The following is a 56815-nucleotide window of genomic DNA, read 5'->3' on the forward strand; positions in this document are numbered from 1 at the left end:
GCACGCCCTGGTGACTGCACCAGCTCGCGGTGTTGAGGGCGCCGACGGAGGTGGAGTGGTTCGCGGACGCGTCGCCGAAGCTGCAGACGACGACGGCGTCGTCGGGCCAGGCCGCCGCAAGGTCCAGCGCGTGCGCACGGCCCAGGGAGAAGGCCAGCCCCACGGCTCGGGGCAGGTGCGACCCGATCGTCGAGGTCTGCGGGATGATCGCGTAGTCGGGATGGCCGAAGACCTTGTGACGCCCGCCCGAGATCGGGTCCGACGCGGCGGTCGCCATCCCGCTCAGGACGTCGGTGACCGGGTCGGACCCGGGGACCTGCGCGGCGCGAGCGGCGAAGAAGCCGCCCGAGCGGTAGTGGAGCAGCGCGGGGTCGGTCGGCCGAAGCGCCATCGCCACGATCGCGTTGCTCTCGTGGCCGGCCGACCCGATCGTGTAGAAGCCCTGGCCCTTCGACTGCAGCCAGCGGGCCGCGAAGTCGAGGTGCCGGGCCTGGATCTGCGCCTCGAGGAGGGCCAGCAGGTCGGTGGTGGGAACAGCACGGTCGGGCGCGGGCGTGGTCGCGGTCGGCTCCCAGTGCTGGAGCCGACGGATGAGGTGCTCGTCGATGGACTCGATCATGACGACGGCCTACGCGACATCGATGTGGACCCGGTCGACGCGGCCCTCGCCGCGCAGCCGCATGGCGGCGCGGACGCGTTCCTCGGCCATCCGCTGTGCCGCGACATGCGGGGTGATCGAGTGCCGCTCGCTGGCGCCCAGGACCTGGACCGTGTTCGCGCGCAGCTTGTCGGTCACCATCGAGAAGATGCCGTCCGGGTTGACCGCGAACGGGGAGTGACGCGCGTCCATGGAGTACGCCGCCGCGACGATGCCGCCGGCGTTGGCGATGAAGTCCGGGACGAGGGGGATGCCCCGCGCGTGCAGGATCTCCTTGGCCCGCGGGGAGGTCGGCAGGTTGGCCCCTTCGACCACCAGTCGCACCGTGGTGGCACGAGCGACCTGCTCGCCGACCAGATCCTCGCGCGCGCAGGGAAGGAGGATGTCGGCGTCGACGGTGAGAACGGCCTCCACGTCGAGCAGCGGGCCGCCGTACTCGCGAAGGCAGCCGTCGCCGTGCTGGGTGCGGAGCCGGGCCAGCCGGTCGACGTCGATGCCGGCGGGATCGTGGATCGCGCCCTCCGCGTTAGAGATGGCCACGATGGTGGCGCCGAGCTCGGCGAGCCGGCGACAGGCGGCCCAGCCCACCGCTCCGTAGCCCTGGACCGCGACCCGGGCGGAGGCCAGGGGGATGCCCTGGGACAGGCAGGCCGCGTCGACGGCCTCGGCCACACCGAATCCGGTCACCCCGAGCTCGTCGTACGGAAGGCCGCCGAGCTCTCGGGGCAGCCCGACCGCGGCACCGCGGCCGAGCTCGTCGAGGAGGATGGCCGCGTCGCTCTCGGTGAGGCCCATGTCGAGGCCGAAGACGTACTCCGAGGGCACCTCGTTGCGCAGCGTCCGGCCGAAGGCCCGCAGCGCCGCCTCCTTGTCGGGCGAGGCCGGGTCGAAGCGCACCCCGGCCTTGGCGCCCCCGTAGTAGAGGTCGACCGCTGCCCACTTCCAGGTCATGGTCCGAGCGAGCCGGGCGACCTCGGCGACCGTCAGGGTCCGGTTCATCCGGGTGCCGCCCTTGCCCATGCCCCGAGCGGTGTTGTCGAGCACCAGGACGCCCCGCATGCCGGTGCGGCGGTCGGACACGCAGACCACCTTCTCGGGGCCCCACTCGTCCATCTGGCTCAGCATGTCTTCCATCTGTCTTGCCTCTCTCGGCCGCGCAGGTCAGACGGAGAAGTCCACGCCCTGCGCGAGGGGGAGCTCTCCGGAGTAGTTGATGGTGTTGGTGGCTCGGCGCATGTAGGCACGCCACGAGTCGGAGCCCGACTCGCGCCCGCCCCCGGTCTCCTTCTCGCCGCCGAAGGCGCCGCCGATCTCGGCCCCCGAGGTGCCGATGTTGACGTTGACGATGCCGCAGTCCGAGCCGGCGGGCCCCAGGAAGGTCTCGGCCTCGGCCTGGTCCTGGGTGAAGATGCTCGAGGACAGTCCCTGAGGGACCGCGTTGTTGACCGCGATGGCCTCGTCCAGGGTGTCGTAGGGCAGCACGTAGAGAATCGGCGCGAAGGTCTCCGCCCGTACGACGTGGGTCTGCTCGTTCATGTGCACGACGGCGGGCTGCACGTAGTAGGCGTCGGGGGCGGACTCCTCGAGCACGCGCCCGCCTCCGGCGACGACCTTGCCGCCCTCGTCGCTCGCCTGGGACAGGGCTGCTGCCATGGCGTCGTGGGCGCGCCGGCCGATCAGGGGGCCGACCAGGGTGCCCTCGGCCAGCGGGTTGCCGATGGGGAGCCGCGCGTACGCGTCCGTCAGCGCCTGCAGGACATCGTCGACGACACTGCGGTGGGCGATCACGCGCCGCATGGTCGTGCACCGCTGCCCGGCGGTGCCGGCCGCCGCGAAGACCACGCCCCGGGCGACCAGGTCGAGGTCGGCCGACGGCGCGACGACCGCGGCGTTGTTGCCACCGAGCTCGAGGATGGCCCGCCCGAAGCGGTTCGCCACGCGCGGGCCGACGAGACGACCCATCCGGGTCGATCCGGTCGCGCTCACCAGCGCGACGCCGGCGTGGTCGACGAGGCGCTCGCCGACGTCGGGTCCGCCGACCAGCACCTGGCTGAGATCGGCAGGGGCGTCCGCCTCGGCGATGGCGCGCTGCAGCAGCGAGGCGCACGACACAGCGGTCAGGGGAGCGAGCTCGGAGGGCTTCCAGACGACGGAGTCGCCGCAGACCAGCGCGATCGCGGTGTTCCACGCCCACACGGCGGCGGGGAAGTTGAACGCGCTGATGACTCCGACGACGCCGAGCGGGTGCCACGTCTCCATGAGCCGGTGCCCGGCCCGCTCGGACGGCATGGTGCGACCGTAGAGCTGGCGGGACAGACCGACGGCGAAGTCGCAGATGTCGATCATCTCCTGCACCTCGCCCCGCGCCTCGGAGGTGATCTTGCCGACCTCGAGGCTGATCAGGGCGGCCAGGTCCTCCTTGTGCTCGACCAGGAGCTCGCCGAAGCGCTTCACGAGCGCGCCGCGGGCGGGCGCCGGCACGGTCCGCCACTCCAGGAACGCAGCCTGGGCGCGCTCGGTCGCCGTGTCGACGGCCTCGGCGCCCACCCAGGCCAGGGAGTGCAGGGGCGCTCCGTTGATCGGCGAGGTGAGGACCTGGTCGCCGCGCCAGTCCGCCAGGCTCACACCGCAGGCACTGGTCGCGTCGACCGCTCGCTGCGCGAGGTCGTGTGCTGCGGGAAGGTGCTGGATCGAGCTCATGGGTACTGCTCCTACTCGACGGAGGTGGTCACACGATGTTCAGTTCGGGACGGATCTCGCTGTGCTGGAAGCGTTCCGCGGTCAGGCCGGTGACGTCGACGAAGGGCGTGCGGCCGAGGTACAGGTCGCGCATGACCTCGCCGACGGCGGGGCCCATGAGGAATCCATGACCCGAGAACCCGGCGGCGTACAGGAAGCGGGAGACCCCGGCGGCCTCGCCGATCACGGCGTTGTGGTCGGGGGTCATCTCGTACAGCCCGGCCCAGCCGCTGGCCATGCCGACATCGACCAGGGACGGCGTGCGGCGCTCCAACGCCGTCGCGAGTCCGGGCAGCCAGTCGTCGGACCGCGTCATCTTGTAGCCGGGGGTCTCGTCGGGGTCGGACATGCCGACGAGGAGACCCTGGCCTTCGCGGTGGAAGTAGTAGCTCGTGGCGAAGTCGATCGTGAAGGGCGTGTCGTCGGCGATCCACGGAGTGGGATCGGTGACCAGGATCTGCCGGCGCAGGGGAACGATGGGCAGGTCGACGCCCGCCCACGCGCCGACGGCCTGCGACCAGGCGCCCGCGGTGCAGATCACGGCGGAGGTCTCGATGCGGCCTTTGCCGGTGCGCACGCCGGTGATCTCGTCGCCGACGACGTCGATGCCCTGGGCCTCGCACTGGGTCACGATCCGCACCCCGAGCCGGCGCGCGGCGGTGGCATAGCCGAGGACCACGGACTCGGGCGTGCAGTGCCCGTCGGTCGGCGAGAAGGCGGCGGCGAGAAGACCGTCGGTGTCGATGAGGGGGGAGAGCGCCTTGGCCTCGGCCGGGTCGATCATCCGGCTCGGCACGCCCAGCTCGTTCTGCAGCCGGACGTTGCGCTCGAACGCCGCCACGTCGTCGGCGGAGTCGAGGAGGAAGAGATAACCCACCTGGTGCAGGTCGATCTCCTGGCCGAACCGTTCGCCGAACGCCTCGAACGTCTGGAGGCTGCGAGCGCCGAGGGCGATGTTGACCTCGTCGGAGAACTGGGCGCGAACTCCGCCGGCCGCCTTGCACGTGGATCCGGAGCCGAGCGTGTCCCGCTCGACGACCACGATGTCCTTCACCCCCGCGGCGGCCAGCTCGTAGGCCGTAGCGAGGCCCATGACGCCGCCACCGACGATGACGACGTCTGCCCGGCCGCTGGGGACTCCTCCGCTGGTGCTCACCTCCTCATCGTCACGCCCGCACGGGGTTCAGAACCAGCGAAGGATCGTGAACCTGATCCTTTAGCGATGCTGATCCTCGGGATCATCGGGCCGGGGGCTCATCCGGGCGCGCTCCGCGCTCGGACTCCCTACAGTCGGCAGGGTGACCTTGAACCTCGTCCAGCTGGCGACCTTGCGTGAGTTCGTCCGGCGGGGCAGCCTGGCCGCGGCCGCCGAGGCGCTGGGCTACACGGCGGGGGCGGCCTCGCAGCACATCACCGCGCTCGAACGGACCGTGGGTACCCAGCTGCTGCGCAAGGCCGGACGCAATCTCGCCCTCACCGACGCGGGGCGGGTCCTCGCCGAGCACGCCGACCTGATCCTGGTGGCGGAGGCGAGGGCGGTCGCGGCGCTCGCGGAGAGCATGGACGCCGTGTCGGGCTCCCTCGTGGTCGGGACCTGGGGGAGCACCGCGGCCGCGCTGCTGGGACCGGTGCTGACCGAGTCCGCCCGCCAGCACCCGCGGCTGTCGATCCGGAGCCGTGAGATCGACGTGGACGACGCTGCCAAGGAGGTCTGGCTCGGTGACGTGGATGTCGCCTTCGGCCTGGACTACGACGACGCGCCGATGCCACGCGATCGTCGGATCCGCGTCGTGAGACTGCGTAGCGAGCAGTTCGCGCTGGCTGTCGGGACGGCGCACCCGCTCGCCTCGCGCGCGTCGGTGAGCCTGCCCGACCTGGGGGACGCGGACTGGATCCTGCCGACCGGACGCACCACCTATGGCATCGCGCTGCGTGCGGCCTGTCGCAGGCACGGCTTCGAGCCTCGGGTCGCGCACGAGGTCACCGACACGGCAGCCACCGTGGCGCTTGCCGCGAAGGGTCTGGGGATCGCGCCGGTGACGGACCTGATGCTGCAGCTCAACCCGGCCGTGCAGATCCGTCGGATCCGGATCGAGGAGTCGATCGAGCGGCACATCGTGCTCATCCTCCCCGAGGGCATCCGCCCGCACTCGACGCTGGCGGCCCTGGTCGAGGTGATCCGTGAGGTGGTCGCCGGCTCAGAGCGTCATGCGGCTGTGCATCCGCCCCGCCACCGCGAGGTCCTGCCAGGACATGCCGGTGCCCTTGAAGACGCGCACCGCATCCCCGGGGAGGGTGAGCTCGCCGAGGACCAGACTGCGGAGGGTGCGGAGATCACGCTCGTCGAGCGCGCCTGAGTCGATGGCCTGAATGACGTCACCGGCCTCGCGGAGGGCGGACGCACGGGACTCGACCACGACCATGCCGCGCGCCATCGTCGTGTCGTCGAGCTCGCGCGCATCGGGTTCGTAGGCGCCGATGGCCAGGACCGTCGTCGTCGGACGCAGCAGGCCGCCGTCGAACAGCGGCACTCGCGAGGTCGTGCAGCAGGCCACGACATCGGCCTCCGTCACCGCGTCCGCGGCGGCGAGCGATGCGTCGATCCCCAGCTCGTCGAAGATCCGCTGAGCCAGGCTCGTCGCGGCCGACGACGTCCGGCTCACCACGTCGACGTGCTGAAGCGGAAGCACCGCGGCAAGGCTCCACACGTGCGCCCATGCCTGGACGCCGGCCCCGAACACGACGAGCCGGCCGGCGTCGGTGGGTGCGAGATGCCGCGCGGCGAGCGCGGAGACGGCCGAGGTCCTCAGCGTGGTGAGGAAGGTGCCGTCGAAGGTCGCCACGGGGGTCAGGGTCTCGGCGTCCATGAGGACGTACACCGCCTGGACGAACGGCTTGCCGACAGCGGGGTTCCCCGCGGCCAGGGTGACCAGCTTGAGGCCGGCGTAGGAGCCGAGCGCGGTCGGCATCATGAGCAGTGTGCCCGCGGGCACCGAAGCACTCGTGCGCATCAGATCCCGCTCGGGATCGAAGCCGGCGAGCAGGCTCGCCTCCAGGGCGTCGACGGCGTCCACGACCGTGCATAGCTCAGCCATCTCCGACGCCGACACGAAAGGCAGATGCATGGCCCGGACGATAGACGCGGGCGAGCTCCGGGCACCACGCGACGAGGCGCCGTGAGCATCAGAATCGCTCGCAGGAACGATCACCGACGCGGTTGCTCTGGAGGTGATGGAGCCCGTCTCGCCGACGGTACGGTCCAGGAGCCGAAGGAAGAGAGACTACTGATGAGCGCCACCACCACACTTCCCGCCCTCGACCCCCACGACCCCGCCGGGCTGGCCGACCTGATGACCGCCGACGAGCGAGCCGTCGCCGGCTCCGTGCGTCAGCTCTGCGCGACCCATGTCGATCCGTACGTCGCCGACTGGTTCGAGCGAGGCGAGCTCGACGACATCCGAGGCCTTGCCAAGGAGCTCGGCTCCCTCGGTCTGCTCGGCATGCATCTGACCGGCTACGGCTGCGCGGAGATGTCGGCCACCGAGTACGGCATCGCCTGCCTGGAGCTCGAGGCGTCGGACTCCGGCATCCGGTCGCTGGTCTCGGTGCAGGGCTCGCTGGCGATGTTCGCGATCTGGCGCTGGGGCAGCGAGGAGCAGAAGCAGGAGTGGCTGCCCCGCATGGCCGCGGGGGAGGCCATCGGCTGCTTCGGTCTCACCGAGCCCGACTCGGGCTCGGACCCGGGCAGCATGCGGACCCGGGCGGTGCGCGACGGCGCCGACTGGGTGATCGACGGTCGGAAGATGTGGATCACGAACGGCAGCGTCGCCGACGTCGCGATCGTGTGGGCGCAGACGGAGAGCGGCATCCGGGGGTTCGTCGTACCGACCGACACGCCGGGCTTCTCGGCTCCGCTGATCAAGCACAAGCTCTCGCTGCGCGCCTCGGTGACCAGCGAGCTCGTCCTCGACGGCGTGCGCCTTCCCGCGGACGCGATCCTTCCCGAGGCCGCCGGCCTCCGCGGTCCGCTCTCCTGCCTCAACGAGGCGCGGTACGGCATCGTCTGGGGCGCGATGGGCGCGGCCCGGTCCTCCCTGCATGCCGCCCAGGCGTACGCCGGCGAACGGACCCAGTTCGGGAGGTCGATCTCGTCCTTCCAGCTCACCCAGCAGAAGCTCGCCGACATGTACGTCGAGTACACCAAGGGAGTCCTGCTCGCCTTCCACCTCGGCCGGCGCAAGGACGCGGGCCTGCTGCGCCCCGAACAGGTGAGCCTGGGCAAGCTCAACAACGTGCGCGAGGCGGTGGAGATCTGCCGGACCGCGCGCACGATCCTGGGTGCCAACGGCATCTCGCTGGAGTACCCCGTCATCCGGCACATGAACAACCTCGAGTCGGTGCTCACCTATGAGGGCACGGTCGAGATGCACACCCTCGTCCTAGGCCAGGCCGTGACCGGGCAGGCGGCGTTCCGGTGAGCGCCATCGAGCGGATCGACCTCATCGGCCTCGACACCGTGAAGGCCATCGCCGAGTCGATGTACGAGGAGTTCAAGGAGCCGACCCACGCACCTCCGGCCCTGCTGCTCCGGATGGTGAAGGCCAGGCAGCTGGGCCGCAAGACCAGCACCGGCTTCTTCGAGTACGCCGCATGACGACCTACCGCCTCGCGGTGATCCCGGGCGACGGCATCGGCCCGGAGGTCATCGCCGAGACCGTGAAGGTCCTCGACGCCGTTCCTGGCGACGCGACGTTCGACGCCACGCACTACGTCCTGGGCGCCGAGCGCTATCTGGCCACCGGAGAGGTGCTGCCCGACTCCGTGCTCGCCGAGATCCGGGAGCACGACGCGATCCTGCTCGGAGCGCTGGGCGGCCGGCCCGGTGACCCCGACCTGCCGCCCGGGACCTTGGAGCGCGGGCTCCTGCTCAAGCTGCGCTTCGCACTGGACCACTACGTCAACCTGCGCCCGGCGCGGATCTTCCCGGGCGTCGGGTCGCCACTCACGGACCCGGGGCAGGTCGACTTCGTCGTCGTCCGCGAGGGCACCGAAGGCCCGTACACGGGCAACGGCGGGGCGCTTCGCGTGGGCACGGCGGCCGAGATCGCGACCGAGGTGAGCGTCAACACGGCGTTCGGCGTCGAACGGGTCGTGCGTGACGCGTTCGCGCGTGCCGCGAGACGCGAGCGCAAGAAGCTCACCCTGGTCCACAAGACCAACGTGCTGGTCCATGCCGGCGCGGTCTGGACGCGTGTCGTGGCCGAGGTGGCCCGGGAGTTCCCGCAGGTCACCGTCGACTACCTCCACGTCGACGCGGCCATGATCTTCATGGCCACCGACCCGTCGCGCTTCGACGTGATCGTCACCGACAACCTGTTCGGCGACATCGTCACCGACCTGGCCGCGGCCATCACCGGTGGCATCGGGCTGGCGGCCAGCGGCAACATCAACCCGGACACGTCGGTCCCGAGCATGTTCGAGCCGGTCCACGGCTCCGCTCCCGACATCGCCGGACAGCAGAAGGCGGATCCGACCGCTGCGATCCTGTCGGCGACGCTGATGCTGAGGCATCTCGGCCTCGATGAGGCAGCCCTGAGGATCGAGGATTCCGTCGTGGCCGACCTGGCCGAGCGGACCGGGACCCGCAGCACCTCCGAGGTGGGCGATGCTATCGCCACGCGGGTCGCTGGTGGATGAGGAAATGATGACGAGAGGGGAGACAGCGATGCTCGACATCGTCCTTCGGAGCAGGCAGGTGGTCACGCCCGACGGCGTCGTGCCCCTGGACATCGGGATCAAGGGAGAGGCGATCGACTGCCTCGCCCGGTGGGGGACCCTCGACGGGCACCGCGTCATCGACGTCGGCGACTCGATCGTGGTCCCCGGCGGCATCGATCCGCACGTCCACTGCAGCCAGCCGCTCACCCCGCTGGGCCTGAAGCCCCAGCCCGGGTCGGTGCACAACTGTCACAGCCAGGCATTCAGCGCCTCACCCACCGAGGTCAGTCGGGCCGCCCTCTTCGGAGGCACGACGAGCCTCGTCGACTTCGCGGTGTGGATGCAGGAAGGCACTCTCGCCGAGGCGCTCGAGCGCAACGAGAAGAAGTGGGCGTCGCTGTCGTACACCGACTACGCCGAGCATCTGATGCTCCTCGGCGACATCCCGGAGCGGATCCTCGACGAGCTGCCGGCGGTCGTGCGGGGCGGCAACCCCACCATCAAGATGTTCACGACCAACGTGATCGCCGGCTCGAAGGGGCGGCGGGTCCACTGGGGCCCGATGCTCGACGTCTTCCGCACGCTGGCCCCGTTGGGCGCCACCGCGGTGATCCATGCCGAGGACGACGACCTGGTCATGCACAGCTACGACCAGCACTTCGCGTCGGGGGAGACCCACTTCACCCATCTCCCCGAGGTGCATACCCAGCTGTCGGAGGAGCTCGCGGTCCGTCAGGTGCTGCGGCTGGGTGCCGAGGCCGGCGTACGGCTGTACATCATGCACGTGAGCAGCGAGCGCGGCGTGACGGCGATCCGCGAGGCGAGAGCCGCCGGTCAGGACGTGCATGCGGAGACGCTGCACCAGTACGCCCTGTTCAACCGCACGAACTACCACGAGGAGCACGGCCAGATCTTCCACACGTGGCCCTCGCTCCAGGAGGCGAGCGACAACGCGGCCCTCTGGGAGGGCATGCGCGACGGCACGATCGAGACGGTGGCCACCGACGGCATCGTGACGACCTTCGAGCAGAAGATCCGGGGAGCCCGGATCGACGACCTGACCGGTGGCAGCGCGGGCATCGAGGAGCGGATGGCGGTGACCTACTCCTCCGGTCTCGAGCGTGGCCTCTCCCTCGAGAGGCTCGCGGAGCTGACGTCGACCAACGCGGCTCGCCTGCTCGGGATGTACCCCAGGAAGGGCGTGATCCTGCCGGGCAGCGACGCCGACCTCGTGGTGCTGGAACCGCGGGAGCCGGCCCCCCTGCGCGTCGAGGACCTGCACCAGACCGACTACAGCCCCTGGGAGGGGCACGAGGTCAGGGTCTGGCCGGTCATGACCGTCCTGCGCGGCGCGGTGGTGATCGAGAACGGCGAGCTGGTTCCCGAACAGCCGGGCGGCCTGCGCATCCCGCGCACGACGTCGCCCTCCTGACCCACGCAAGAGAACCCGGCTCGAGCGCTGACTCGAGCCGGGTTCTTTCTTGTCGTCGGGACCGGCACCGCCGGCTCCGGGCCCCACCCACGGACGAGCCCGGTCCGAGATCGACTCGGACCGGGCTCGTCGCGGTGGGGCCTGGACTACTTGGCGGCGGGCTCCAGGCTCTCGTAGGCCACGAGCTTGGAGATCCCCTGGATGGGCGTCCAGCCGGCGATCCGGTCACCCGCTGCGTACGTCGTGTTCTTCAGCGCGATCGGGATGGTCCAGTACTCGTCCTTGAGCTCCTGGTTGATCTGCTCCAGGCGCGCGTTCCGCTCGCCCTCGTCGACGATCTTCGTCAGCTCGTCGAAGTAGCCTTCCATCTTGGTCGGGTCCCAGTAGGCCCGCAGGCGGCCGCCGGCGTCGGGCGAGAGCATGTTGGTCTGCATGTTGGTCAGTACCGAGGGACGGTTGGACGTCGGGAACCCGGTGACGACGACGTCGTCACCCGAGGTGAGGCTGCCGTCGAGGATCTTCTCGCTGAGCTGCGCGAAGTCTCCGGGCACGATCTTGACGTTGACGCCCACCTTCTCCCAGAACCCGGCGATCGCCTCGTTGACATCTCCGGCCTCGGGGGTGTCGGGGAAGGTCATGGTCTGCAGGATGACCTTGGACCCGTCGTAGCCGGCCTCGTCGAGCAGCCGCTTGGCCTCGTCGGGGTCGTAGTCGTAGGGCTTCAGGTTCGGGTCGTGGCCGAGCGTCGCCGGGCTGAAGGGCGTGCTGTCGCCCGGCGAGCGGCGGCCGACCTCCTCGGGGTAGAAGGCCTTGATGACCTCGTCCATGTCGATCGCGAGGGCGAGCGCCTTGCGGAACTCGAGCTTGTTCGTGATCTTCTTCGGGTCGTAGCTCTCGAAGAAGTAGACCTGCGAGAAGACCGTGTCATCGACGGTGAGGATGTCGAAGCCGTCGCTCTTGACGGTGGGCACCTGGTCCGGCGTGAGAGCCACCATGTCCGCCTCGCCCGACTTCAGCATCGCGAGCCGGGTGTTCTGGTCGGGGGCGAGCACGATGTTCAGCTTGTTGAACTTGGGCTCGCGGTCGGGGTTCCAGTAGTCGCGGTTGGCCTTGTAGGTGATGGACTGGCCGACCGAGCGGCTGTCGAACTTCCACGGGCCCGATCCCATCGGGTCCGACTCGAACCCGTCGCGGCCGACCTTCTCGACGTGGGCCTTCGGCAGGAGGAGGGCGTTGCCCTCGATCGGGCCGAGCAGCGCCGGGATGTTGACGTCGGCCCGCTTCAGGTTCAGCTTGACGGTCAGGCCGTCGACGATGTCGACGCTCGCCAGGTTGTTCAGGAGGGAGCCGCAGACCTGGCCGCACAGAGCCTCGGGGTCGGCGTACTCCTTGAGCGTGAAGTCGAGGTCGGCCGAGGTGACGTCGGTGCCGTCGTGCCACTTCATCCCCGAGCGGAGGGTGAGCGTCCAGACCGTCGCGTCCTCGTTGGGCGTGTAGCTCTCGAGGGCGCCGGTCTCGGTCGACAGCTTGCCGTCGGGGTCGGCGCCGATCAGGAAGTCGAACATCGGCCCGTAGTAGACGAGACCGTTGGAGTCGTGGAGCGGTGGGTAGAGCTTCTCCTTGTTGAACGACGCGTGGGCGACGGTCACCGTGCCGTCGTCGCCGCCGGTCCCCCCAGTGCCATCAGTCGAGCAGCCCACGGCGAACGCCACAACAAGGCTGAGCACGATGGCGATTGCGCCTCTTCGTACGAACATGCTTCGTCCTCTTCGTAGATTGGGGTCGTCACCCACGTGGCGAGTCTCCGAGAACAGATGGTTCACCGTAGGGATGCTGGATGCTAGGCACGGCCGGTGCCCGGCGACCATCGGCCCAGGCTCACGGTCTGTGGTCCCCACGGTCAGCGAATGCGGTGCTCGATCTGTGGTCGCGCAAGGAAGCCCGTCGGTACGCTCCGGTTCACCCTGCAGGTCCATTCGGAGAAGAGGAATCTGGCATGCCGCTGAGTATCGAGGACAAGCTCGCGATCACCGATCTGTTGAACCGGCTGACCTTCGCGGTCGATGAGCGTGACCCCGAGAAGTGGGCGGCCTGCTTCACCGAGAACGGATCGTTCCAGAGCCCGAACGGCAAGTGGTCGGGCCAGCAGGCGCAGCGCGAGCTGATGACGGGGGAGCTGGGCTTCCCGCGCCGCCAGCACATCGTCACCTGCCTGCTGATCGAGGGGGACGGCGACCGCGCCACGGCGCGAGCCAACGGCCCCGTGTTCGAGGAGGACGGGGGCAGCTACTACCCGATGAACTTCTCGGGACAGGAGCACCACGTGGTCCGGGTCGACGGGGAGTGGCTCATCGAGAGCACGATCCGGCACCGCCCGAAGAATCCCTCGTGACCGTCGGGGACGAACTCTGCTACGTCAGCGCGCACGAGCTCGCGCGCCGGATCCGGGACCGCGAGCTGTCGCCCGTCGAGGTGCTCGAGGCGGTGATCGCTCGGATCGAGGCGCTGAACGAGGAGCTCGTCGCCTTCTGCTCCCTCGACCACGAACGGGTCCGGGCCGCCGCGCGGGAGGCGGAGCGCGCCGTCGCCCGGGGCGACCGGCTCGGGCCGCTGCACGGCGTACCCGTCAGCGTGAAGGACCTCATCTTCACCAAGGACTTCCCGACCGTCGGAGGATCCAAGGCCTACGTCGGCTTCACGCCCGTCGAGGACGACGTCGTCGTCGAGCGCCTCCGTGACGCCGGGGCCATCCTCGTCGGGAAGACCAACACGCCGGACTTCGGCTACGGTCCGAGCTTCGATCCCGTCTACGGCACGACGAGGAACCCCTGGGACCTCACCCGGACGCCCGCGGGCTCGAGCGGCGGCTCGGCGGTCGCCGTCGCCACCGGGATGGGACCGGTGTCGCTGGGCAGCGACGGAGGAGGCTCCATCCGGGTGCCGGCCAGCTTCTGCGGTGTGGTCGGCGTGAACCCGTCGTTCGGGCGGGTGCCGCTCTATCCCGGTGCCCGCGACACGCGCTATCCGGGCTTCAGCGGGTGGGAGTCCCTCGAGCGGATCGGCCCCATGGCGCGGACCGTCACGGACGCCGCGCTCGTCCTCGACGTGATCAAGGGCCCGGACCCGCGCGACCGGCACTCACTCCCGGCCACGGGCGAGGCCTACGCCGAGGACCTCGAGGTCGACCTGAAGGGGTGGCGCATCGCCTGGACCCTCGACTGGGGGACGGGCGCCCGCGTCGACCGGCCGGTCGCCGACCTCGTCGAGCGCGCGGCACAGCGGTTCGCCGACCTGGGCGCGGTCGTGGAGAACGCCAGCCCCCGGTTCGGGAACGCCCACAGCACCTTCGACGCCATCAGGGCACTCGATGCCGACCTGGCGGCGATGGCGGGCCTCATCGACCGCTATCCGCCGGGCACGGCGCCGTCGCGTTTCGTCGACATGGTCAACACCGACCGGCTGTTCGTCGACGCCTCGCGCGCGATCGCCGCGCGCAAGGACATCTACAACGCCTTCTGGCGCTTCTTCGAGGACTACGACCTCCTCCTCACCCCGACCGCACCGGTCGCGGCGTTTCCGCTCGATGTGAGCGGGCCGGCGGAGATCGGGGGCGAGCCGGTCACGGATCCGATGTCGTGGGTGCAGTACACCGTCCCGATCAGTCTGACCGGGAACCCCTCCGCGAGCATCCCCTGCGGCTGGACCCCGGACGGGCTGCCCGTCGGTCTGCAGATCGTGGGCAACCACCTCGACGACCGTCGCGTCCTCCAGGCCTCGCGTGCGTTCGAGCTCGCGCAGCCGTGGGCGCAGCGCCGCCCGAGGTGACGGTGGGGATAAGGGAACGTGGGGCTCGACCGGTGGTCGGCGAGTTCCGCTCTGCGTAGGCTCGGAGCACCCCCGAGGGCGGGGCCAGATGGACGACTGATGAGAGACAAGGACGAGCTGGAATGCCGCTGAGTATCGAAGACCAATTCGCGATCAACGACCTGTTGAGCCGGCTGAACTTCGCCATCGACGACCGTGACGCAGACGCCTGGGTGGCGTGCTTCACCAAGGACGGTTCGTTCGAGAACCCGGAGTCGGTGTGGGCCGGCGAGGAGGCGCACCGGAAGCTGGTGGCGGACCAGATCGGGCTGCCGCGCTGCCAGCACATCATGACCAACCTCCTGCTGGAGGGTGACGGAGACCGTGCGACGGGGCGCGCCAACGGCGCTGTCTTCGAGGAGGTCGACGGTGTCTACTCGCTGTCGAACTTCTCGGGCCAGGAGCACCACTTCACGCGGGTCGACGGACAGTGGCTCATCGAGCGCACGATCCGCCACCGTCCGAAGAAGAAGAACGTCTGAGTCCGGTCCCGGGGTGCAGGCGTGGCGGACTCGTCCGCCCGCCTCACCTCGACGGAAGTGAGGAAGCACCATGGCGTTGTCAGTCGAGGACCAGATGGCCATTCGCGATCTCGTCAGTCGCATGGAGCTCTCCGTCGACGACCGGGACGCCGATGCCTGGGTCGCGTGCTTCACCGCCGACGGCGCGTTCGTGGGCCCGAGCGGCACCTGGGCGGGTGAGCAGGCACATCGTGACCTGGTGGCCGCGCAGCTCGCCCTGCCGCGGGCCCAGCACGTGGTGACGAACCTGCTGATCGACGGCGACGAGGACACGGCGACCGCGCGGGCGAACGGTGTGGTGCTCGAGGAGCAGGACGGTCGCTACGTCGTGTCGAACTTCGCCACCCAGGAGCACCACCTCACGAGGGTCGCAGGCGCCTGGTTGATCGAGCGCACGATCCGTCATCGTCCCCGTTGAGCCGCGCAGTGCCGACGCCCGCCGTGACCGGTGAGCTCGTGACCTTCGTCCGAGAGACCGGCTTCTCCTCGCTGCCCGCCGAGGTCGTCGAGTTCGCCAAGCTGTGCATCCTCGACCAGGTGGGCGCCCAGGCGTACGGCTCGACGCTCCCCGTGGCGGCCCTGGTGCGTGACCACGTCCTCACCGGTTCGGCCGGCACCTGCACGGTCGTCGGATCGTCGAGGACGGCGTCCGCGGAGGGGGCGGCGATGGCCAACGCCGTCGCGGGCCACGGCTTCGAGCTCGACGACGTCCATCTGCCGTCGCTCAACCACCCCGGCGTCGCGGTGGTCCCGGCCGCCCTCGCCATGGCGGAGACGGTGGGCGCGACCGGCGAGGACCTCGTCACCGCGGTCGCCCTGGGCTACGAGGTCATGTGCCGGGTGGGCCGCGGGCTGGCGCCGTCGTACGTCGCGGACCGGGGCTTCCATCCGCAGGGCGTCGTCGGGCCGCTGGGCGCCGCCGTCGCCGCCGCGGTGCTTCTCGACCTGGCGCCCCGGCAGATCGAGAACGCCATCGGCCTCGCGGTCAGCCACGCGGGCGGCACCCTGCAGTACCTCGAGACCGACTGCGACAGCCCTCGGCTCCACGCCGGGCTGGGCGCGATGGGCGGCGTGCGCAGTGCGTCGCTGGCCAAGGCCGGCTTCCAGGGACCAGGACAGATCATCGAGGGCCGCTACGGCCTGGCCCGAGCGTATGCGGACGCGGTCGACCTCGACCTGATGACCGACGGCCTCGGGACCGAGTACTCCCTGCGCTACACCACCTTCAAGGTGCGGCCCTACCACGCGCTGGTCCACGCGGCCCTCGACGCGACGGTCGAGGCGTTCTCGACGGGCGTCGACGTGTCCGTCGCCGAGATCGAGCGGGTCGTCTTGGGCGCGACCTCCCGGATGAGCAGGTTCGTCGGCGGCGAGAGCGTCCAGGACTCGCTCGCGTCGCTGGTGGCGCACGCTCTCGACGACGACCGCGACCGTGCGGCGAACCTCGCCCGACGAGTCGAGGTCGTGGCCGACGACGAGTGCGAGCGCGAGTTCGCCGGTGGCGGCCAGCGGGGGACCAAGGTCATGGTCAAGGCGGCGATCGTGCTGCGAGACGGACGGGTGCTGCGGGCCGGGTGCTACGCGAAGGGGTCCTACGAGAATCCCCTCGCGCCCGCCGAGCTGCGGGCCAAGGCGGAGAGCCTGCTGGCGAGGGGCCGCCTGGAGCAGCAGGCCGCGACCGTGTCCGCCCTGGTGCTGGACTGCGACAGCCTGACGGCGGTCGGCGACCTCACCGAGCTGCTCCGGGCGCCTGACCAGTGACGGTCCGGCCGAGCGTGGGGCATCAGGTCTTCTGCTGCTCACGCCCGTCGGCTTGGGGGCTCGGCGTCTTTCCACGGCCCTGGAGGGCTGCAAGCATTCACGTGTGACGGCAACATCTGCAGCACGAGAAGGCTCCTTCGCCGACGCGGAGGAGAGCTCCGGCGGTCGGAGGCTGAATGTCTGGCGCGAACGCGGCCGGCGCAAGGAGCGGAGATCGGGGCGGAGCCGGCTCGGTCGAATGCCCAAGCTCGCCACCGGCATCCTGCTGGTCGCCGTGCTGGTCGCCGTGTTCGGCCCGATGCTCTCCCCCTGGGACGCGACGGAGTCCAACCTGATCGCGCGCCAGCTTCCTCCCGCCTGGCTGGACGGCGGCACGAGCGCCCACTGGCTCGGCACCGACCGGCAGGGACGCGACATCTTGACGCGGGTCATGGTGGGCTCGCGGATCTCCCTGACGATCGCGGCGCTGTGCATCCTGATCAGCTGTGTGCTGGGGACCGCGCTCGGTCTCCTCGCGGGCTACAAGGGCGGCTGGGTGGACTCCGTCATCTCGCGGCTCATCGACGGCATGTCGGCGTTCCCCCCGGTCCTCATCGCGCTGGCCGTGGCGGTGACCGTGGGCAGCAACCTGTGGATCGTCGTCGGTGTCATCAGCCTGGTGCTGTGGTCGCGCTACGCGCGGCTGGTGCGGGCGGAGACACTGTCGTGGAAGGAACGTGAGTTCGTCCTCGCGGCGGTGGTCACCGGGTGCCGACCTCTGCGCATCGTGCTTCGCCACGTGCTCCCCAACCTGGTCAGCACGGTCATCGTGTTCTCCACGCTGCAGGTCGGCTACGTCATCTTGTCCGAGGCGACACTCAGCTTCCTCGGCGCCGGCGTCCCGCCGCCGACGCCGACCTGGGGCGGCATGATCGCGGAAGGACACAACTACATCGACACCCTCTGGTGGATGTGGGTCTTCCCCGGCCTCGCGATCGCGGGCGTGATCGTCTCCGTCAACGTCCTGGGCGACTGGCTCCGCGACGAGTTCGACCCGAGGCTGCGCCAGGTATGAGCGCCGGCCGATTCCAGCACCAGCCGAAAGGTGGCGTCGCGTCATGACCCGCTTTCTGATCAGCCGCGTGATGCAGGCCCTGCTCACCGTGGTGGTCCTGACCTTCGTGATCTTCCTGATCGGGCGCCTGACCGGCAATCCCGCGGACACGATGCTCCCCAACGACGCTCCGGCCGCCCAACGCGAGGCCCTGATCCAACGGATGGGTCTCGACGAACCGCTGCTGCAGCAGTACTGGCTCTACATCAGCGACTTCGTCCGAGGAGACTTCGGCACCTCGGTCCGCACCGGCGGTCCGGTGATCGACGTCGTGATTCCCCGGCTGGTCAACTCGATCGCCCTGGTCGCCGTCGGGTTCGCGCTGGCCCTGCTGATCGGGATCCCGCTCGGCGTTGCCGCGGCCGTGCGTCCCAACCACCTCGCGGACCGCATCGCGATGAGCGTCGCCCTGGTCGGTCAGTCCGTGCCGTCGTTCCTCAGCGGCCTGCTGCTCATCCTGCTCTTCGGAGTCACGCTGGGCTGGCTGCCCACGAGCGGCATGGGCGACTGGCGGTACTACATCCTCCCGGGGCTCACCATGGCGTGGTTCCTCGTGGCCGCGATCGTGCGCCTCATGCGCTCCAGCATGCTCGAGATCCTGGGGGAGGACTATGTGCGCACCGCGCGGGCGAAGGGCCTGAGCGACATCACGGTCATCTGGATGCACGCCGCTCGCAACGCGCTGCTGCCCGTGGTCACCTACATCGGCATGATGTTCGGCATCGCGATCGCGTCGGCGATCTCCACGGAGGTCATCTTCAACTGGCCCGGCCTGGGACGCCTCGCCTATGAGGCCGTCATCTGGCGTGACTTCCCGCTGCTCCAGTTCACGGTCGCCGTCTGGGCGCTGATCATCGTCATGATCAACCTCCTCGTCGACATCGCGTACGCCTATCTCGACCCCCGCATCAGCCTCACCAAGAGCACCACTGCCTGAGCTCCCATGGAAAGCGATGGTCTTGCCTCGGGGCACGAGCGGCCCGCTGCCCGTACGACAGCGGGCCTGCTGAGGGATCGGGCGTTCGGACCGTACGTGTCCAGCAAGCTCGTGTCCGTCATCGGGCTGTGGATGTACAACCTCGTCGCCGCGCTGTGGGCGTACGAGCTGACCGGGTCGACGGTGTTCGTCGGCCTGGTCAGCGTGGCGGTCTTCGGTCCCCAGGTGATCTTCGCGGCCTGGTCCGGCGTCGCGGCCGACCGTGGGGATCGGCTTCGGCGCATCGTGTTCGGCCGTCTCGTCTGCGCCGCCGCGTCAGGCACGCTCGCGTCGTACGTGGCCGTCGCCGACCCACACGACGGCGCCGCCGTGTGCGCCCTCCTGGTGGCTTCGCTCGCCATGGGGTGCGGCCTGACGATCGGCGGGCCCGCGATGCAGGCACTCGTGCCGACCATGGTGAACTCGTCGGAGGTGGCCAAGGCCGTCACCATCGACTCGATCCCGATGCTGCTGGGGCTCTCGCTGGGCCCCATGCTGGGAGCCTCCGTCGCGGCCGTGGCCGGTCCGGCGTCCGCCTTCGCCACCGCCGCCGGGGCCCAGATCGTCTTCGCGCTCGTCGTCGCCCGGCTGCGCGTGCCCCGCAAGGACCTCCCCGACCTGGACCTGGACCTGGACGTGGATCACGGGCTGGGGGGAGGCTTCCGGTTCGTCCGGACCGACCGGGTCGCGCCCCTGGCGCTGATCGCGGTCGCGACCGCGGGGGTCGGCGCGGACCCGGCCATCACGCTGACCCCGACGGTGTCCGAGCTCCTGAGGGGCGACGACTCGCTGGTGGGCGTGCTCGCGTCCGCCTTCGGCCTGGGCGCCGCGACCGGAGCCCTGTCCCTGGTGCAGCTGAGGCGATGGATCCCCGCACCCGTGACGATGGCGGCGGGTCTGGCCATCATGGGCGTCGGCGCGCTGACGGTGGCCCTCTCCGGATTCACGTCCCTGACCCTCGCCGGGTTCTTCGTCGACGGCGTCGGGATGGCCTGGGTGACGACCAGCGCGACGGTGATCTTGCAGATGCGCACCCCCGATGTGCTCCGCGGCCGGGTGATGGCGCTGTGGATCGTCGCGTTCGTCGGATCCCGGCCGCTCGCCGGGGTGGTCCACGGCACCATCGCCCAGGTCGTGTCGACTCCCACGGCACTGGCCACCTCGGCCGGACTGGCGCTGGTCGTGGCCGCGCTGTGTCGTCCCAACCGGCTCGCGTCGGTGCCACGGACCTGAGGCGCTGCTCGCTGGGTCAGCCGGCCGTGGTCCGGCGGACGGCGCTGCCCGGCCGGGCAGCGAGCACGAGGGCGCCGTCATGGACGACGGGCTCTCCGCCCACGAGCAGGTGCCGAACTCCCGTCGACGTGCGGACGCCGTCGTCGTAGGTGGCGCGGTCGGACAGGGTGGCCGGATCGAACACGACGATGTCGGCGTCGGCGCCGATCCCGAGGTGTCCCTTGGCGCTCATCGCGGGCACCGACGGGGAGAGGATCTGCGCGGGGTACCAGCTGCAGCGGGCCACGACCTCCGACAACGGGCGGCCGGCCTCACGGTGCAGGAGCCGGACTGCCCTGGCGAAGGTGCCTGCGGTCCGCGGGTGTGCGGCGGCGCCGGGGGACAGCGGCCAGGCGGCGGCGTCCCGGTCCGGCCGGTCCCAGGTCAGGGGCATCGCGTCACTGGCGACGGCGGCGTCCCGGTACGTCAGGGCGTGCAGGAGGTGGCGCCGGTCGGCGTGGTCGCTCTCGTCGAGCCAGTGGACGATCGCCAGGGCGCCGGGGTCCGACGCCCGCAGCCGGACCAGGTCGGCACGGTCGCGTACGCGCCTGCCCAGCCGCACGTGCGACAGCATCGAGGGCGAGAGTGCCTGGCGGGCGAGGACATCGGGATCCAGGAAGGCGGCACCGATCGCGGTGGACCCGGCACCGTAGGGGTAGGCCTCCGTGGTGATCCGCGAACCTGCCGAGCGGGCGCGCTCGACCTGGGCCAGCACCCGGTCCACGTGCTGACGGGAGGTGCTGTGTACGTGGCAGTAGTGCATGTGGGCGCCGGTCTCCTCCGCCGCCCGCACGATCTCGGTCGCGCCGTCGACCACGGAGGTCGAGTCGATGTCGATCAGCGAGCGGGCGTGGGTGAAGGTGGGTACGCCGTGCTCGGCGGCGAGCCGGGCGACGTCGAGGTACTCGCCGGGGTCGAGCTCGGGGGCGTATCCCACGAGCACGCCGACTCCGAGCGCGCCGTCGGTGAGATCGGCGCGCAGGCGCTCCGTGATGGCGGCTCTCTGATGGGGTGAGGCCGGTGCCTGCCAGGCAGTGCGTCCGAGATGTTCGAGGATCTCCTGCACGGCGCCGGTCCCCGCGGCCCGGGCGAGCACGATCATCCGCGCCTGAGCCCATGACGCGCTGAAGCCGTAGTTCAGGGGCCGGCCCTCGGCCGCGGCGGCGGCGTACGCCCTGCCGACCGGCGAGCAGCCCGCCTCGAGCTCGAGCGAGGTGGTGACGCCGTCCAGGGCCTGCAGTCGGTGTCCGGCGAGGTCTTGGGCGTGGCTGTGCAGGTCGACGAAGCCGGGGGCGACGACGAGCCCCCTCACATCGAGCCGTCGGCCGCCTCGGAGGCGTTGACCGACAGCGCGGATGCGACGGTCCGCGATCGCGACGTCGAGAACGGCGTCGAGGCCGGATGCCGGATCGACCACGCGGCCGCCCGTGAGGACCAGATCAGTCATGGACCGCACACTACTTTCTGACAGTGATTGACAAAAGGCTGAATGCGACACAAACTTTCGACATCACTCGCGCGGCTCGGCGCCGGATCCCCGTCGGAGGAAACCCGTGAAATCGCTCATCAGGCTCGCTGCGGCGGCCGCACTCGCTCTGGTCTTCGCCTCATGCGCCACGTCCGAGTCGGACCCGGCCACCGAGGGCACCTTCAGCTACGGCATCAACACCGATCCGGGGACGCTCAACCCGCTGATGTCGATCAATGCCGCGGCCCGCAAGGTCAACAACTTCGCCTACGACCAGCTGCTCTACTTCGATGCGGACGGCGCGCCGCACGGGTGGCTCGCCGAGAAGTGGACCGAGACGCCGACGTCGGTCAGCTTCACGCTGAAGCCCGGCATCACCTGTGCCGACGGCAGCGACTTCCTCGCCTCGACGGTCGCGGCGAACTTCGCCTTCATCTCCGATCCCGCCAACGCCAGCCCGGTGCTCGGCGTCTTCGTCCCGGCCGGGCTCGAGGTCACGGTGGACGACGCGTCACGGACGGTGACGCTGAGTGCCGAGACGCCCAGCTCGTTCCTGCTGTTCCAGACCGGAACCCAGCAGCTGGCCTGCCAGGCGGTGGTCGACGATCCGTCGGCCTACGACGCGAAGACCGACGGGACGGGGCTCTACGACCTCGACACGGCGGTGGCCAACGATCGCTACGTGCTCAGCAGGCGCAAGGACTATGCATGGGGCTGGGACGACACCACGGCCGACACCGAGGGCCTGCCCCGGACGGTGACCCTGCGCGTCGTCGCCAACGCCTCCACCATGGCCAACCTCCTGCTCTCCGGAGAGCTCGACGCGGGCCAGGTCACGGGCGACGACGTCAAGCGGCTGTCGTCCGACGAGGACTTCACCGCGCTCGGCGGCCACGAGCCGATCGGTCAGCTCTGGTTCAACCAGGACTCGTCTCGGTCCACGGCCGACCAGGACGTCCGCCGGGCCCTCGTGGCCGCCCTCGACCTCGACGAGCTGCGCACGCTGATCACCGGCGGCACCGGGGTCGCCGAGACCAGCCTCGCCTCCTACGCCGGCGCGGCGTGTGACTACGACAGCGTCTCGGGGAACGTGCCCGAGCACTCCGCGGACTTCGCCCGGACCGCCCTGGACAAGGCCGGCTGGAAGCCCGGAGCCGGAGGCGTCCGGGCGAAGGCGGGCCGACCGCTGGAGATCACCCTGGTCTACAACAACGGCACCCCGGGGCAGAAGGCCGCTGCCGAGCGGATCCAGCAGACCTGGCAGGACCTGGGGATCAAGACCGTGCTCAAGGGAGGTGACTCGAGCTTCGTCATCGCCAACACGCTCACCGAGGACCGCACCTCGTGGGATGTCTCGATGCTCAACGTCGGCGCCCAGATCCCCTCTACCGTGACCCCCTTCATGACCGGCCCCGCCTTCCCGGCCAGCAACAACTTCTCCGGCAACGCCGACCCGACGTACGACGCCCTGGTCGCCGAGGCGAACCAGACCGCTGGGCCGCAGAGCTGTGAGCTGTGGAAGGCCGCGGAGGAACGCGTGCTGTCCCAGGTGGTCGTCGCGCCCTTCGCGGCCTCGCCGGTGGACACCTTCCTCGGCACGAGGATCTCCCGTACCGACGCCGAGGACTGGACGATCCGCGGCCCGGCGGTCCGGATCGGGTCATGACCGCACAGGTGATGGAGGTCGTGCCGGCCGGCCGCGAAGGCGGTCCGGTCGACCGGCCCGGCCCGACCGGGGCGTTCGGCGGGCATCGGCTGGTGCGCTACGCCGTGCGCCGGATGCTGCAGCTCGCCGCGTCCCTGCTGGTCCTCGCGCTCGCCGCCTTCGCCCTGCTGCGGCTGATCCCGGGCGACCCGGCGCGGGCCTCGCTGGGACCGACCGCGCCGGTCGAGCAGGTGGCGGCCCGCCGAGAGCAGCTGGGGCTGGACGGCTCGATCTGGCGGCAGCTCGCGGACTACTGGACGGGCCTGCTGCACGGCGACCTCGGCCGCTCCCTGTCCACCGGCCTGCCCGTCCGCGACGTCATCGTGGATCGCTTCCCCGCCACGCTGTGGCTGGTGGCGCCCGCGGTGCTGCTGGCGATGGCGCTGGCCTTCATCAGCGGGACGGCCGCGGCCGCTGTCTTCCGCGGCCGCCGCCACCGCCGGGCAGCCGCCGGATACACCGCCGTCACCGGCGTGCTCAGTGCGGCGCCCGAGATGCTGACCGGCACCTGCCTGATCGCGGTCTTCGCGCTGGCCATCCCGGTGCTGCCCGTGGCCGGCAACGAGAGCGCGACGTCCTACGTCCTTCCCGTGGCGACCCTGGCGCTGGCGCCGACGGCCGTCCTGTCCCGCATCGTGCGGGAGGAGACCGCCGCGATCCTCGATCAGGACATGGTGCGCACCGCGCGGGCCAAGCGGCTCGGCCGGCTCCGGCTCTACGGCGTCCACGTCCTGCCCAACGCGGTGACGGCCTCCCTGACCGTCGGCGGGCTGATCACCGGTGCGCTCATCGCCGGCACGGTCCTGGTGGAGACCATCTTCTCCTGGCCCGGCCTCGGCAGCGCGGCCGTGTCCTCGATCGTCAACAACGACTACCCGCTGGCCCAGGCGGTCATCCTCGCCTTCGGGTCGGTCGCGCTGGTGGTCAACGCCGTGGTCGACCTGGTCATCGCGGCCATCGACCCGCGCAGCACCCTCGCCGGGGCGTCGTCATGACCGGCGCCGGCAAGCGGCGAGGGGCCGCGCTCGTCCTGGTCCTGGTCGCCGTGGCCCTGGCGCTGCTCGCACCGCTGGTCCTGGGCGAGGCGGCCGAGCGGATCGACGTCGGGCACATCGCGGAAGGCCCCACGGACGGCCACTGGCTGGGCACCGATGCCGGCGGCCGGGACATCCTGGCCCGGATCCTGGTGGCCAGTCGGCTCTCGGTGCTGATGGCGCTGGCCGCAGCCGGCGTCGGGGTCCTCGGCGGTACGGCGGTGGGCTCGCTCACCCTGCTCCTGGGGGCGCGCCTCGGGCGGCTGGTCAGCGCCGCGGTCAACGTCGTGGTCGCCTTCCCCGCCCTCCTCGTGATCTTGTCCCTCAGCGTCATCCTGGGACGCGGCGCGTGGACGTCGGTGCTGGCGGTCGGCCTGGCGGTCGTGCCGATCTATGCCCGGATCGTCTCGGTGCAGATCGCCGGAGTCGCCGGTCGCGACTACGTCGCCGCAGCGAGACTGCTCGGCCTGTCCCGGCTCGCCGTGCTGTGGCGGCACGTTCTTCCCGCGATCCGCCGGCCTCTCATGGCGGCCGCGGCGACGACCGCGGGCAGCACGCTGATCGTCTTCGCGGGCGTCTCCTTCATCGGTCTCGGCGTCCAGCCGCCCAGCTACGACTGGGGCGTGCTGCTCAGCGAGGGGGTCTCCAAGATCTATGTCTCCCCGGCGGGAGCGATCGGTCCCGGGGTGGCCGTCGTCCTGGCGGGCCTGGTCTTCGTGGTGTTGGGGGAGACCGCGTTCCGCGAGGAGCCGTCGGGCCGCAAGGATCTCGCGGAGCCGCGCTCCCGCGACGACGTGGCGGTCGCTGACGTGGCGGTCGGTGGTGCGGCGGACGGTGGTGCGGCGGACGGTCGGGATGGGGGCGTCGAGGTCTCCGAGGAGGCGGTGCTCAGTGTCCGAGGCCTGCGCATCGAGTCCTCCGACGGGCGGATCCTGGTCGAGGACGTCGATCTCGACGTCGCCCCGGGGGAGGTGGTCGGGCTGGTGGGGGAGTCCGGCTCCGGGAAGTCCCTGACCTGTGCAGCGGTCACCGGGATCCTCGCCGAGGGCCTCACGATGACCACGACCCGGTTGCGGGTCGGGGGAGAGGACCTCGGCGGCGCCGAGCAGGCGGTGGCATCCAGGAGCGGACAGCGCCACCTCGGGCGGACGGTCGGCATGGTGTTCCAGAACCCGATGTCCTCGTTGAACCCCGTGCTGCGGGTGCGCACCCAGCTCGCCGAGCCGGCCTGGCGCAGCGGCGGCCGGAGCCGCAGGGTGGCCCGCGGAGCGACCGACCTGATGCTCGAGGAGGTCTCCGTGCCGGAGCCGGAGCGTCGCTGCCGCCAGTACCCGTTCGAGCTGTCGGGCGGCCTGCGGCAGCGGGTGATGATCGCGATGGGCCTGGCCGCCGACCCGGCGCTCCTGGTCGCCGACGAGCCCACCACTGCTCTCGACGTGTCGGTCCAGGCCGACGTGCTCCGGCTGATGGCTCGGCTGCAGGCCGAGCGCGGCATGGCGATCCTCTTCGTCTCGCACGACCTTCCGGTCGTGACCGCGCTCTGCAGCAGGGTCGTGATCATGCGCCACGGGCGGGTGATCGAGTCGGCGACGACCGAGGACCTGCTCGCCGGACGGGCGCGCAGCGGCTACGCGCGCGACCTGCTGGCTGCCATCCCGTCCATGGACGACCCGCCGGGGACGTCGTTCGCCACGCTCGCGGAGCCGTCCGCCGCCCGCCTGAGGATTCCGGAGCTCCTGCCATGAGCCGGCTCGAGATCGAGGGGCTCTGCGTCGACTACGGCTCCGGCCGCCAGCGGCGCAGGGTCGTGGACCAGGTCAGCCTGAGCCTGGCCAGCGGGTCGATGACCGGCTTGGTGGGGGAGTCGGGCTCGGGGAAGTCGACCATCGCCCGCGCGGTGGTCGGCCTGGCTCCGGTCTCGGCCGGGCACATCCTGCTCGACGGCGAGCCGTTGTCCGCCCGTCGTCGTACCGAGGTGCAGATGGTCTTCCAGGATCCCGAGTCCTGCCTCGACCCGCGCATGTCGATCGGTCGGTCGGTGGCGGAGGGGGTCGCGGCCCACGACCGCAGGATCGGCCGTCGCCGCGCCGAGCGGGCCCGCCACGGCGAGGCCGCTGACCTGCTCGAGTCGATGGGGATCCCTGCCGGCCGGTGGGACGAGCGGCCGCAGGCCTTCTCCGGTGGCCAGCGGCAGCGGATCGCCCTCGCCCGGGCGCTGGCCGCTCGGCCGTCGGTGCTCCTCGCCGACGAGATCACCTCCGCGCTCGACGTCTCGGTGCAGGGCTCGGTCCTCAACGCGCTGCGCGACATCCACGAGCGGACCGGGACCACGGTCCTCTTCATCAGCCACAACCTCGCGGTCGTCCGGCGGCTCTGCCCGCGGCTGGCCGTGCTGTCCGCGGGCCGGGTGGTGGACGCGGGTGAGACTCTCCAGGTCCTGGCGTCCCCGACCTCGGACTACACCCGACGCCTGACGGCGGCCGTGCCGCGGCTGGGCGTGCCGCTCAGCGCGTGGGACGGAAGCACGGGGGCAGTGCGGTGACAGTGACTGACTACTCTCCGGGAATGACATCACTTCGGCAGCGACAGAAGACGAACCGACGGGCGCGGATGATCGAGACCGCGCTGAGCCTGTTGGCCGAGCGCGGCTTCGACGGCATGACCATCGAGCTGGTCGCCGAGGCGATCGACATGTCGCCGCGGACCATCTACCGCTACTTCGCGACGAAGGAGGAGCTGGTCCTCGCACCGTTCGCGGAGACCTACGCGGCCGTCGCGCGGGCGGTCCGTGAGGCCGCCCCCGAGCACGCGCTGTACGACGTGCTGCGCGACGCCTGGTCGGCCGCCATCCGGGACCTGTTCGACCAGCTCGACGACGAGACCTTCCGCACCATCGTCGCCCAGACCCAGTCGGTGGCCTCGGTGGCCGCACGCGGACTGCTCGAGGTCCGCCGGCTCGAGGTCGAGCTCGTCGAGATCATCGCGCAGCGGCCGGCCTACCGGGGCCGGACCCAGGTCGAGATGACGATGGCCGTCGTCATCTTCAACACCGCCGTCCGGATCGCTCAGGACGAGTGGATCGACGCGGGTGAGAGCACCGAGCGTCTGGTGGACCGGATCCACGACGCGGTGGCCACCCTGCCGGATGTCCTCGCCCACGCCACCGGCCACGCGCTGGTGAGCCCCTCCCACGCCCATGACCCCGATCGCCAGGAGAGATAGAAGATGTCCGCCACTGCGCCCTTGCTCGACCGGACAGCCCAGGTGAGTGCCTGGCTCACCGACCGACTGCCCCAGCTCATCCAGCGCCACGGCGTCCCCGGGGCCACGGTCGCCGTCTCCTGCGGAGCGGGGTCCGACGTACACGTCGGGGTCGGCGGAGTCACCAGTCTGCGGACCCGGGTACCGGTCACCGCCGACACCGTCTTCCAGATCGGCTCGGTGACCAAGGTCCTCACCGCGACCCTGGTGCTCGACCTGGCCGAACAGGGGCGCATCGACATCGACGCGCCGATCCGGCGATACCTGCCCGGCTTCGCGGTCGCCGACGCGGAGGCCTCGGCGCAGATCACCACCCGCGAGCTGCTGACGCACACCTCGGGCGTCTTCGGCGACGCCTTCGTCGACGTCGACCGGGAGGCCGGCGCACTCGAGGCGTTCCTGGCCGAGGTGGTCCCCTCGCTCGAGCTGGACGTCCCGCGAGGCAGCGGCCTGCTGAGCTACTCCAACGCCGCCTTCTCCATCCTCGGCCGCCTGGTCGAGGTGGTGGCCGGCGTGCCCTACCTGGACCTGCTGGCCGAGCGGATCATGGACCCGCTCGGGGTCACCGAGTGGGCGGGGACGCCCGACCAGGCAGTCCTGCGCCGGGCCGCGGTCGGGCACCTGCCGACGGGTGTCGACGGTGCGCCGGAGCCGACCACCCGCTGGCGGCTGCCGTCCACCATCGGACCCGCCGGTGGGCAGCTGGCGATGAGCGCGCGCGCACTGGTGGCATTCGCCCGCGGTGTGCTGGACGGCCGGCTGCTCACGCCGGCGAGCGTCGCGGAGATGCTCGCTCCCCAGGTCGATGTGCCTCGCAGCGGCACGCTGCCCGCTCACTGGGGGCTGGGCTGGATGCTCTTCGACTGGCCTGTCGCGGGGAACGCTCGAGCGCGGGTGGTGGGCCACGACGGCGGAACCATCGGCCAGGCCAGCGCGCTGCGGCTGGTGCCCGAGGCCGGCGTGGTGGTCGCCACCATCGCCAACGGAGGCGGTTCCCTGGCGTTCAACCAGGCCGTGCAAAGTGAGCTGCTGGCGATCACCGCGGACGTGTCGGCTCCTGAGCCGATCACCGTGCCCGAGGCGCCCGAGCCGGTGGATGCCTCGTTCGCGAACGGCACCTACGTGAACCTGATGACGTCCACGCGGATCTACGCCGACGGTGGACAGACCTGGGTGGCGGTCGAGCCGCTCACCCCCGAGGCCGAGCAGCTCGTCGACCCGCGGCCCTTCCCCGTCGTTCGGCTGGACGCCACCCATCTGGTCGCGGTGCGGCCGGTCATGGGCGCTCACGAGGTGCTGCTGCTCCTGGGTGATCCTGACGACGGCCCGGCGCGCTACCTGGGACGCACCGGTCGGCTGACGGCGCGGGTGGACTCATGAGTTGCCGGCTGCACCCTGCTGCGAACGCGGAGTCCTCTCGCGCCGCCGACGCCTGGGTGATCGGGATCCGCGACGGCCGACCGGGCGACGCCCACGGCCTGCGAGAACAGCTCGACCTGCTCGGGTTCGACCCGGCGCCGGACGGCGCCGCCGTGGTGCTGGCGCCCGGCGGCGCCCCGGCGCCGCTGGTGGTCGCCGTACCGCTTCGGGCCGAGCCCGACGAGGACGAGCTGCGCCGGGCCTCGGCACGGGCCTGGCGCGCGCTGCCCGCCGCGGCCCGGGTCGTCGTGGATCTCCACCCCGCGACGTCGGCTGCCGCCGCGGCCGTTGCGGAAGGGGTGCTGCTCGCCGACCATCGATTCACCCTGTACGCCGGCTCGCCCGCTCCCGACCGAGACGTCCACGTCCTGGCCCGCCAGGTGGCTGCTGAGGAGCTCGACCGCGCCCTGGGGCGGGCGCGGGTCGTGGCCGAGGCCGTGCTCCGCGCCCGTGACTGGGTGAACACCGGGCCGTCGGACCAGCGGCCCGCCGACCTCGCTGCCCAGATCGCCGCCGCGGCGCCTCCCGGGGTGGAGGTCGACGTGTGGGACCACGAGCGACTCGCCGCCGAGCGCTGCGCCGGGCACCTGGCCGTCGGTGGCGGCTCGGCGGCGCCGCCCTGTCTGGTTCGGCTGAGGTACCGGTCACCGGCTGCCCGCGAGCACCTCGTGCTGGTCGGCAAGGGCGTCACCTTCGATGCCGGCGGCCTGTCGCTCAAGCCCGCGACCGCGATGGAGGACATGAAGTTCGACATGGCCGGCGCCGCCGCGGTGGTCTCGGCCCTCTGCGCCATCGCCGACCTGGGCCTCGAGGTGAGCGTGACGGCGTACGCCTGTCTGGCGGAGAATCTGCCCGGTCCCGGGGCGTTCAAGCCCGGCGACGTGCTGCGGATGCGCAACGGCACCACGGTGGAGGTGCACAACACCGACTCCGAGGGGCGCCTGCTGCTGGCCGACGGGCTGACCCTCGCTGGCGAGGACGGCGCCGACGCCGTCGTCACCGTCGCCACGTTGACCTATGCGGCGATGATCGCGCTCGGGATCCGGACGACGGCGGTGTTCGACAACGACGCCTCGCTGTCCGCGCGTGTGCTCGCCGCCACCGCGCGTGCCGGTGAGCCGGCCTGGCGGATGCCGATCCCCGTCGAGATGAAGGCGCAGGTGTCCTCCAGCCGGGTGGCCGACGTACGTCAGCACAACGCGGACGCACCCCACGGGGGAGCCTGCTTCGCCGCCGGCTTCCTGCGCGAGTTCGTCGCGCCGGGCACGGCATGGGCACATCTGGACATCGCCGGACCGGCCTTCAACGCCGGCGAGCCCTACGACTACACGCCCACCGGTGGCACCGGCGCCATCGTCCGATCGCTGGTCGAGCTGGCCGTCGGGACCGCGACGAGCCGCGCGGAGGAGGCGTGACCCGCCAGCGTCCGCGATGGTCGGAGCTGCGGCCACTGCTCAACCTCCAGGTGCCCAAGGCGAGTGCGACCGAGCGGCGCCTCGCCCGGGCCGCCACCGTGTCGGACATGGCCCGGCTCGCCCGGAAGCGGGTGCCGCGCTCGGTGTTCGACTACGTCGACGGCGCTGCCGAGGACGAGATCGCGCTGGACCGGATGCGCGACGGCTTCCGCACGGCCCGCCTGCGACCTCGGGTGCTGCGCGACGTGAGCACCGTCGACACGAGCAGGGTGCTGCTGGGCGGCACGAGCGCGCTGCCCATCGTGCTCGCACCCACCGGCTTCACCCGGATGATGCACCACGAGGGAGAGATCGCCGTCGCTCGGGCCGCGAGCCGGATGGGCGTTCTTTACACGCTCTCGACCATGGGCACCACCTCGATCGAGGCGCTCGCGGACGCCGTGCCGACCTGCCGGCGGTGGTTCCAGCTGTACCTGTGGCGCGATCGCGGCGCCAGCAAGGACCTGGTACGGCGCGCAGCCGACGCCGGCTACGACACCCTGGTCCTGACCGTCGACACGCCGGTCGGCGGCGGCCGGCACCGGGACACGCGCAACGGGCTCACCATCCCACCCAGCCTGAGGGCGCGGACGCTGCTCGATATGGCCCGGCGGCCCTGGTGGTGGGGCAATCTGCTGACCACGGAGCCGTTGCGCTTCGCGTCGCTCTCGGATCGTCCAGGGGCGCTCGGCGACCTGATCGCCTCGATGTTCGACCCCTCGGCGACCATCGAGGATCTCGTCTGGCTGCGTGAGCAGTGGCCCGGCTCGCTAGTCGTGAAGGGCATTCAGCACGTCGCGGACGCCTGCGCCGTGGTCGACGCCGGTGCCGACGCGGTCGTGCTCTCCAACCACGGGGGTCGCCAGCTCGACCGCTCGCCGGTGCCCCTGCAGCTGTTGGGCCCGACGGTGGCCGCGCTCGAGGGTCGGGCCGAGGTGTACATCGACGGCGGCGTGCTCAGCGGGGCCGACGCCGTCGTCGCGGTGGCGCACGGCGCTGCCGGAGTGCTGGTCGGACGGGCCTATCTCTACGGGCTCATGGCCGGCGGTGAGCGGGGCGTGGTCAGGGTCTTGGAGATCCTCGCCGCCGAGGTCACCCGCACCCTGCAGCTGCTCGGCGTGCCCTCCTGGGGGGAGCTCACACCGGAGTACGTCGAGCTGGGCTGGTCCGAGTGACCGCGTGAGGACCGTGGGGGTCCTCACGCGGGAATGGCAGGAGCACGGACGCACACCGGACGAGCAGGCGTCACCTACAGGCTTAGGCTCGCCGGATGACGAGCGCACGAGCGAGGGGCGGGGTCTCGTACTGGTGGGCCGGCCTCGGCCTCCCGGAGCCGCGCGATCCGCTACCGGGCGACGTCGAGGCCGACGTGGTGGTCGTCGGCGCCGGCTACACCGGGCTGTGGACGGCGTACTACCTCGCCGAGATCCGTCCCGACCTCGACGTGCGCGTCCTCGAGCAGCGCTTCGCCGGGTACGGCGCGTCGGGCCGGAACGGCGGGTGGCTGTCGGCGTCGGTGACCGGCGGGCTCGACGGCTACGCGACCACCCATCCGCGCGCCGACGTCGCCCGCTTCCAGCTCGCCATGAACGACGCGGTCGACGAGGTGATCCGGGTGGCGCGGCGGCACGCCATCGACGCGCAGGTACGGCGTGGCGGGACCCTGCTGGTCGCGCGGAACGCCGCCCAGGAGACCCGGGCCCACCAGGCCGCGAGGACCGCGGAGCGGTGGCCGGAGACGGGAGCGCGGCTGCTGACCGCGGCGGAGGCGGACGCCCGGATCCGGGTGACGGGCGCCCGGGCGGCGGTCTGGGAGCCGCACTGCGCGCGGATCGACCCGGCGCGTCTCGTCGACGGGCTGGCGCGGGTCGTGCGGGAGCGCGGCGTACGGATCCACGAGGGCACGACGGTGCGCTCGATCGCCGCCGGCGGGGTGGAGACCGACCGGGGCACGGTCCGGGCGCGGCACGTCATCCGGGCGACCGAGGGGTTCACGGCCGGGCTGGCGGGGGAGCGGCGGACCTGGGTGCCGATGAACTCCTCGATGATCGTCACCGACCCGCTGCCGGAGGCCGCCTGGGCCGAGATCGGGTGGGCGCACCACGACACCCTCGAGGACTTCGCCCACGTCTACTCCTATGCCCAGCGCACGCCCGACGGCCGGATCGCGATCGGCGGCCGCGGCCACCCCTACCGCTTCGGCTCGCGCACCGACCTCGACGGCGACATCCCCGACCGCACCGTCCAGCACCTGCGCGCGGTGCTCGGCTCCTGGTTCCCGCAGACGAGGGACGTCGGCATCGCCCACGCCTGGAGCGGCGTCCTCGGCGTGCCGCGCAACTGGCGCGCCACCGTCGGGTACGACGCCGCGAGCGGCCTCGGTCACGCCGGAGGGTACGTCGGCACCGGCGTCACCGCCACCAACCTGGCCGGCCGCACCCTCGCCGACCTGGTCGCCGGGGAGCGCACCGACCGGACCACGCTGCCGTGGGTCGACCAGCGGGCCCGGCCCTGGGAGCCCGAGCCGCTGCGCTGGCTGGGCATCCACGGGCTGTACCGCGGCTACGGGCTGGCCGACCGGCTCGAGGCGCGCGGCGGGCGTCGTACCTCGTGGATCGCGACGCTCGCCGACCGGGTCAGCGGGCGGTCGTGAGTTGGGTCGTCCTCCCGGGGCCTCACGTCGAGTCGAGGCTCCGGGTCCTGGCTATCCCGGCGGCGGTGTGCTCAGCCCTCGCCCGAGGGCCCGCGATGGCGCGGGTCGAGGCGCTCGGGGTCGTGGGCGACCTCCTCGTTGCGCCGCCGGTCGGCGACGAAGGCCCAGAGCAGGCCCGCGACGATGAAGGCGGCGACGACCACGCCGAGGATGATCCAGCCGGGTGAGATGTCCATGGTCGGGCGGTACCCCTGTCGTCGGGGAGCAGTCACGACACGCATCGTCGAGTCTTGACTGATTCAAGAAAGATGGCATGCTGGTCCCATGACGGCGCCCGACTTCCAGCAGCAGCTGCGGGACGTCGAGCTCCGGGTCACCCGACCCCGGCTCGCGGTCCTCGAGGCGGTGCATGCGCACCCCCACGCGGACACCGAGTCCATCATCTCCGCGGCGCGCGCCTTGCTGCCGGAGGTCTCCCACCAGGCGGTGTACGACTCGCTGCACACGCTGACCCATGCCGGACTGGTGCGCAGCATCAAGCCGGCCGGCTCGGTCGCGCGCTACGAGACCCGCACCGGCGACAACCACCACCACGTCGTGTGCCGCTCGTGCGGCGAGATCGCCGACGTGGACTGCGCGGTCGGCCACGTGCCGTGCCTGACCGCGTCCGACTCCCACGGGTTCGTCATCGACGAAGCCGAGGTCATCTATTGGGGCCTGTGCCCCGACTGCTCATCCCGCCCCCAGTAGGTCCCGGAAGGAACCCGATGCCCGACAACAACCAGCACACCGAGCCCCTCGTCAGCGAGGGCCCGCAGGACGCCGAGCAGCCCCAGGCGAAGTGCCCGGTCATGCACGGCCTGACCCACCCCACGCAGGGGTCGGCCAACCAGCAGTGGTGGCCGAACAAGCTGAACCTGAAGGTGCTCGCGAAGAACCCGACCGTCGCGGACCCGTTCGGTGGCGAGTTCGACTACAAGGCCGCCTTCCTCGCCCTCGACCTCGAGGCCGTCAAGGCCGACATCAAGGTCGTGCTGACCGACTCGAAGGACTTCTGGCCGGCCGACTTCGGCCACTACGGCCCGCTGTTCGTGCGGATGGCCTGGCACGCCGCCGGCACCTACCGTGCCACCGACGGACGTGGTGGCGCCGGACACGGTCAGCAGCGCTTCGCCCCGACGAACTCGTGGCCCGACAACGGCAACCTCGACAAGGCTCGCCGCCTGCTGTGGCCGGTGAAGAAGAAGTACGGCAAGTCCCTGTCCTGGGGCGACCTGCTGGTCCTTGCCGGCAATGTCGCCCAGGAGGACATGGGCTTCCCGATCTTCGGCTTCGGCGGCGGCCGCCCCGACGTCTGGGAGGCCGACGACGACGTCTACTGGGGTCCCGAGACCGAGTGGCTCGACGACGAGCGCTACACCGGTGAGCGCGACCTCGAGGACCCGCTGGCCGCGGTCCAGATGGGCCTGATCTACGTCAACCCCGAAGGCCCCAACGGCAACCCCGACCCCCTGGCGTCGGCCGTCGACATCAAGGAGACCTTCGGTCGGATGGGCATGACGGTCGCGGAGACCGTCGCGCTGATCGCCGGCGGTCACACCTTCGGCAAGACCCACGGCAACGGCCCCGCCGAGGCCGTCGGCCCCGAGCCGGAGGCCGCCCCGATCGAGGAGCAGGGCCTCGGCTGGAGGTCCTCGCACGCCTCGGGCAAGGGCATCGACGCCATCACCTCGGGCCTCGAGGTCACCTGGACCTACCACCCGACGCGCTGGGACAACGAGTTCTTCCACATCCTCTTCGGCTACGAGTGGGAGCTCTTCGAGTCGCCCGCCGGCGCCAAGCAGTGGCGACCCGCGAACAGCGGCGGCTCCGACATGGTGCCCGAGTCGTTCGGCGACGGGAAGCGCGAGCCGCGGATGCTCACCTCCGACATCGCCCTGCGCGAGGACCCGGAGATGCGCGAGATCTCGCTGCGGTTCAAGGACGACCAGGCCGCGTTCACCGACGCCTACGGCCGGGCGTGGTTCAAGCTGACCCACCGTGACATGGGCCCGAAGTCGCGCTACCTCGGTGCCGACGTCCCGGCCGAGGACTTCGTCTGGCAGGACCCGATCCCCGCCGGCACGGCCCTCTCCGACGACCAGGTCGCCGAGCTGAAGAAGGCGATCGCCGCGGCCGGTCTGTCCGTGTCGCAGCTCGTCTCGACGGCGTGGGCCTCCGCGTCGACGTACCGCGGCTCCGACAAGCGCGGTGGCGCCAACGGCGCCCGGATCGCCCTGGAGCCGCAGCGGTCGTGGGCGATCAACCGTCCGGCCGAGCTCGCGCCGATCCTCACGACGCTGCAGGAGATCGCGACCGCCCAGGGCGCCTCCCTGGCCGACACGATCGTCGTCGCCGGCTCGGTGGGCGTCGAGCAGGCGGCCGCCGCCGCGGGCGTCACCGTCACGGTGCGCACCACGACCGGTCGTGGCGACGCGACGCAGGAGCAGACCGACGTCGAGTCCTTCGGCTACCTCGAGCCCAAGGCCGACGGCTTCCGCAACTACCTGCCGAAGTCGAGCAAGTACCCCAGCGAGTTCGCCCTCGTCGACCGGGCCAACTTGCTCGGCGTCAGCGCGCCGGAGCTCACCGCCCTCATCGGCGGCCTCCGGGTGCTCGGCACCAACTGGGACGGCTCGGACCTGGGCGTGCTCACCGAGAGCCCGGGCGTGCTGACGAACGACTTCTTCGTCAACCTGCTCGAGCTCGGTACGACGTGGACCGCCGTCGACTCCTCGGAGGAGGTCTTCCGCGGCACCACCGAGGACGGCCGCACCTGGACCGGCAGCCGCAACGACCTGGTCTTCGGCTCCAACTCCGAGCTGCGGGCCCTGGCCGAGGTCTACGCCAGCGACGACGCGAAGGAGAAGTTCGTCCACGACTTCGTCGCCGCCTGGACCAAGGTGATGGACGCGGACCGCTGGGACCTGCGCTGAGCGCCTGACCCGCTGACGCACTGCGCGGAGGCCGCCCCACCCGGGGCGGCCTCCGTGTCTTTTGTCGGACCGCCCGGCAGGATGGGCTCATGACCGACGCTCCGGACAACAGCGGCATCACCTACGTCCACGTCCCCGACAAGCACCGCTACGAGATCCACGACGGCGAGACCCTGGCGGGCTTCACGCAGTACCGGCTGCCGGACGACGTCCACGTCGACTTCGTCCACACCGAGGTCGACGACGCGTACGGCGGCCGCGGGCTCGCCGGCGAGCTGGTCGCCGCGGCGCTGGCCGACGTCCGCGAGCAGGGCAGGCGGATCGTCGCGCACTGTCCCTACGTCGCCCGGTGGATCACCAAGCACCCCGAGTACGACGACATCACCGATCCGGCTGCATGAGCGCGACCGAGCCTCGCCGCGACGTCTTCCTCGACAAGGCGCACCCGGCGTCGTACCAGGCAGCGGCGGCGCTCGCCCTCGAGGTGGGCGCCGCGGCGGAGGCGACCGGTCTGGACCGCCGACTCGTCGAGCTGATCAACATCCGGATCTCGCAGCTCAACGGCTGCGCGTACTGCCTCGACCTGCACCGCCGTCGCGCCGTCGAGGCCGGGGAGTCGGAGCGCCGGCTGATCGTGCTCGACGCCTGGTCGGAGACCGCGCTGTTCACCGAGCAGGAGCGCGCCGCGCTGCAGCTCGCGGAGTCGATCACCCGGCTGCCGGAGCCCGACGAGCGGCGCTACGCCGAGGACGAGGCCCGCGCGGTGCTCGGCGACGCGGCCTACAGCGCGGTCGCGTGGGTCGCGATCACGATGAACGCCTTCAACCGGATCTCCATCACCAGCCACCACCCGGTGCGGTAGCGCACGCCTCCGAGCCACCCCAGCACGGCCGACCCGGCGCAAACGAGCTGCTCGACGTGGCTGACCCGGCGCAAACGAGCTGCTCGACGTGGCTGACCCGCCCCAGACTCACTCGCACCAGGGCTGGCTTACTCCCGGTCGGCGTCTCCCGCGGGTCTGTTTCAGCCGGGTCAGTGTATCCCGCGGGTCTGTTTCAGCCGGGTCGGCGGAAGGGGGAGTCAGGTGATGGTCAGCCCGCCGTCGACGGGGAGCGTCTGGCCGGTGACGTAGCCGGCGGCGTCGGAGGCGAGGAAGACCACGGTGGCGGCGAGCTCGCGCGGGTCGCCCTTGCGGCCGGCGGGGATGCGGGCCTGCTGGGAGTCGAGGTAGCCCGGCGGGTAGGTCTCGGTCATCTCGGAGGCGAAGAAGCCCGGCGCGATGGCGTTGACCCGGATCCCCTTGCGACCGGTCCACTGCTGGGCCAGGTCGCGGGTCAGGCCGATGATGCCGGCCTTCGAGGCGGCGTACGCGGCCTGGGGGAGACCGGCGGTGGTGATGCCGAGCACCGACGAGATGTTGATGATGCTCGAGCCCGGCTGCATCACCCGGCCACACGCCTGGGCCATCCAGTAGCTGCCGTTGAGGTTGATGTCGATGACCTGGGTGAACTGCTCGGGTGTCTCCCGGGTGGCCGGTACGGCGGTGCCGACGCCGGCGTTGTTGACCAGGATGTCGACCCGGCCGAACTCGGCCGTCGCCGCGTCGACGAGTGCCTGGCAGGAGGCGGGATCGGCGACGTCGGTCTGCACGCACAGCGCTCGGCGGCCGGCGGCCTCCACGAGCGCGGCGGTGTCGGCGAGCCGGTCGACGCGACGCGCGCCGAGGGCGACGTCCGCGCCGGCCTCGGCCAGCGCCTTCGCGAAGTCGACGCCCAGCCCGGAGCTGGCGCCGGTGACGACGGCGACCTTGCCGTCGAGGCGGAAGAGATCGATGACGGTCATGTCCGCACGGTAGTGCGCCTGCTCGACGGCCGCGATGCGGACCCAGCGCTGCTCGAACCCCGACGGCATAATAAGGTATGCCTTACTTAATCCTGAGAGGCATGTCTCGATGATCCATCGCTCCTCCCATGTCCGCTCCCTGCTGGCCGGCGCCACCCTGTCCGTCCCGGTCCTGGACGTCGTCGAGAAGGCGCTGGCGAGGTGAGCGCCGCGGAGATCGCGATGAGCGTCCACCACGCCCAGGTCCTCGACGCCGTCGACCTGACCGGCGGCATGCGGCGTGTGGTGTTCGGGGGCGAGGGACTCGCCGGCTACCGGTCCACCGGAGTCGGAGACGAGTACATCCGGCTGCTCTTCCCTGCCGACCCCGACCAGCGCCCGGACCTGCCCGGCGTCGTCGACGGCAACCTCGACTACGGCTCGATCGACCTCGACCGGCTGCGCACCTACACGGTGCGCGCGTGGGACGCCGCGGCGCGGCGGCTCAGCGTGGACTTCGTCGTCCACGAGGGTGGCGTCGCGGCCACCTGGGCCCGCCAGGCCACGCCCGGTCAGGTGATCGGGTTGAACACGCCGACCGCGCTGTACGCCCCGCCGGCGGACCTGGAGTGGCAGGTCCTGGTCGCCGACTACGCCGGGCTGCCGGCCGCCGTACGGCTGGCGGAGACGACGGACGTCGCGACCCGGCTGGTGCTGGAGGTGCCCGGCGCGGCGTACCAGGTCGAGGTCGGGGCGCGCCCTGACCTCGAGGTGGTCTGGGTCCACGGCGGCAACGGCCACGCGCCGAGCCGGATCGAGGAGATCGTCCGCTCACTGCCACGGCCCGAGGGCGTCGGGTACGTCTGGGTGGCGGGGGAGTCGAAGGTGCTGCGCGGCGTGCGCAAGCACCTGCGCCACGAGCTGCGGCTGCCGGCGACGTCGTACAAGACGGTCGGGTACTGGATCGAGGACGCGGAGAAGTGGCGCGAGCGCTACGACGGCCTCGACGAGGACACCCGCGCCGCGCTCGACGCGATCTGGGAGAAGGGCGGCGACGAGGAGGACCTGGAGGACGAGTACGACGCCCGCCTGACCGAGCTCGGGCTGTGAGCCCGGCGCTCCCAGGCCCGGTCTCCGGCGCCCCGCTCGTGCTTCCCCTGGGCAGTCATGGCTGAGCCGGCCACCCCGACGGCGCAGGGCCTGCTGCGCGACGCGATCACCACCCACCGCGGCCGGGTCGCCCTCGCGACCGTCTGCGCGATCGGCCACCAGGCGGGCGAGGCCCTGGTGCCGGTCGTGGTCGGCCTCGCGCTCGACCGAGGCATCAGCGCCCGCGACGACCGGGCGCTCCTCGTCTGGCTGCTGGTGCTCGGCGCGACCTTCGCCCTGCTGTCCTTCTCCTACCGCTGCTTCGACCGTACGGCGACCCGCGTGGCCGCCGACGCGGAGGTGGCGCTGCGCCGCCGGGTCGCGGCCCACCTGCTCGACGTGCGCGGCGTCGGCCCCCACGAGAGCGGCTCCGGCGGCCTGGCGGAGGTCGCCTCCTCCGACGTGCGCACCGTCGCCGAGAGCTCGAGCGTGCTGCAGATGTTCGCCGCCGGTGTGGCCGGGATGCTCGTCGCCGTCGTGGCGCTGCTGCGGATCCACGTCGTCGTCGGCCTGGTCGTCGTGGTCGGCGTCGTGCTCGTCGCCCTCCTGCTGCACCGCGTGTCCACCCTGCTCGAGCGACGGGTCGTCGCCGACCGCGCGGCCAGCGCCGAGGCGGCCGACGCCGCCGCCGACCTGCTCTCCGGCCTGCGGGTGCTCAAGGGCCTCTCCGCCGAGGACGCCGCCGGTCGCCGGTTCCGGGGCGTCAGCGGCCGGGCCCTGGTGGCGGCGCTGCGCAGTGCCCGCGCGGGCGCCGGCTTCGAGGCCCTCGCCGCCCTCGCGCCCGCGCTGCTGGTCGCGGCCACGGTCGCCGTCGCCGGCGGCCTCGCGCTCGACGGCGAGCTCAGCCTGGGCGCGCTGGTCGCCGCGCTGGGTCTGGCCCAGTTCCTCTCCGGACCGCTGCAGCTGGTCGCCTACACCTTCGCCGAGCTCGCGACCGTGCGCGCCGCGGCAGTGCGGGTGGCGGGGGTCCTCGCGACCGACCCGCCGGCGTACGGCGCCGCGGCGGTCGCACGACGTCCCGACGAGATCTCGGTCGACGGCCGGGTCCTCGATCTGCCGAGCCCGCTCCGGCTCCGGTCCGGCGTCCTGACGGGCGTCGTCGGCAGCCCCGAGCGGCTCGAGCGGCTCGCGGCGGCGCTCACCGGCGAGCCCCGCCCCGACGGCGACCTGGTCCGGCTCGGTGAGCTGGCACTGAGCGCGGCCGACCCCGCCTCGCTGCGGGACGCGCTGGTCGTCGTACCCCATGACGTGCGGCTGTTCACCGGCACCCTTGCCGCCAATGTCGGTGACTCCGCGACGGTCGGCGCCGCACTCGACGCGGCCGCTGTCACCGACGTGCTCGACGTGCTGCCCGGCGGCCTCGACGCCGAGGTCGGCGAGGGCGGGCACCTGCTCTCCGGCGGCCAGCGGCAGCGGGTCGGCCTGGCCCGGGCGCTCGCGCTCGATCCGCCGATGCTCGTGCTGCACGAGCCCACCAGCGCGGTCGACTCGGTCACCGAGGCGCTGATCGCTGCCCGCCTCGGCACGCTGCGCGCCGGGAGGACCACGATCGTGCTGACCACCAGCCCGGTCCTCCTCGACGCCTGCGACGAGGTGCTCTGGCTCGACGACCGGGTCGCCGTCGGCACCCACCACGCGCTGCTCGAGCACGGCGCCTATGCCGCGGCGGTGCTGCGATGAGCACCCTGATCGGTGTGGCCTCCGGGCGGGCCACCCTGCGCGAGCTGCGCCGGATCCTGCGCCCCCGGGCGGGTCTGGCCGCCGCGGCCGTCGTGATGATGGTCGTCGCGGCCGCCGCGGGCATCGCGGTGCCCCTCGTGATCGGGCGGGTCGTCGACGAGGTGCTCGGGACCGGTGGCTCGCTCACCGGGTCCGTGGTGCAGCTGGTCGTGCTGGCCGCGATCGCCGGCCTGGCCGGGCTCGCGGCCGAGCTGCTGATCGCCCGCGTCGGCGAGCCCGCCGTGGCCGAGCTGCGCGAGGAGGTGCTCGAGCACGCCCTCCACCTGGACTACGGCGTCGTCGAGGACTCCGGCACCGGCGACCTGCTCGCCCGGGTGAGCCAGGACGTGCGCGCGCTCGCCGACGTGGTGCGGGCGGTGCTCAGCCGGTTCGGCGGCGCCGCGATCACCCTTGCGCTGAGCCTGGTGGGTCTCGCCGTCGTCGACTACCGCTTCGCGCTGGCGGCGCTGGTCGCCGTACCGATCCAGGCGGGGGCGACCCGCGGCTACCTGCGGCTCGCCGGGCCGACGTACCGCTCCCTGGCGCGAGCGGAGGGGGCCGAGGTGCAGCAGCTGCTCGAGTCGGTGCAGGCCAGCGGCACGGTCCGCGCCCTCGGCCTGGGGGAGCGGCACCGCACCGCGATCCGCGACCGAGCGCTCACCACCCGCGGACTGCGTCTCGACGCGGTGCGGATGCGCACCGTCTTCTTCCAGCGCCTCAACCTCGCGGAGTACGTCGGGACCAGCGCCATTCTCGGCGTCGGCGGCTGGCTGGTGGCGCGCGACGCGGTCACCGCGGGCGCGGCGACGGCCGCCGCGCTGATGTTCATCCGGCTGTTCAACCCGATCAACATGGTGCTGGCGCTGCTCGAGGACGTGCAGTCCGCGGCCGCGGGCCTGGGTCGTCTGGTCGGCGTCCTCGAGGCGCCGCGGCGCACGGCGCCCGAGGGGGGTGAGCTGCCCGTGGCCGACCGCTCGGTGCGCTTCGAGGACGTCGGCTTCGGCTACCACCCCGACCACCCGGTGCTGCACGGGCTGTCCTTCGAGGTCGCACCGGGGGAGCGGCTCGCGGTGGTGGGCGCGAGCGGCGCCGGCAAGAGCACGCTCGGCGCCCTCGTCACCGGGCTGCGGCTGCCGACCGACGGCAAGGTCTGGCTCGGCGGCGCCACCACCGGCGAGCTGCCGCCCGAGGTGCTGCGGCACTCCGCCGCCCTGGTCACCCAGGACGTCCACCTGTTCCGCGGGTCCCTGCGCGACGACCTGCTCCTCGCCCGGCCCGAGGCCACCGAGGAGCAGCTGGTCGCCGCGCTCGACCTGGTCGGGGCGCTCGGCTGGGCGCGGGCGCTGCCCGACGGGCTCGACACCGCCATCGGCTCCGGCGGTCACCCGCTCACCGCGCTGCAGGCCCAGGAGGTCGCACTCGCCCGGCTGGTGCTGGCCGACCCGCCGGTCGTCGTCTTGGACGAGGCGACGGCGGAGGCCGGCAGCGCCGGCGCCCGTCAGCTCGAGGAGGCGATCGAGCGCGCGACCGCCGGGCGCACGACGATCATCGTCGCCCACCGGCTCAGCCAGGCCGCCCGCTGCGACCGGATCGCGGTGATGGAGCACGGCCGGCTGGTCGAGCTCGACACCCCCGAGGCGCTACGGGAGGCCGGTGGGCCGTACGCGCGGCTGTGGACCGCCTGGGCGCGGGGCGCGGAGGCAGGGCGGTGAGCGGGCCACTGGCCGCGTTGTGGCAGCGCTACCGGCGCTACCGCGGGCGGTTCGTGCTGGCGGTGGCGATGTCGACGCTCAACAAGGTCGCCGACGTCGTCCCGGAGCTGCTCATCGGCGCGGCGGTCGACGTCGTCGTCCGCGGATCCGACTCCTTCGTCGCCGGCCTGGTCGGGGCCGAGTCGCGCCATGCCCAGCTGGCCTGGCTGGCCCTCATCAATATCGTCGTGTGGGTGGTCGAGTCGGCCTCGGAGTACGCCGCCGCCGTCCTGTGGCGCGGGCTCGCCCAGGCCGTCGAGCACGACCTGCGGGTCGAGGCCTACGACCACGCCCAGCACCTCCACCTCGGCTGGCACGAGTCGCGGACCGCGGGCGCGACGCTCGCCACGCTCAACGACGACGTCAACCAGCTCGAGCGGATGCTCGACATCGGCCTGCCGGCGATCCTGCAGACCGCGCTGAACGTGCTGCTCGTCGGGATCGTGTTCGCCGTCGCCTCCTGGCAGCTGCTGCTCTACGCCTTCTTGCCGATCCCCGTCATCGTGCTGGGCTCGCTCGTGTTCCAGCGCCGCCTCGAGCCGCTGTACGACGACGTCCGCGAGAAGGTCAGCGACCTGTCCGGCGCCCTGAGCGCCAACCTGGCCGGCATCGCCACCATCAAGTCCTTCACCGCCGAGGAGCGCGAGCGGGACCGGATCGAGGAGGTCTCCGCCGCCTACCGCGACACCAACCTGCGCGCGATCCGCTCCTCGGCCGCCTTCGTCCCGCTGGTGCGGATGGCGATCCTCGCCGGCTTCACCTGCACCCTGCTGCTCGGTGGCTGGGCGACTCTCGACGGCGACCTCGAGCTCGGCCTCTACTCCGTGCTGGTGTTCATGACCCAGCGGCTGCTGTGGCCGATGACCGACGTCGCCGAGGTCCTCGACCTCTACCAGCGCGGCCGGGCGTCGACCGCGCGGATCCTGGCGCTGCTCGCCGAGCCGGTGACCGTGCCGGCCGGCGCGCGGACCCTGGCGCGGCCGGTCCGCGGCCGGGTCGAGCTGCGTGGCGTCCGGGCCGGGTACGCCGACGGGCCGGACGTCCTGCACGACCTGGACCTCGTCGTACCGGCGGGGGAGACGCACGCGATCGTCGGCCCCACCGGAGCCGGCAAGTCGTCGCTGCTGCGGCTGGTGCTGCGCTTCGACGATCCGCGGGCCGGCGCGGTGCTGCTCGACGGCACCGACGTGCGCGACCTCGACTGGGACTCGCTGCGTGGGTCGGTCGGCTACGTCGCCCAGGACATCTACCTGTTCTCCGGCACCATCGCCGACAACATCGCCTACGGCCGTCCCGACGCGAGCCGGGCGCAGGTGGTCGCCGCGGCGGAGGCGGCCGCCGTGGCGTCGTACGTCGACGGGCTGGCCGACGGCTACGACACCTGGGTGGGCGAGCGGGGCGTGACCCTGTCCGGCGGCCAGCGGCAGCGGATCGCGCTGGCCCGGGCGCTGCTGCGCGAGCCGGCCCTGCTGGTGCTCGACGAGGCCACCAGCGCGGTCGACAACGAGACCGAGGCGGCGATCCAGCGCTCGTTGCGCGTCGCGGGCGAGCGCTGCACCACGATCGTGGTCGCGCACCGCCTCTCGACGGTCCGTCATGCCCACCGGATCTGGGTCCTCGACGGCGGCCGGGTGGCCGAGGCGGGCACCCACGACGAGCTGGTCGCCCTCGGCGGCGCCTATGCCGCGCTGTGGCGGGTCCAGACGGGTGAGGCCGAGGCCTGAGTCGGGTCCGTCGGCGACTATCCTTGGGCCGTGAGTGAAACGGTCGCATCCCCCGAGGTCCACTACGACGTCCATGCCGTCGAGGAGAAGTGGCTTCCGGTCTGGGAGCGCCTCGACGCCTTCCGCGCCGTCGACGCGACCGTGCTCGCGGGGGAGAAGCCCAAGTTCTACGGGCTGACCATGTTCCCCTACCCCAGCGGCGACCTGCACATGGGCCACGCCGAGGTGATGGCCCTGCACGACGTGCTGTGCCGCTACAAGAGGTTCCGCGGCTTCGAGGTCCTCAACCCGATGGGCTGGGACTCCTTCGGCCTGCCGGCCGAGAACGCCGCCATCAAGAACGACGAGCACCCGGCGACCTACACCTACGCCAACATCGAGACCCAGTTCAGCTCGTTCAAGAAGTACGGCCTGAGCTTCGACTGGTCCCGCCGCCTGCACACCTCGGACCCCGAGTACTACAAGTGGACCCAGTGGCTGTTCCTCAAGCTGCGCGAGCAGGGCCTGGCCTACCGCAAGAACTCAGCCGTCAACTGGTGCCCCGACGACCAGACGGTGCTCGCCAACGAGCAGGTGCTGGCCGACGGCACCTGCGAGCGGTGCGGCGCCGAGGTCACCAAGAAGGAGCTGACCCAGTGGTACTTCAGGACCACCGCGTACGCCCAGGAGCTCTACGACTCGCTCGATGACCTGCAGGACACCTGGATCGCGAAGGTCGTCAACGCCCAGCGCAACTGGATCGGCCGCTCCGAGGGCGCCCACGTGTCGTTCGACGTCGCCGGCCATGACCCGATCATCGTCTTCACGACGCGTCCCGACACCCTGGTCGGCGCCACCTTCATGGTCGTCGCCGCCGACGCCAAGCTGGCCCAGCAGCTGGTCGCGCCCGAGCGGGCGCAGGCGCTGGAGGACTACCTCGCCGACGTACGCAAGGCCTCCGACATCGACCGGCTCGCCACCGACCGCCCCAAGACCGGCGTCGACCTCGGCGTCACCGCCACCAACCCGCTGACCGGCGAGCAGATCCCGGTCTGGGCGGCCGACTACGTGCTGGCCGACTACGGCACCGGCGCGATCATGGCGGTCCCGGCCCACGACGAGCGCGACCGCGAGTTCGCCGAGAAGTTCGGGCTCCCCATCGTCGCCGTCTACGACGACGAGCAGCCCTACGACAAGGCCGCCGAGGTGTCGAAGGCGATCGCCGCCGTCGAGGCGAGCGGGCACGGCGAGGGCACCGTCAACTTCCGGCTGCGCGACTGGCTGCTTTCGCGCCAGCGCTACTGGGGCGCGCCGATCCCGATCATCCACTGCCCCGTCGACGGTGAGGTGCCGGTCCCCGAGGACCAGCTGCCCGTCGAGCTTCCCGAGCTGCGCGGCGCGGACCTCAAGCCCAAGGGCACCTCGCCGCTGGGCGCGGCCCGCGAGTGGGTCGAGGTGGCGTGTCCGACCTGTGGCGGCCCCGCCGAGCGCGACACCGACACGATGGACACCTTCGTCGACTCGTCCTGGTACTTCTTCCGCTACCTCTCGCCCCACGACGACGCCCAGGCCTTCGATCCCGCGCTGGCCAAGGCCTGGGGGCCGGTCGACTTCTACCTCGGCGGCTCCGAGCACGCCGTGCTCCACCTGCTGTACTCGCGCTTCTTCACCAAGGCGCTGCGCGACATGGGCCTGATCGACTGGGACGAGCCGTTCTCGGCCTATCTCTCCCAGGGCACGGTCATCAACAACGGCCACAAGATGAGCAAGTCGCTCGGCAACGGCGTCGCGCTGGGCGCCCAGCTGGAGGAGTACGGCGTCGACGCGGTCCGCCTCACCCTGGTCTTCGCCAGCCCGCCGGAGGACAACATCGACTGGGCCGACGTCTCGCCCGCCGGGTCGGCGAAGTTCCTGCAGCGCGCCTGGCGGCTGTCCGGTGACGTGACGTCGGCTGCCGGCGTCGACGTCTCCAGCGGCGACGTCGCCCTGCGCAAGGTGACCCACAAGACCGTGGAGGAGGCCGGGCACCTGCTCGACTCCTACCGGTTCAATGTCGTCGTCGCCCGCACCATGGAGCTGGTCAACGCGACCCGCAAGGCGATCGACGCGGGCTGCGGCCCCGCCGACCCGGCCGTGCGCGAGGCCGCGGAGACGGTGGCGATCCTGCTGTCCCTGGTGGCGCCGTACACCGCCGAGGAGATGTGGGCCCGCCTCGGCCACGAGCCGTCGGTCGCCCAGGCCGCCTGGCCCACCGTCGACCCGGCGCTGCTGGTCGAGGACGCGGTCACCGCCGTCGTCCAGATCCAGGGCAAGGTGCGCGGCCGGCTGGAGGTCGCCCCCGACATCAGCGAGGCCGACCTCGAGGCCGCCGCGCTCGCCGACCCGGCCGTCGTCAAGGCGATCGACGGGCGCGAGGTGCGCAAGGTCATCGTCCGCGCGCCGAAGCTCGTCAACATCGTCGTCTGAGCCCGGCGACGATTCTGGCGGTTGCGTCACCCAGGTCCGCGACACGAGCCGATAGCCTCAGCGACATGTCGATCGTCGTGGTCACCGACTCCACCTCGACCGTCCCGGTCGAGGTGGCCGCTGCCAGCGGGGTCCAGGTGGTCCCGCTGCAGGTGGTCATCGACGACGACGTCTACGACGAGGGCGCCGAGGAGGTCACGCCCGAGCGGCTCGCTGTCGCGCTCAGGGAGAAGCACGCCGTCAGCACGTCCCGGCCGGCGCCCACGGTGTTCGCGGAGCTGTACGCCCGCCTCGCCGCCGAGGGCGCCACCGAGATCGTCTCGATCCACCTCTCCGCCGAGGTCAGCGGCACCTTCGAGTCGGCGCTGGTCGGCTCCCGGCAGGCGCCGGTGCCGGTCACCTGTGTCGACACCCGGCAGGTCGGCGTCGCGACCGGGTACGCCGTCGAGTCGGCCCTCGCCGTCATCGCCGCCGGCGGTACCGCGACCGAGGCCGCCGAGGCCGCTCGTGTCCGCGCCGCCGCCGCTACCTCGCTCTTCTACGTCAACACCCTCGAGTACCTGCGCCGCGGCGGACGGGTCGGTGCCGCCGCAGCCGTCTTCGGCGGCGCGCTCGCAGTCAAGCCGCTGCTCGGCATCGTCGACGGCGTGATCTCGCCGCAGGCCAAGGTCCGCACCGCAGCCAAGGCCATCGCCCGTCTCGAGGCGCTCGCCGTCGAGGCCGCCGGAGAGGCGCCGGTGGAGGTCTGCGTCGCACACCTGGCCGCCGAGGAGCGGGCCGCGGCGATGGCCGCCCGGCTGGCCGAGGAGCTGGGCGAGCAGATCGTGCCGGCCCGGTCGGGCGAGGTCGTGCGCTGCGTCGAGCTCGGTGGGGTGCTGGGCGCGCACGTCGGCCCCGGCATGCTGGCGATCTGCGTGGCGCCGGTCGGCTGAGACGCTCCTGTCCCTCTGGTCACGCAGGGGTGCGTCGGCTGTCCACAGGCGGGGATCGGACGATGCTCGTCCCCAGGCCGGCCGGCTCCGCCGGCCGGATGAGCGGAGCCCGACCTAGCGTGCCGCCATGTCCGTACGACGCTCCGCCGCCCGCTCCAGCCCGCCCGCCGACGCCGCGGCCCGCCGGCTCGCGCTGATCGCCGCCGACCTCGGGGTCGCGGTCCCGGCTCCGGAGGATCCGGCGACTCCGCGGGAGCCAGGGGAGCCGGCGGATCCGGTCGAGCCCTGGTGGGCCGACCACACCCGGGTGTCCGATCCCGCGCGGTCCGGGCGCCCGTTGGCGCTGGTCCCCGAGGTGCCCGACACGGTGGTCGGTGGCGCGATGGCGGACCGGACGGGGCCCGAGGCTCCGCAGCTGCCCGAGCCGGGCCGGCACGCTGCCCGCCGGGCCCGACTCCGGCGCCTGCCACGCGCCGTCGCCCCGCTCGTCGACCGGCTGCCGACGCTCGGGGTGGCTCAGGTGGCGGTCGTCGCGCTGGCGGTCGCCTTCGCGCTCGCCGTGACCACCTGGTGGGTGCTGCGCGACCGGGCCGAGTCGCTCGCCCCGGTCTCCGCCGAGCCGACCGCCCCGCTCGTCGGGGCCACGCCCGCCCCGCCCGCGGCGACGGCCCCGGCGGCCGCCACGGCTCCGGCCACCTCGGCGCCGAGTCCGGCCACCGTCACCGTCACCGTCGACGTGGCGGGCAAGGTACGGCGGCCCGGGATCGTCGTCCTGCAGGCGGGGGCGCGGGTCACCGACGCCCTCGAGGCGGCCGGCGGCGCCCGGAGGGGCGTCGACCTGACTCCGCTCAACCTCGCCCGGGTGCTGGTCGACGGGGAGCAGATCGTGGTCGGCGGGCGTGCTCACCCGGTGGACGCGAGGGCTGCCGGCGCCGCGACCGGCGGCGGTGCCGCGCCCGGAGGTCCGCTGGTCAACCTCAACACCGCCGGTCAGGCCGAGCTGGAGTCACTGCCCCAGGTCGGGCCGGTGACGGCCCAGTCGATCATCGCCTGGCGTGACGCCCACGGCGGGTTCACCAGCGTCGACGAGTTGCTCGAGGTCGACGGCATCGGCGACAAGACCCTTGCCCAGATCGCCCCGCGCGTGACGGTCTGAGGAGCGGCGATGACCCGGACCGGATCAGGTGGCGCCGAGCAGCGCCCGGTGCAGCACGGCGATCAGCTCGCCGCGGGTGATCATGCCGACGAGGCGGCCCTCCTCGTCGACCACGGGCACGTTCTTGTACCCCTCGGTGGTCATGATCGGGACCAGGTCGGCGACCGGGGTGTCGGCGGCGATCGTGGTGACGTCGGTCCGCATGATCGAGTCGACCGACTCCAGCTCGACGATGTCGCGGGTGAACAGATCGATGATCGAGACCACCCCGACGACGTGCCGCTCGGCGTCGATCACCGGCAGCGTCTTGACCTGGCGTTGCACGAGCAGGGTCCGAGCGCGATAGATGGACTCGAACGGATGCACCACCACGACGTCGGTGTTCATGATCCGCGAGACCGGGATCGAGCCCAGCCGCCGGTCGAGGGCGTGGGTCTCGGCGTCCCGCACGATCGAGACGATGTCGGCCGGAAGCACGTCCAGCCGGTCGGCGAGGCGCTTCATCGCCTGCTCGACGTCGGGCGTCGTGATGCCGAGGGCCGCGGCGGCGGCAGAGGCGGCCGGGGGAGCGCTCGGCCGGTGCGGGTACCTCCGTCCGCTCAGGTTGTTGACCGCCACCGCGATCGCCAGCAGCACCACCGTGTTCACCGCGACCGGCGTGAGCACGAACAGCAGCCCCTGCTCGTGGATGGCCGGGGTGGCGGTGGCGGCCAGCAGGGCGCAGGCGCCTCCCGGCGGATGGAGGCAGCCGAGCAGCATCATCGCGCCGATCGCCGTCCCCACTCCGAGTGCGGCGGCGAGCAGGACGTCGTCCACGAGCCAGTGCGCGCCCAGGCCGATCGCGGTCGACACCAGATTGCCCCCGAGCACCGGCCACGGCTGGGCGAGGGGGCTGGCGGGCACCGCGAAGAGCAGGACCGCGCACGCCCCCATCGGCGCGACGATGAACGGCAGCAGCTCGGGACCGCCCGGGACGGCCTGCGCCGTCGCGCCGGCGACGGCGATCCCGAGGAGGGCGCCGAGCGCGCCGCGGGCGAGCTCGGCGGAGCTGTAGCGGGTCACTCGCGGAACCTTAGCCTCGATCCGTGGACGGGCGCCCGAGCGAGCGGCACCGCAGGGCTGCCGTCGCAAGGCGTGGGCGCGACGGCGATCTGGTTGCACCATCGAGCGTCCACAACGAGGACAGCCGCGTCCCACGTCCAGCTGCCCGAGCGGTGGTTGCCCGATCCGCGGATGCCCGTGTTGGGCGCGGCCGCGTGGCTGGGCGCCATCGCGGCGCACCAGTCGGGACGGGGCGCGGGTGCCGGTCTCGTCGCGCTGGGCCTGGTGGTCTGGGCGCTCGCCCCGCGGTTGCCGCCGGGCGGGCTCCGCCTGCTGCTCGCGGTGCTGGCCGTCGCGGGCGCGGCGGTGACCGGCACGACGCTGCGGCACGACGCCGTGCGCCGCTCGCCGCTCCACGACCTCGCGGCCGAGCGCGCCACCGCCGACCTGGTCGGCACCGTCGTCTCCGACCCACGGGAGATCACGGGGCGCGCGGGGCCGCAGGTCGTGGTCCGGCTCCGGGTGCGAGAGGTGACGGCTCGCGGTCGCCGGTTGCGCATCGGCGGCAGCGTCGTCGTCATCGGCGCCCCCGGCTGGGCCAGGGCAGTCCTCGGCGAGCGGGTCGTCACCGAGGGGCGGCTGGTCACCGCAGACGACCCGGCGACGGCGGCGCTGCTCACCGGTGCGCGCGCCCCGGTACGGATCCGCGGCCCCGACCCCTGGTGGCGGGCATCCGCGGCCGTGCGCGCCTCCCTCCGGCGCGCGGTCGCGCACCGGCCACCCGACCAGGCGGGTCTGGTGCCGGCCCTAGTCGACGGTGACGACGCTGGGCTGCCGGAGGCGCTCGAGCGTGACTTCCGTACGACGGGCCTGACGCATCTGACTGCTGTCAGCGGGACGAACCTGACGCTCGTCGTCGGCGCGCTGCTGCTGCTCGCGCGGGCGGCGGGAGTGCGCCGCCGGTGGCTGGCGGTGGTCGGCCTGGCCGGGATCGTCGGGTTCGTGCTGCTCGCCCGCACCGAGCCGAGCGTCCTGCGGGCCGCGGTGATGGGTGCGGTCGGGCTGTTCGCCTTCGGCCCCGACGGGCGCCGGCGCGGCCTGCGGGCCCTGGGCGTCGCGGTGGCCGGCCTGGTCCTGGTGCAGCCGGAGCTGGCCGTCTCCGCCGGGTTCGCGCTGTCGGCGCTGGCGACCGCGGGCATCGTGCTGCTCGGGCCGTCGCTCACGCGGGCGCTGGCGCGGTGGCTGCCGAGGGCCGTGGCGGAGGCGGTGGCGATCCCGACCGCGGCCCAGCTGGCCTGCACGCCGGTCATCGCCGGTCTGTCGGGCCAGGTGAGCCTGGTGGCGATCGGTGCCAACCTGCTGGCGGGTCCCGCGGTCGGTCCGGCGACCGTGCTGGGCCTGGCCGGCGGCCTGGCCGGACTGATGTGGCCGGGAGCGGGACGGCTGTGCGGGACGTTGGCCGGCTGGAGCGTGGGCTGGATCATCGCCGTCGCCGAGCGCGCCGCCGCCCTGCCCGGTGCCGCGATCGGCTGGGGGACCGGGGCGCTCGCCCTCGGGATGCTCGCCGTGCTCTGCCTGCTGGTGGCGCTGGCGCTGCCGCGGTTGGTGCGTCACCGCGCCGTCGGTGTCCTGCTCGCCGTGCTGTTGTTGCTCGTCGTGCTCGGGGTGCCCGGCCGGCTCTGGCCCAGGTCGGGGCCGTGGCCACCGCCGGGGTGGGTGCTGGTGGCGTGCGACGTCGGCCAGGGCGACGCCCTCGCGATCGCCGTCGGCCCGCACTCCGCGGTGGTCGTGGACGCCGGACCCGATCCCCGGCCGGTCGACCGCTGCCTGGACCGGCTGGGCGTGGAGCAGGTGCCGCTGGTCGTGCTCACCCACTTCCATGCCGACCACGTCGACGGACTCGACGGGGTCCTCGACGCACGTGCCGTGGGCGCCATCGAGACCACCGCGCTGGCCGACCCACCCGGCGGCGTGGACCTGGTCCGGCGGGCGGCGGCCGCCGCCGGGGTGCCGGTGTCGGTCGCGTCGTACGGCGTCACGCGGAGGCTCGGCGATGCCACCGTGCAGATCCTCCACCCCGACCTGCCGGGCCCGGTCGAGGGGCCTGGTGACGGCAGCACCGCCAACGACGCCAGCGTGGTGCTGCTGGTCGAGGTGGCCGGTCTGCGCCTGCTGCTGACCGGTGACCTGGAGCCGCCCGGCCAGGCCGAGGTGGCGGCGCTGGTCGGCGACCTGGACGTCGACGTGCTCAAGGTGCCCCACCACGGCAGCTCCCACCAGGACCTGGCCTGGCTGACCGGGCTGCGGCCGGAGGTGGCGCTGATCTCGGTAGGGGTCGACAACGACTACGGCCACCCCTCGCCCGAGGTGGTCCGCGGACTGGAGACCGCCGGGGCGCGAGTGCTGCGCACCGACCGTGACGGAGACGTCGCGGTGGTGGCCGACGGCTCGGGTGGGATCCGGGTGGTGAACCGGCGCTGAGCGACTCTCCAGGTGCCGGGAGTCGTGTCGGGGGCGTGTGGGAGGGTGAGCACATGCAGGCCGAGGACGTGCTGGGTCGGGTCATCCTGGTCACCGGCAAGGAGGAGTTCCTCGGCGCACGGACGGTCGACGACGTGAAGGCCGTCGTGCGCGCCCACGACGCCGAGGCCGAGTTCGCCGACAGCTCGGCCTCCGACCTGACCTTGGCCACCCTGGGAGAGATGGCGGCGCCGTCGCTGTTCTCGGCGGTGCGCTGTGTCGTGGTCCGCGGCCTGGAGAACCTGCCGGAGGAGTCGGTCGCGGGCCTGCTGGGATACGCCGCCGCGCCCGTCGACGAGGTGGCCCTGGTCCTGGTCCACGGCGGCGGCCAGAAGGGCAGCGGCGTGCTCACCAAGCTGCGCAAGCTGAAGCCGGTCATCGAGCACAAGTCCGAGGAGCTGAAGCCGTCGGACTACCCGGGCTTCGTGGCCAACGAGGTGCGCCGCCACGGTGCGAGCATCGACCGCGAGGCCGCCGACGTGCTGATCGAGGCGATCGGCCGCGACCTGCGCTCGCTCGCGGGTGCCGCTCACCAGCTCACCAACGACTTCCCGGGTGAACGGATCGGCGAGGCCCAGGTCCGCCGCTACTTCGGTGGGCGAGCCGAGGCGAAGTCCTTCGCGGTGGCCGATGCCGCCTTCGCCGGCCGGGACCGGGTGGCGTTGGAGGAGCTGCGCTGGGCTCTCGACGCCGGCACGGCCGCGGTGCTGATCACCTCAGCCTTCGCCGGCAGCGCCCGCGGCCTGGCCCGGATGGTCAGTGCTCCGCGCGGCATGCGCGAGGCCGACCTGGCCCGCGAGGTGGGCGTCCCGCCGTGGAAGCTGCGCTCGCTGCGCGACCAGGCCCGCGGCTGGACCGACATCGGCCTGGCCCGCGCCATCCGCGCCGTCGCCCAGGCCGATGCCGACATCAAGGGCGCGGCCAGCGACGCGTCGTACGCCCTCGAGCGGCTGGTGCTGACGATCACCGCCCTCCGCCGCTCCTGACCGCGGGAGGTCGAGGAGGTCGCGCAGCGACCGTCACGAGACCCGGCGAGATGGTGCGGGGACTGTGCTGCGCGGCGGGCTCCGTGAAATCACGAAGGGAGCCCCCGGACGGGGACTCCCTTGACGTGATGGCTCCGGACCGGAGCCAGGGCCGGGCCTCAGAGAGAGGCGGCCTGCTTCGAGATCGACGACTTGCGGTTCGCGGCCTGGTTCTTGTGGATGACGCCCTTGGAGGCGGCCTTGTCGAGCTTCTTGGTGGCCTCGCGGCTGAGCGCGAGAGCGGCGTCCTTGTCGCCGGCCTCGGCGGCCTCGCGGAACTTGCGGATCGCGGTCTTCAGGCCGGACTTGACGGCCTTGTTGCGCTGGTGACGCTTCTCGTTCTGCTTGTTGCGCTTGATCTGGCTCTTGATGTTCGCCACGGGTTACTCGCCTCTGTGTCAGGTGGGATGCTGGTTCTGGTCCGGAGCGCGCCTCGGTCGCCTTGGTCCCGACCGCCGGACGGCGGGCAGGAGGGAACGCGGAGACGCGACCAGCAAGGCTAACAGTGGGTCGATCCGCCGCCCAAATCGGGCGGCCGCTCAGGAGCCCCAGCCGCGCCGCTCGGCCAGCCAGTGGTCGATGACGTCGCGCTGCCAGGCCTGCGCGGCACGCAGGTGCGGCGAGGTGGCGGGGACCGGCTGGTCGGCGTTGGCGGCGAAGAAGCCGAGCAGGAGGGCGAGGAACACGTCGACGTCCTCGGCCGGCACGCCGGCGAGCAGCGGGTGGGCGGCGATGTGGGCCTCGACATCGAGGCCGTCACCGCGGGGGCCGACCAGGAGCAGCAGGGAGTCGAGCCAGGCGGCGCCGACGCTGGGCCAGTTCCAGTCGCACAGCAGGGCGGTGCCGTCGGCGCGGATCAGGATGTTGTCGTCGCGGACGTCGGTGTGGACCACGGTGTCACCGGCGACGACCTCGGCGTACCGGTCGGCCAGGGCGCGCAGCTCGGCTCGCCGCGGGTGGGCGATCCGGTCCCACAGCGCCGGCCAGGAGGCGAAGTCCTCGACAGCGCTGTCGAGGGCGATCCGCGGCGCGGGGGTGAGCGTCTCGGCGATCGTCACCGCCATCGCCGACGCGTCGGCGAGGTCCTCGGCGGTCCAGGGGCGGCGCGGAGCCCGCGCGTCGACGTACTCGGTCGAGAGAAGGAGCCAGTCGGCGACCTCGTCGGTCCACAGCAGCCGCGGCGCCGGTACGGCGGCCGGCAGCGTCGCGAGCTTGCGGGCCTCCTCGCGGTAGGCGTCGGCGAAGACGCGCTGCGCCTTGGTGGAGGCCGCCTTCACGAAGGCGCGGGTCCCGTCGGCGCAGGTCAGCACCGAGGCGAACCCGGGCGTGAACCCGCTGTCTTGGGAGACGGCGTCCACGACCGGCGAGCCGAGCCGCCGCTCGACCGCTCGACGCACGAGCGGTGGCAGGTGCGCCCAGGACAGGCGCCGGGCGGTCCGGCCGTGAGGGATGACGGTGGGGAACACGGGCCCATCATGGCGGAGGGCTCGAGGACTCCCGACCGGCGACGGTTTAGCGAACCGGAGCGGCATCCGGGACAATGGCCGCACCATGTCTGCCGCCGCCCCGCAGCCGGGTCACACCGACCCCGCGATCATCCGCAACTTCTGCATCATCGCGCACATCGACCACGGCAAGTCGACGCTCGCCGACCGGATGCTGCAGCTCACCGGCGTGGTGGGCGAGCGCGAGGCGAAGGCGCAGTACCTCGACCGGATGGACATCGAGCGCGAGCGCGGCATCACGATCAAGTCCCAGGCCGTCCGGATGCCGTGGACGGTCACGGCCGACAACGAGGCGGGCGCCGAGCCGGGCACCTACGTCCTCAACATGATCGACACCCCGGGCCACGTCGACTTCACCTACGAGGTGTCCCGATCGCTGCAGGCGTGCGAGGCCGCGATCCTGCTCGTCGACGCCGCCCAGGGCATCGAGGCGCAGACCCTGGCCAACCTCTACCTCGCAATGGGTGCCGACCTCCACATCATCCCGGTGCTCAACAAGATCGACCTGCCCAGCGCCAACGTCGAGAAGTACGCCGCCGAGCTGGCCAACCTGGTCGGCTGCGAGCCCGAGGACGTGCTGCTCACCTCGGCCAAGACCGGTGTCGGCGTCGAGGCCCTGCTCAACGAGATCGTGAAGTCGGTCCCGGCGCCCGTCGGCGACGCGAGCGCCCCGGCCCGTGCCCTCATCTTCGACTCGGTCTACGACACCTACCGCGGCGTGGTGACCTACGTCCGGGTCGTCGACGGCGAGCTGTCGCACCGCGACAAGATCAAGATGATGTCGACCGGAGCGCTCCACGAGATGCTCGAGGTCGGCGTGATCAGCCCCGAGCCGATGAAGGCCGCCAAGCTCGGCGTCGGTGAGACCGGCTATCTGATCACGGGCGTGAAGGACGTGCGGCAGTCCCGGGTCGGTGACACGGTCACGGTCAACGGGCGTCAGGCCGCCGAGCCGCTGGGCGGCTACGAGCACCCCAACCCGATGGTGTTCGCCGGCCTCTACCCGATCGACGGCGACGACTACCCGACGCTGCGCGACGCGCTGGAGAAGCTCCAGCTCAACGACGCCGCGCTCACCTTCGAGCCGGAGACCTCGGGTGCGCTGGGCTTCGGCTTCCGCTGCGGCTTCCTCGGCCTGCTGCACATGGAGATCACTCGCGAGCGGCTCGAGCGCGAGTTCAACCTCGACCTCATCTCGACCGCGCCCAACGTGGTCTACGAGGTCGTCATGGAGGACGGCACGCAGTTCACCGTCACGAACCCCAGCGAGTACCCCGACGGCAAGATCGCCGAGGTCCGCGAGCCGATCGTCGACGCCACGGTCCTCGCGCCGGCCGACTACATCGGCACGATCATGGAGCTGTGCCAGCACAAGCGCGGCACCCTGCAGGGCATGGACTACCTGTCCGAGGACCGGGTCGAGATGCGCTACACGCTGCCGATGGGCGAGATCGCCTTCGACTTCTTCGACCAGCTCAAGTCGAAGACCAAGGGCTACGCCTCGCTCAACTACGAGTTCTCCGGCGACCAGGCCGCCGACCTGGTCAAGGTCGACATCCTGCTCCAGGGCGAGCCCGTCGACGCCTTCTCCGCGATCGTCCACAAGGACGCCGCCTACTCCTACGGCGTGATGATGGCGGGCAAGCTCAAGGAGCTGATCCCGAGGCAGCAGTTCGAGGTGCCGATCCAGGCCGCCATCGGCGCCCGGGTGATCGCCCGCGAGAACATCCGCGCCATCCGCAAGGACGTCCTCGCCAAGTGCTACGGCGGTGACATCACCCGCAAGCGCAAGCTGCTCGAGAAGCAGAAGGAGGGCAAGAAGCGGATGAAGATGGTCGGCCGGGTCGAGGTGCCCCAGGAGGCCTTCGTCGCCGCGCTGTCCACCACCGGTCCGGCGGGCGACAAGCCGAAGAAGTAGGCATGATCCCTGCCGAGCTGGACGACCAGCGCCACCTCGGGCCGCAGTGGGCGGCGTGGCTGGACCGGCTCCCGGTGACCACGCAGGCCGTCCTGGACGAGTGGGA

General features: G+C 72.0%; 48 protein-coding genes and 1 pseudogene (2 of these 49 cut by a window edge). 37 read left to right on the forward strand and 12 right to left on the reverse strand.

What is annotated here, in order from left to right; all coding sequences use genetic code 11:
• The 4 genes in view from ACUP6Y_RS08270 to ACUP6Y_RS08285 are tightly spaced (at most 28 nt apart) and all read right to left on the reverse strand, a layout consistent with a single transcriptional unit that may run on beyond the window.
• On the reverse strand, nt 1–619 hold the start of the coding sequence (locus ACUP6Y_RS08270; RefSeq protein ID WP_462555307.1) for a thiamine pyrophosphate-dependent enzyme. Its footprint begins 1547 nt before the window's first position; only the first 619 of its 2166 coding nucleotides appear in the window; its start codon is at nt 617–619; its stop codon lies off the left edge, out of view.
• Nucleotides 620–628: 9 nt separating this feature from the next.
• Complete coding sequence (locus tag ACUP6Y_RS08275) at nt 629–1792, reverse strand: Glu/Leu/Phe/Val family dehydrogenase (RefSeq protein WP_462555308.1); 1164 nt, start codon at nt 1790–1792, stop codon at nt 629–631.
• A gap of 27 nt (nt 1793–1819) precedes the next feature.
• Nucleotides 1820–3358: an L-piperidine-6-carboxylate dehydrogenase gene (gene amaB / locus ACUP6Y_RS08280; RefSeq protein WP_462555309.1), complete on the reverse strand. Its 1539-nt coding sequence runs from the start codon at nt 3356–3358 to the stop codon at nt 1820–1822.
• Between the two features lie 28 nt (nt 3359–3386).
• Nucleotides 3387–4553: an NAD(P)/FAD-dependent oxidoreductase gene (locus tag ACUP6Y_RS08285; protein ID WP_462555310.1), complete on the reverse strand. Its 1167-nt coding sequence runs from the start codon at nt 4551–4553 to the stop codon at nt 3387–3389.
• A gap of 142 nt (nt 4554–4695) precedes the next feature.
• Between ACUP6Y_RS08285 and ACUP6Y_RS08290 the strand changes: the two are divergent.
• Nucleotides 4696–5577: pseudogene (locus tag ACUP6Y_RS08290) on the forward strand (LysR family transcriptional regulator); the annotation flags it as partial.
• Between the two features lie 18 nt (nt 5578–5595).
• Here the strand turns inward: ACUP6Y_RS08290 and ACUP6Y_RS08295 are convergent.
• Nucleotides 5596–6522: an ornithine cyclodeaminase family protein gene (locus tag ACUP6Y_RS08295; protein ID WP_462555311.1), complete on the reverse strand. Its 927-nt coding sequence runs from the start codon at nt 6520–6522 to the stop codon at nt 5596–5598.
• Nucleotides 6523–6684: 162 nt separating this feature from the next.
• On the opposite strand from ACUP6Y_RS08295, the gene ACUP6Y_RS08300 reads away from it, so the two are divergent.
• The 4 genes from ACUP6Y_RS08300 to ACUP6Y_RS08315 are packed head-to-tail and all read left to right on the forward strand — an operon-like array spanning nt 6685 to nt 10547.
• Nucleotides 6685–7875, forward strand: a complete 1191-nt coding sequence (locus tag ACUP6Y_RS08300) for an acyl-CoA dehydrogenase family protein (RefSeq protein WP_462555312.1) — start codon at nt 6685–6687, stop codon at nt 7873–7875.
• The gene (locus ACUP6Y_RS08305) at nt 7872–8051 is read left to right on the forward strand and encodes a 3-hydroxyacyl-CoA dehydrogenase family protein (RefSeq protein ID WP_462555313.1); all 180 of its coding nucleotides are present in this window, start codon (nt 7872–7874) and stop codon (nt 8049–8051) included. Before ACUP6Y_RS08300 ends, ACUP6Y_RS08305 begins: the two co-directional genes overlap by 4 nt.
• Complete coding sequence (locus ACUP6Y_RS08310) at nt 8048–9094, forward strand: 3-isopropylmalate dehydrogenase (RefSeq protein WP_462555314.1); 1047 nt, start codon at nt 8048–8050, stop codon at nt 9092–9094. Before ACUP6Y_RS08305 ends, ACUP6Y_RS08310 begins: the two co-directional genes overlap by 4 nt.
• A 28-nt stretch (nt 9095–9122) precedes the next feature.
• Nucleotides 9123–10547, forward strand: a complete 1425-nt coding sequence (locus ACUP6Y_RS08315; protein WP_462555315.1) for an amidohydrolase family protein — start codon at nt 9123–9125, stop codon at nt 10545–10547.
• 146 nt (nt 10548–10693) lie between these two features.
• Here the strand turns inward: ACUP6Y_RS08315 and ACUP6Y_RS08320 are convergent, their stop codons facing one another.
• Nucleotides 10694–12274 (reverse strand): ABC transporter substrate-binding protein, encoded by a 1581-nt coding sequence (locus ACUP6Y_RS08320; RefSeq protein WP_462555316.1) that lies wholly within the window; start codon nt 12272–12274, stop codon nt 10694–10696.
• Between the two features lie 269 nt (nt 12275–12543).
• Here ACUP6Y_RS08320 and ACUP6Y_RS08325 point away from each other — a divergent pair, with 269 nt between their 5' ends.
• The 8 genes from ACUP6Y_RS08325 to ACUP6Y_RS08360 all read left to right on the forward strand — a co-directional run bounded on the left by ACUP6Y_RS08325 (nt 12544) and on the right by ACUP6Y_RS08360 (nt 19995).
• On the forward strand, nt 12544–12939 hold the full coding sequence (locus ACUP6Y_RS08325; protein ID WP_462555317.1) for a nuclear transport factor 2 family protein: 396 nt from the start codon (nt 12544–12546) through the stop codon (nt 12937–12939).
• Entirely contained in the window at nt 12936–14372 is a 1437-nt protein-coding gene (locus ACUP6Y_RS08330; protein ID WP_462555318.1) for an amidase, read from the forward strand. The genes ACUP6Y_RS08325 and ACUP6Y_RS08330 overlap by 4 nt, the downstream gene beginning before the upstream one ends.
• Before the next feature lie 122 nt (nt 14373–14494).
• Nucleotides 14495–14893, forward strand: a complete 399-nt coding sequence (locus tag ACUP6Y_RS08335; RefSeq protein ID WP_462555319.1) for a nuclear transport factor 2 family protein — start codon at nt 14495–14497, stop codon at nt 14891–14893.
• A 70-nt stretch (nt 14894–14963) separates the two neighbouring features.
• The gene (locus ACUP6Y_RS08340; RefSeq protein ID WP_462555321.1) at nt 14964–15350 is read left to right on the forward strand and encodes a nuclear transport factor 2 family protein; all 387 of its coding nucleotides are present in this window, start codon (nt 14964–14966) and stop codon (nt 15348–15350) included.
• Nucleotides 15347–16693 carry an MmgE/PrpD family protein gene (locus ACUP6Y_RS08345; RefSeq protein ID WP_462555323.1) on the forward strand — a complete coding sequence of 449 codons (1347 nt, stop codon included), beginning with the start codon at nt 15347–15349 and terminating at the stop codon, nt 16691–16693. The genes ACUP6Y_RS08340 and ACUP6Y_RS08345 overlap by 4 nt, the downstream gene beginning before the upstream one ends.
• 238 nt (nt 16694–16931) lie before the next feature.
• Nucleotides 16932–17747 (forward strand): ABC transporter permease, encoded by an 816-nt coding sequence (locus ACUP6Y_RS08350; RefSeq protein ID WP_462555327.1) that lies wholly within the window; start codon nt 16932–16934, stop codon nt 17745–17747.
• A 43-nt stretch (nt 17748–17790) separates the two neighbouring features.
• The gene (locus ACUP6Y_RS08355; RefSeq protein ID WP_462555329.1) at nt 17791–18723 is read left to right on the forward strand and encodes an ABC transporter permease; all 933 of its coding nucleotides are present in this window, start codon (nt 17791–17793) and stop codon (nt 18721–18723) included.
• A 6-nt stretch (nt 18724–18729) separates the two neighbouring features.
• Nucleotides 18730–19995, forward strand: coding sequence for an MFS transporter (locus ACUP6Y_RS08360; RefSeq protein WP_462555332.1), 1266 nt, complete (start codon nt 18730–18732; stop codon nt 19993–19995).
• A 16-nt stretch (nt 19996–20011) separates the two neighbouring features.
• On the opposite strand, the gene ACUP6Y_RS08365 is transcribed toward ACUP6Y_RS08360, so the two are convergent.
• Nucleotides 20012–21532: an amidohydrolase family protein gene (locus tag ACUP6Y_RS08365; protein ID WP_462555334.1), complete on the reverse strand. Its 1521-nt coding sequence runs from the start codon at nt 21530–21532 to the stop codon at nt 20012–20014.
• Between the two features lie 55 nt (nt 21533–21587).
• Between ACUP6Y_RS08365 and ACUP6Y_RS08370 the strand changes: the two genes are divergently transcribed.
• From ACUP6Y_RS08370 to ACUP6Y_RS08410, 9 genes are all read left to right on the forward strand, one after another.
• Nucleotides 21588–23168: an ABC transporter substrate-binding protein gene (locus ACUP6Y_RS08370; RefSeq protein WP_462555337.1), complete on the forward strand. Its 1581-nt coding sequence runs from the start codon at nt 21588–21590 to the stop codon at nt 23166–23168.
• Nucleotides 23165–24202 (forward strand): ABC transporter permease, encoded by a 1038-nt coding sequence (locus ACUP6Y_RS08375; RefSeq protein ID WP_462555340.1) that lies wholly within the window; start codon nt 23165–23167, stop codon nt 24200–24202. The genes ACUP6Y_RS08370 and ACUP6Y_RS08375 overlap by 4 nt, the downstream gene beginning before the upstream one ends.
• Nucleotides 24199–25986 (forward strand): dipeptide/oligopeptide/nickel ABC transporter permease/ATP-binding protein, encoded by a 1788-nt coding sequence (locus ACUP6Y_RS08380; RefSeq protein WP_462555343.1) that lies wholly within the window; start codon nt 24199–24201, stop codon nt 25984–25986. The genes ACUP6Y_RS08375 and ACUP6Y_RS08380 overlap by 4 nt, the downstream gene beginning before the upstream one ends.
• Nucleotides 25983–26783 (forward strand): ABC transporter ATP-binding protein, encoded by an 801-nt coding sequence (locus tag ACUP6Y_RS08385; RefSeq protein ID WP_462555345.1) that lies wholly within the window; start codon nt 25983–25985, stop codon nt 26781–26783. Before ACUP6Y_RS08380 ends, ACUP6Y_RS08385 begins: the two co-directional genes overlap by 4 nt.
• 23 nt (nt 26784–26806) lie before the next feature.
• Nucleotides 26807–27463, forward strand: a complete 657-nt coding sequence (locus ACUP6Y_RS08390) for a TetR/AcrR family transcriptional regulator (RefSeq protein ID WP_462555346.1) — start codon at nt 26807–26809, stop codon at nt 27461–27463.
• A gap of 3 nt (nt 27464–27466) precedes the next feature.
• Nucleotides 27467–28882: a serine hydrolase domain-containing protein gene (locus ACUP6Y_RS08395; RefSeq protein ID WP_462555348.1), complete on the forward strand. Its 1416-nt coding sequence runs from the start codon at nt 27467–27469 to the stop codon at nt 28880–28882.
• Nucleotides 28879–30336: a leucyl aminopeptidase gene (locus ACUP6Y_RS08400; RefSeq protein WP_462555349.1), complete on the forward strand. Its 1458-nt coding sequence runs from the start codon at nt 28879–28881 to the stop codon at nt 30334–30336. The genes ACUP6Y_RS08395 and ACUP6Y_RS08400 overlap by 4 nt, the downstream gene beginning before the upstream one ends.
• Nucleotides 30333–31550, forward strand: coding sequence for an alpha-hydroxy acid oxidase (locus tag ACUP6Y_RS08405; RefSeq protein ID WP_462555350.1), 1218 nt, complete (start codon nt 30333–30335; stop codon nt 31548–31550). Before ACUP6Y_RS08400 ends, ACUP6Y_RS08405 begins: the two co-directional genes overlap by 4 nt.
• Before the next feature lie 95 nt (nt 31551–31645).
• Entirely contained in the window at nt 31646–33028 is a 1383-nt protein-coding gene (locus tag ACUP6Y_RS08410) for an NAD(P)/FAD-dependent oxidoreductase (RefSeq protein WP_462555352.1), read from the forward strand.
• 71 nt (nt 33029–33099) lie between these two features.
• Here the strand turns inward: ACUP6Y_RS08410 and ACUP6Y_RS08415 are convergent, their stop codons facing one another.
• Nucleotides 33100–33264, reverse strand: a complete 165-nt coding sequence (locus ACUP6Y_RS08415; protein WP_462555354.1) for a hypothetical protein — start codon at nt 33262–33264, stop codon at nt 33100–33102.
• Nucleotides 33265–33352: 88 nt separating this feature from the next.
• On the opposite strand from ACUP6Y_RS08415, the gene ACUP6Y_RS08420 reads away from it, so the two are divergent.
• The 4 genes from ACUP6Y_RS08420 (at nt 33353) to ACUP6Y_RS08435 (ending at nt 36865) form a co-directional block, all read left to right on the forward strand.
• Nucleotides 33353–33778, forward strand: a complete 426-nt coding sequence (locus ACUP6Y_RS08420; RefSeq protein ID WP_462555355.1) for a Fur family transcriptional regulator — start codon at nt 33353–33355, stop codon at nt 33776–33778.
• 17 nt (nt 33779–33795) lie between these two features.
• Nucleotides 33796–36003, forward strand: coding sequence for a catalase/peroxidase HPI (gene katG, locus ACUP6Y_RS08425; RefSeq protein ID WP_462555356.1), 2208 nt, complete (start codon nt 33796–33798; stop codon nt 36001–36003).
• Between the two features lie 89 nt (nt 36004–36092).
• Nucleotides 36093–36404, forward strand: a complete 312-nt coding sequence (locus ACUP6Y_RS08430; protein ID WP_462555357.1) for a GNAT family N-acetyltransferase — start codon at nt 36093–36095, stop codon at nt 36402–36404.
• On the forward strand, nt 36401–36865 hold the full coding sequence (locus tag ACUP6Y_RS08435; protein WP_462555358.1) for a carboxymuconolactone decarboxylase family protein: 465 nt from the start codon (nt 36401–36403) through the stop codon (nt 36863–36865). The genes ACUP6Y_RS08430 and ACUP6Y_RS08435 overlap by 4 nt, the downstream gene beginning before the upstream one ends.
• Before the next feature lie 218 nt (nt 36866–37083).
• Here the strand turns inward: ACUP6Y_RS08435 and ACUP6Y_RS08440 are convergent, their stop codons facing one another.
• A complete protein-coding gene (locus tag ACUP6Y_RS08440; protein WP_462555359.1) occupies nt 37084–37845 on the reverse strand; it encodes an SDR family NAD(P)-dependent oxidoreductase in 762 nt (253 codons plus the stop codon).
• 201 nt (nt 37846–38046) lie between these two features.
• Between ACUP6Y_RS08440 and ACUP6Y_RS08445 the strand changes: the two genes are divergently transcribed.
• The 7 genes from ACUP6Y_RS08445 to ACUP6Y_RS08475 all read left to right on the forward strand — a co-directional run bounded on the left by ACUP6Y_RS08445 (nt 38047) and on the right by ACUP6Y_RS08475 (nt 48700).
• Nucleotides 38047–38934: a siderophore-interacting protein gene (locus ACUP6Y_RS08445; protein ID WP_462555361.1), complete on the forward strand. Its 888-nt coding sequence runs from the start codon at nt 38047–38049 to the stop codon at nt 38932–38934.
• Nucleotides 38935–38991: 57 nt separating this feature from the next.
• Nucleotides 38992–40653: an ABC transporter transmembrane domain-containing protein gene (locus tag ACUP6Y_RS08450; RefSeq protein ID WP_462555362.1), complete on the forward strand. Its 1662-nt coding sequence runs from the start codon at nt 38992–38994 to the stop codon at nt 40651–40653.
• Nucleotides 40650–42404 carry an ABC transporter ATP-binding protein gene (locus ACUP6Y_RS08455; RefSeq protein WP_462555363.1) on the forward strand — a complete coding sequence of 585 codons (1755 nt, stop codon included), beginning with the start codon at nt 40650–40652 and terminating at the stop codon, nt 42402–42404. Before ACUP6Y_RS08450 ends, ACUP6Y_RS08455 begins: the two co-directional genes overlap by 4 nt.
• On the forward strand, nt 42401–44167 hold the full coding sequence (locus ACUP6Y_RS08460; RefSeq protein ID WP_462555364.1) for an ABC transporter ATP-binding protein: 1767 nt from the start codon (nt 42401–42403) through the stop codon (nt 44165–44167). The genes ACUP6Y_RS08455 and ACUP6Y_RS08460 overlap by 4 nt, the downstream gene beginning before the upstream one ends.
• Before the next feature lie 30 nt (nt 44168–44197).
• Nucleotides 44198–46612, forward strand: a complete 2415-nt coding sequence (gene leuS, locus ACUP6Y_RS08465) for a leucine--tRNA ligase (protein WP_462555365.1) — start codon at nt 44198–44200, stop codon at nt 46610–46612.
• 65 nt (nt 46613–46677) lie between these two features.
• Nucleotides 46678–47544: a DegV family protein gene (locus ACUP6Y_RS08470; protein ID WP_462555366.1), complete on the forward strand. Its 867-nt coding sequence runs from the start codon at nt 46678–46680 to the stop codon at nt 47542–47544.
• A gap of 127 nt (nt 47545–47671) precedes the next feature.
• Entirely contained in the window at nt 47672–48700 is a 1029-nt protein-coding gene (locus tag ACUP6Y_RS08475; protein WP_462555367.1) for a helix-hairpin-helix domain-containing protein, read from the forward strand.
• A gap of 24 nt (nt 48701–48724) precedes the next feature.
• Here the strand turns inward: ACUP6Y_RS08475 and ACUP6Y_RS08480 are convergent, their stop codons facing one another.
• Complete coding sequence (locus ACUP6Y_RS08480; protein ID WP_462555368.1) at nt 48725–49762, reverse strand: HPP family protein; 1038 nt, start codon at nt 49760–49762, stop codon at nt 48725–48727.
• A 171-nt stretch (nt 49763–49933) separates the two neighbouring features.
• Between ACUP6Y_RS08480 and ACUP6Y_RS08485 the strand changes: the two genes are divergently transcribed.
• Together ACUP6Y_RS08485 and holA are read left to right on the forward strand one after the other, a co-directional pair.
• A complete protein-coding gene (locus tag ACUP6Y_RS08485) occupies nt 49934–52222 on the forward strand; it encodes a ComEC/Rec2 family competence protein (protein ID WP_462555369.1) in 2289 nt (762 codons plus the stop codon).
• Nucleotides 52223–52275: 53 nt separating this feature from the next.
• Nucleotides 52276–53247 carry a DNA polymerase III subunit delta gene (holA, locus tag ACUP6Y_RS08490; RefSeq protein WP_462555370.1) on the forward strand — a complete coding sequence of 324 codons (972 nt, stop codon included), beginning with the start codon at nt 52276–52278 and terminating at the stop codon, nt 53245–53247.
• Nucleotides 53248–53405: 158 nt separating this feature from the next.
• Here the strand turns inward: holA and rpsT are convergent, their stop codons facing one another.
• Complete coding sequence (rpsT, locus tag ACUP6Y_RS08495; RefSeq protein ID WP_462555371.1) at nt 53406–53666, reverse strand: 30S ribosomal protein S20; 261 nt, start codon at nt 53664–53666, stop codon at nt 53406–53408.
• A 159-nt stretch (nt 53667–53825) separates the two neighbouring features.
• A complete protein-coding gene (locus ACUP6Y_RS08500) occupies nt 53826–54752 on the reverse strand; it encodes a phosphotransferase family protein (protein ID WP_462555372.1) in 927 nt (308 codons plus the stop codon).
• Nucleotides 54753–54837: 85 nt separating this feature from the next.
• On the opposite strand from ACUP6Y_RS08500, the gene lepA reads away from it, so the two are divergent.
• Nucleotides 54838–56709: a translation elongation factor 4 gene (gene lepA / locus ACUP6Y_RS08505; RefSeq protein ID WP_462555373.1), complete on the forward strand. Its 1872-nt coding sequence runs from the start codon at nt 54838–54840 to the stop codon at nt 56707–56709.
• Between the two features lie 2 nt (nt 56710–56711).
• On the forward strand, nt 56712–56815 hold the 5' portion of the coding sequence (locus tag ACUP6Y_RS08510; protein WP_462555374.1) for an aminoglycoside phosphotransferase family protein. It continues 823 nt past the right edge of the window; 104 of the gene's 927 nt are visible here — the first part of the coding sequence; the start codon lies at nt 56712–56714; the stop codon falls past the right edge of the window.

It is taken from the genome of Nocardioides sp. S5-5, from assembly GCF_054954065.1.

Excerpts from the sequence above, each read along its gene's own strand:
- ACUP6Y_RS08275 (WP_462555308.1), bottom strand. The coding sequence starts at position 1,792 with ATGGAAGACATGCTGAGCCAGATGGACGAGTGGGGCCCCGAGAAGGTG.
- amaB (WP_462555309.1), bottom strand. The coding sequence starts at position 3,358 with ATGAGCTCGATCCAGCACCTTCCCGCAGCACACGACCTCGCGCAGCGA.
- ACUP6Y_RS08295 (WP_462555311.1), bottom strand. The coding sequence starts at position 6,522 with ATGCATCTGCCTTTCGTGTCGGCGTCGGAGATGGCTGAGCTATGCACG.
- ACUP6Y_RS08300 (WP_462555312.1), top strand. The coding sequence starts at position 6,685 with ATGAGCGCCACCACCACACTTCCCGCCCTCGACCCCCACGACCCCGCC.
- ACUP6Y_RS08310 (WP_462555314.1), top strand. The coding sequence starts at position 8,048 with ATGACGACCTACCGCCTCGCGGTGATCCCGGGCGACGGCATCGGCCCG.
- ACUP6Y_RS08315 (WP_462555315.1), top strand. The coding sequence starts at position 9,123 with ATGCTCGACATCGTCCTTCGGAGCAGGCAGGTGGTCACGCCCGACGGC.
- ACUP6Y_RS08325 (WP_462555317.1), top strand. The coding sequence starts at position 12,544 with ATGCCGCTGAGTATCGAGGACAAGCTCGCGATCACCGATCTGTTGAAC.
- ACUP6Y_RS08335 (WP_462555319.1), top strand. The coding sequence starts at position 14,495 with ATGCCGCTGAGTATCGAAGACCAATTCGCGATCAACGACCTGTTGAGC.
- ACUP6Y_RS08340 (WP_462555321.1), top strand. The coding sequence starts at position 14,964 with ATGGCGTTGTCAGTCGAGGACCAGATGGCCATTCGCGATCTCGTCAGT.
- ACUP6Y_RS08350 (WP_462555327.1), top strand. The coding sequence starts at position 16,932 with ATGCCCAAGCTCGCCACCGGCATCCTGCTGGTCGCCGTGCTGGTCGCC.
- ACUP6Y_RS08355 (WP_462555329.1), top strand. The coding sequence starts at position 17,791 with ATGACCCGCTTTCTGATCAGCCGCGTGATGCAGGCCCTGCTCACCGTG.
- ACUP6Y_RS08360 (WP_462555332.1), top strand. The coding sequence starts at position 18,730 with ATGGAAAGCGATGGTCTTGCCTCGGGGCACGAGCGGCCCGCTGCCCGT.
- ACUP6Y_RS08375 (WP_462555340.1), top strand. The coding sequence starts at position 23,165 with ATGACCGCACAGGTGATGGAGGTCGTGCCGGCCGGCCGCGAAGGCGGT.
- ACUP6Y_RS08380 (WP_462555343.1), top strand. The coding sequence starts at position 24,199 with ATGACCGGCGCCGGCAAGCGGCGAGGGGCCGCGCTCGTCCTGGTCCTG.
- ACUP6Y_RS08385 (WP_462555345.1), top strand. The coding sequence starts at position 25,983 with ATGAGCCGGCTCGAGATCGAGGGGCTCTGCGTCGACTACGGCTCCGGC.
- ACUP6Y_RS08390 (WP_462555346.1), top strand. The coding sequence starts at position 26,807 with ATGACATCACTTCGGCAGCGACAGAAGACGAACCGACGGGCGCGGATG.
- ACUP6Y_RS08395 (WP_462555348.1), top strand. The coding sequence starts at position 27,467 with ATGTCCGCCACTGCGCCCTTGCTCGACCGGACAGCCCAGGTGAGTGCC.
- ACUP6Y_RS08400 (WP_462555349.1), top strand. The coding sequence starts at position 28,879 with ATGAGTTGCCGGCTGCACCCTGCTGCGAACGCGGAGTCCTCTCGCGCC.
- ACUP6Y_RS08410 (WP_462555352.1), top strand. The coding sequence starts at position 31,646 with ATGACGAGCGCACGAGCGAGGGGCGGGGTCTCGTACTGGTGGGCCGGC.
- ACUP6Y_RS08415 (WP_462555354.1), bottom strand. The coding sequence starts at position 33,264 with ATGGACATCTCACCCGGCTGGATCATCCTCGGCGTGGTCGTCGCCGCC.
- ACUP6Y_RS08420 (WP_462555355.1), top strand. The coding sequence starts at position 33,353 with ATGACGGCGCCCGACTTCCAGCAGCAGCTGCGGGACGTCGAGCTCCGG.
- katG (WP_462555356.1), top strand. The coding sequence starts at position 33,796 with ATGCCCGACAACAACCAGCACACCGAGCCCCTCGTCAGCGAGGGCCCG.
- ACUP6Y_RS08430 (WP_462555357.1), top strand. The coding sequence starts at position 36,093 with ATGACCGACGCTCCGGACAACAGCGGCATCACCTACGTCCACGTCCCC.
- ACUP6Y_RS08435 (WP_462555358.1), top strand. The coding sequence starts at position 36,401 with ATGAGCGCGACCGAGCCTCGCCGCGACGTCTTCCTCGACAAGGCGCAC.
- ACUP6Y_RS08440 (WP_462555359.1), bottom strand. The coding sequence starts at position 37,845 with ATGACCGTCATCGATCTCTTCCGCCTCGACGGCAAGGTCGCCGTCGTC.
- ACUP6Y_RS08450 (WP_462555362.1), top strand. The coding sequence starts at position 38,992 with ATGGCTGAGCCGGCCACCCCGACGGCGCAGGGCCTGCTGCGCGACGCG.
- ACUP6Y_RS08455 (WP_462555363.1), top strand. The coding sequence starts at position 40,650 with ATGAGCACCCTGATCGGTGTGGCCTCCGGGCGGGCCACCCTGCGCGAG.
- ACUP6Y_RS08470 (WP_462555366.1), top strand. The coding sequence starts at position 46,678 with ATGTCGATCGTCGTGGTCACCGACTCCACCTCGACCGTCCCGGTCGAG.
- ACUP6Y_RS08475 (WP_462555367.1), top strand. The coding sequence starts at position 47,672 with ATGTCCGTACGACGCTCCGCCGCCCGCTCCAGCCCGCCCGCCGACGCC.
- ACUP6Y_RS08485 (WP_462555369.1), top strand. The coding sequence starts at position 49,934 with ATGCCCGTGTTGGGCGCGGCCGCGTGGCTGGGCGCCATCGCGGCGCAC.
- holA (WP_462555370.1), top strand. The coding sequence starts at position 52,276 with ATGCAGGCCGAGGACGTGCTGGGTCGGGTCATCCTGGTCACCGGCAAG.
- lepA (WP_462555373.1), top strand. The coding sequence starts at position 54,838 with ATGTCTGCCGCCGCCCCGCAGCCGGGTCACACCGACCCCGCGATCATC.